This window comes from Cryobacterium sp. Sr8 (assembly GCF_004403225.1).
In the GTDB taxonomy this organism is placed as follows: domain Bacteria; phylum Actinomycetota; class Actinomycetes; order Actinomycetales; family Microbacteriaceae; genus Cryobacterium; species Cryobacterium psychrotolerans.
On record NZ_SOHO01000039.1, the window covers coordinates 55,387 to 113,057 of the forward strand.

Here is a 57,671-nt window from a genome sequence, read left to right on the forward strand (position 1 = left end):
CCTCGTCGGTCGTGCCCGTCTTGATCCCGTCGACACCGAAGCGGCCGAGCAGTTTGTTCGTGTTCTTGACGGCGCCGATGACGGGGAGTTTTGCGCTCGGCTCTGCCACGATCCCGGCCAGCGCCGGGTGGGCGACGGCCAGCTTGCCGATCTTGACGAGGTCGGCCGGGGTGCTCCGGCTGGACGTCGACAGGCCGCTCGTGTCGGCCACCGCCGTGTCGTCCAGGCCGTTCTTCGCCAGCCAGTCCTGTGCGGCGGCCAGGTAGGCGTCGAGGGAGCCGTAGGCCCAGACGGCGAGGGAGAGGGCGTAGTTGTTGGCCGACGGCAGCATCGTGGCCTCGAGGGCCTGGCGCTCGCTGAGGACCATGCCGGCAACGACCGGGGCGACCGAGCCGTTCTCGGCCATGACGTCATAGTAGATGTCCACGTCGGCGTCGGTGAAGGTGATGTCCGGGCCGGGCTCGTTGCCGGTGAGCGGCTTGGCGTCGAGCACGACGAGCGCGGTCACGGTCTTCGTGACGCTGGCGATCGGCATGGATTCCGTGGCGCCGGAGGATCCCAGGACCCCGGGGAAGCCGACGGCTCCGATGGCGCTCGAACCGAAGCCGGGCCAGTCGGGCTGCGCGGCGGCCTGGGTCAGCGCGGCGGGCTGGGTGAGCGCGGCGGCTTCCTCGGGCACGGGGGCAAACCCGGTGGTGGCGAGGTACCCGACAAGCGTCAGGACAACGGCCAGAGCGCCGAAGAAGGCGATCCGGCGCCGGCGGAAGATCTGGCGTCGGGTCAGCGGCATTATGCGATTCTATCGTTCGCCGCCTGCTACCCGCGCAGCGCCCACAGGGCAACGGCGCTGGCGGAGGCGACATTGAGCGAATCCACCCCGTGCAGCATCGGGATCGTGACGACGGTGTCCGCCGCGGCGAGGGCCCTGGTGCTCAGCCCGTCGCCCTCGGTGCCGAGGATGAGGGCGAGGCGCTCCGGCGGCGCGGCAGCGAAGCGGTCGAGGGTCACGGCGTCGTCGGCCAGCGCCAGCGCGGCGAGGTGGAATCCCGCGTTCCGGAGCAGCGGCGCGGCCTCGTCCCATTCCGGCAGCCGGGTCCACGGCACCTGGAGCACGGTGCCCATGCTGACCCGCACGCTCCGGCGGTAGAGCGGGTCGGCGCAGCGCGGCGTGATCAGCACGGCGTCGGCGCCGAGCCCCGCGACGGCCCGGAAGATGGCTCCCACGTTCGTGTGGTCGACGATGTCCTCGAGGATCACGATGCGCCGGGCATCCCGGATCAGCTCGGCCGCCGGGGCAAGCGCGGGCCGGTGCATGGCGGCCAGGGCGCCCCGGTGCAGGTTGTACCCGGTCAGCTTCTCCAGCAGGTACGGCGCGCCGACGTAGACGGGCACATCGGGCCAGTCGGCCAGGAGCGGAGCCACGTCGGGCAGCCACTGTTCCTGCACGAGCAGGGAGCGCGGACGGTGGCCGGCGGCGAGGGCGCGGGTGATGACCTTGCTCGACTCGGCGATGTACAGTCCGCCGGCCGGTTCGGAGACCCGGCGCAGCGCGACATCCGTCAGCCGTGAGTAGTCGGCCAGGCCGGGCAGGTCGAGGTCTGCAATGGGAACGATCCGCACGGTACTGCCTTCTGTTCGAGGTGGTGTCCCATCCAGACTGCCAGCTTCGCGTAACAAAGTCGTAAAGCGGCGAGTTTAGACTCGGTACAGGCGAGGATGGAGCACCATGAGCATCGAGACCCTGCAGGCCGCGGCTGTGGCCGAGGAGGCGCTCGACGCCGTGTCCGAGATCCTGCGCGGGCGCCTCGTGGCGGTGCTCACCGGCGCCGGCCTGAGCACGGATTCCGGCATCCCCGACTACCGCGGGAACGGCGCCCCGAAACGCTCCCCGATGACCTTCCAGACCTTTGTCGGCGATGAGCGGGCGCGGAAGCGCTACTGGGCCGGCAGTCACCTGGGCTGGCGACGCTTCCGGGCCGCCGAACCGAACCTGGGCCACCGCTCGCTCGTGCGGCTCGAGGCGAGCGGCATCATCTCGGGCGTCATCACCCAGAACGTCGACGGCCTGCACACCCGGGCGGGGTCGCGCCATGTCGTGGACCTGCACGGATCGATGGACCGGGTCGTCTGCCTGTCCTGCGGCCAGGCGTTCGGACGCGACAGCGTCGCGGCCCGGCTCGAAGCGGCCAACCCCGAGCTCGGCTCGCCCGAGGCCGTCCGCATCAATCCGGACGGCGACGCGGAGGTGTCGGACATCGACGGATTCTCCGTCCCGGCCTGCACCGTGTGCGGCGGGATGCTGAAACCGAACGTGGTGTTCTTCGGCGAACTCGTGCCCACCGAGAGGTTCACCGAGGCCTCCGCCCTCGTGCAAGCCGCCGACGCGCTCATCGTGGCGGGCTCGTCCCTGGCCGTGAATTCGGGCATCCGGCTGCTCGAGCAGGCGAGGCGACGCAAACTTCCGATCGTGGTGATCAATCGCGGCGTCACCAAGGGCGACGGCCGCGCGCTGGTTAAGCTGGAGGCGGGAACCTCGGAGGCGCTCGCCGGGCTGGCGGCCCGTCTCGCCTGACTAAGGGCCCGACCGTGACCAACGACATCAAGGACGGCATCCTGACCATGACCCGGATTTCGATCGTGCGCCACGGCCAGACCGAGTGGAACCTGCACCGGCGCATCCAGGGCAGCACGGATATCCCGCTCAACTCGGCCGGACGCGCCCAGGCCGCCGAGGCGGGCATCCTTCTGCGGGAGAGGCGCTGGGACGTGGTTGTGGCCAGCCCCCTGATGCGGGCGCACGAGACCGCTCGCATCATCGCCGGTGAACTCGACCTGCCGAGCCCGGAGATCGTTGCCGAGCTCACGGAGCGCCACCACGGAGAGATCGAGGGGCTCACCTTCACCGAGCGCCAGGCGCGGTTCCCCGACGGCGTGCTGGTTCCGGGCCTCGAGTCGCGCCAGGACGTGCTGGACCGGGTGCTGCCCTCGCTGGCCCGGGTCGCGGCGACCCACGCCGGCAAATCGGTGCTCGCGGTCAGCCACGGCGGCATCATCGGCACGCTGATCCGCCACACAACGGGCGGGGAGCGCCCCCGGCACGACGAACTGATTGCCAACGGCTCCGTGCACGACTTCGTCTGGGAGGACGGCGAACTCGTGCTCGTCCACTTCGACGCCTCGGTTCGCTCGCCGGGCGAGATCTTCCCCGTTATCCGCTGACCGCAGCCGGACGCGCCGCTAGGACGTGCGGGGCTGCGTGTCCTCGAGCACCTCGAGCAGCTTCCGGGCCGACTCCCGCCAGGTGAACCTGGCCGCCTGGCGGGTCGACTCCTTCGACCTGGCCGCCCACTCCCCCGGACGTTCCAGCTGCGCCAGGGCATCCATCAGCGCGTCGGCGCTGTTCGGGTCGAAGTAGAGCGCCGCGTCACCGCCGATTTCCCGGAAGATCGGGATGTCGCTGACGACGACCGGGATGCCGAGGCTCATGGCCTCGACCAGTGGGATGCCGAAGCCCTCGTCGAGCGAGGCCGTGACGAGCGCGGTGGCGGAGCGGAGCACCGAGAAGTACTCCTCGTCGCTCGCGCCGTCGTGGAAGACGAGTGTCGCCTGCGGGGCAAGCCCGGACAGCCGGGCACGCTCGGCCGGGCTCACCCGGCTCATCAGGTGCAGCTCGTGCCCGGGCAGGCCCGCGACGGCACGAACGAGCGTGTCGACGTTCTTGTACGGCATGAACGAACCCATGTAGACGAGGCGACCGCTCTCCGGGGCGCTGCGGTCGACGGGCGGCCCGGGAACGGCATCCGCGGCATTGTGGATCACGGTCACCGGCCGGTCGGTCAGCCGGTGTTCGGCGATGAGGGCCCTGGTCGTCTCCGAGACGGTGACCACGCCGTCGGCTCGATTGAGCAGCATCCGCTGCGGCCACCAGGACAGGTGGTACAGCCGCCAGAGCAGCCGGATCGGCCACGTGAAGTCACGCGGCGGGGTGCGGTTGCGGTAGTAGATCAGGTCGTGCACGGTGAGCAGCAGGCGGTATTTGCGGCCCCACGACCCCATCGTCTGCATGGGGCTGAACACGACGTCGGGGCGGAGACCGTTGACCGTGAGCGCGACGAACGGCTCCCGGATGCTGGTCGGCGAGCTGACGAGTTGCCAGGGCAGGTCAGGCAGCAAGGCCAGCTGGCGATGGTCGCTGATCAGCATCGTGACCGGGTGCAGCCTGCCGAGTTCGGTGACGAGGCCCGCGGTGTAACGGCTGACACCGTCGTGACGGTCCAGGCGGGTGTAGCGGCAGTCGAACGCGATCCTCATGCGGGCCTCGCCTCGGACAGGAATCCGCGCAGTTCGTCGGCGGCGTTGACGGGCATTTCGTAGTGGATGAGATGACCGACGTTCGGGATGACGTGGAGGGCTGCATCCGGGAACAGCTTCTGCAGCCGGTGCTGGGCCGCGACGGGGGTGATGTCGTCCTTCTCGGCCGCGATGAGCAGGGTGCGCTCCGGGATCTTCGACGCGAATTCGCTCACGTCGCTGCTCACCGAGGCCGTGAAGGCCTCCAGCACGACCCTGCGGTCGGCGAACGCCGAGAAGTACCGGTCGTGCTGGTCGTGGATCCAGCGGCGCAGTTCGCGGTCCTGCGTCTTGGCCATGGTCACGCTCATCACCCGCACGATCACGCGATTGCGCAGCAGGGCGAAACCGAGCCGCTCAGGCAGCCTGGCGGCGGCCCAGTAGTAGAAGACCGCCAGCCGGGTCAGGATGCCGCGAGGCCCGGACAGCGCCGGGGAGGCGATCGGGTTCACCAGGACGACGTCGTCGGCGGGCAAGCCGTCGGCCAGGGCGGCGGCCGCGACGATGGAACCGAAGGAGTGGCCGAGGATCACGACCCGGCCGGTCGGCGCCAGGGCGGCCAGGAAGTCCCGGAGCCACCGTGAGTAACCGGCGATGTCGTGTCGCAGGCCGTGCAGGGGCTCGGACTCGCCGAATCCGGGCAGGTCGGGCGAGATGATCCGGAATCCAGAGAGTTGGGCGACGACGGGCTCGAGGCCGTGGTGGTCGCCGCGGAAACCGTGCACCATCAGAATCGTCGTCGGGGCAGCGGGGTCGCCATACTCCCAGTACCGCGTCTTGCTGCCCAGCACCGACAGCGTGTGGGAGCGCGTGGGAATGCGAGCCAGGGATTCGTCGTAGGGCGAAGGAACGATCATCAGCCCAAGTTTAGGCGGGAGTGTGGCGCCGAACTGGACAGATGCCGTGTCGCTCAACCTAGACTCGTGACGTCCCCCTGCACCCCACGACTCCCCCCGCACATCAAGACGGCCACACAGCCCCTGACGCGGGCCGGAAGGAACTCCGTGAGCTTCACCGCACCGATCCAGCTTCCCGGACTCACCCTCGACCCACGTTGGTACCGGCGTTCGGTCTTCTACGAGGTCATGGTCCGCTCATTCGTGGACAGCAACGCCGACGGGGCCGGCGACCTGTCCGGACTGATCTCGAAGCTGGACTACCTGCAGTGGCTGGGCATCGACGCCCTGTGGATCCCGCCGTTCTTCACCTCGCCCCTCAAAGACGGCGGCTACGACGTCGCCGACTACCGCTCGATCCTGCCGGAGTTCGGCACGCTGGACGAGTTCAAGGAGCTCGTCACCAAGGCGCACGAGCGCAACATGCGGATCATCATCGACCTCCCGCTGAACCACACCTCGGACCAGCACGACTGGTTCCAGCAGTCCCGGGAGCACCCGGACGGCCCCTACGGTGACTTCTACGTCTGGAGCGACACCGACGAGAAGTACCCGAACATCCGGATCATCTTCACCGATACGGAGGAGTCGAACTGGGCGTTCGACCCGGTGCGCCGCCAGTTCTTCTTCCATCGTTTCTTCTCGCACCAGCCGGACCTCAACTTCGACAACCCCGCCGTGCACGACGCGATCTTCGATGTGGTGCGGTTCTGGCTCGACCTGGGTGTCGACGGATTCCGCCTCGACGCGATCCCCTACCTCTACGAGTCGGAGGACGGCAACGGCGAGGGCGAGCCGCCCACGCACGAGTTCATCAAGCGGCTGCGGGCCGTTGTCGACCGCGACTATCCCGGCCGCATCATGATCGCCGAGGCGAACCAGTGGCCGCGCGAGGTTGCGGCGTTCTTCGGCACCGAGGAAGAGCCGGAGTGCCACATGGCGTTCGACTTCCCGGTCATGCCCCGCATCTTCTATTCCCTGCGCTCGCAGCAGGCGGACGAGCTCGTGCGGGTGCTCTCCGAGACGACGGACATCCCGGACGGCGCCGGCTGGGGGGTGTTCCTGCGCAACCACGACGAGCTCACCCTCGAAATGGTGAGTGAGGAATACCGCCAGGCCATGTACGGCTGGTACGCCTACGACCCCAGGATGCGCGCGAACATCGGTATCCGCCGCCGGCTCGCTCCCCTGCTCGACAACTCGCGGGCCGAACTGGAGCTGGCCCACGCCCTGCTTTTCGCCCTGCCCGGCAGCCCGTTCCTGTACTACGGCGACGAGATCGGGATGGGCGACAACATCTGGCTGCCCGACCGGGACAGTTCGCGCACGCCCATGCAGTGGACCCCGGACCGCAATGCCGGCTTCTCCGACGCCGACCCGGGCAAGCTGTACCTGCCCGTCGTCCAGTCGCTCGTGTACAACTTCACCCAGACCAACGTCGAGTCCCACCTGGCCCAGTCCAATTCGCTGCTGCACTGGATCCGCAACGTCATCCACGTGCGGAAGGCGCACCCGACGTTCGGCCTCGGCGCGATCCGGGTGCTCTCCACCAACCACGAGTCCGTGCTGGCCTTCACCCGCGAATACGAGGGCTCGGGCACGCGGATGGGCGACCAGGCCGAGACGGTCCTCTGCGTCTTCAGCTTCGCTCACAACCCGGTGTCCTTCAAGATCGACGACGCCGACCTGGCCGGCACCCGGCTCTACGACATCTTCGGCGGTTCGGTCTTCCCGAGCTTCGACGACGACGGATCCCTGACTCTGACGCTCGGCGCCCAGAGCTTCTACTGGTTGCACTGCGGGTAGCGGCCGCAACGGTGACGTTCGAGGAGTGGCTGGCCGGGCATTGACGGTGGTCGGCCCTAGGCTTGCCCCATGAGCAACTGGAGCGACACCCTGGCCGTCTTCGACCTCGAGACCACCGGCATCGACGTGGAGACGAGCCGGATCGTTTCGGCGACCGTGGCCGTGCTCGACGCCGACGGCGTCGTCCTGGAACGACTGGACTGGCTGCTGGACCCGGGAGTGGAGATCCCGATCCAGGCGACGAACGTGCACGGCATCACGACCGCGCACGCCGTCGAGAACGGGCAGGATGCCGCCGGAGGCGTCGCAGAGATCGTCGCGGCGCTCCGCGCGCACCTGGCCCGCGGGCTCCCCCTCGTGGCGTACAACGCCCCCTACGACCTCACCCTGCTCAACCGGGAGTCGCTACGCCACGACGTGGCGCCGCTCCTGGCGCCGTCCCCCGTCGTTGACCCGCTGGTCATCGACAAGGCCGTCGATCGCTACCGCAAGGGCAAGCGCACCCTCGAGGTCACGAGCGCGTTCTACGGCGTGCTGCTGGAAGACGCACACGACTCCGGCGCGGATGCGATTGCCGCCGGCCGCGTGGCCCAGGCGATCGCGAAGGCGCACTCGAGCGCGCTGCCGGCCACCGCGCCTGAACTCCATGCGCTGCAGGTGGGCTGGAGCCAGCAGCAGGCCGACAGCTTCCAGGACTACATGCGCCGCGAACGCGACCCGAAGTTCGTCGCCGCCGGCGGCTGGCCGGAGCGCTGACCGGCAGGTCGTTCTTTCCCATCGCGCCGGTCGGCCACCTGGCGGTGGCACAGGTCATCGCCGGCTTCATGCTCCTGACGCTTGCCCTGTCGGAGCGGCCGCTCGACCCGCGGGCACGAAAAAGGGCGACCAGCCGAGGCTGGTCGCCCTTTTCAGAAGCTCGGTCTTATTTGCCGAAGCCCTTGTAACGGGTGTTGAACTTCTCGACGCGTCCGGCCGAGTCCATAATGCGCTGCTTGCCCGTGTAGAACGGGTGCGACTCGGAGGAGATTTCGACGTCGATCACCGGGTAGGTGGTGCCGTCTTCCCACTCGATCGTCTTCGAGCTGGAAGTCGTCGAACGGGTAAGGAACGTCGCACCCGACGCGAGGTCGCGGAAGACCACGGGAGCGTACTGGGGGTGAATGTCAGACTTCATAAAGACTTCCTTGTTGCTGTTCGAATGATCACGAATGGTGGAGATGAAAAGTGCCGTCTCGCCGGTGAGGGCGAAAAAATAGCCTGGCCGCAAGGGCCAGCTACCGAGTTTAGCAGAAACGGGCCGCGATGGAGTCCAGCTGGTCAGACCGCGCGCGCCGCATAACGCCCGTGGTTCTCGGTGAGATCAATGGCGAGACCGAACGTCGCGCTCAGTGCCTCGGCGGTGAGCGCCTCGGTGAGCGGGCCGGCGCCCACGATTGCTCCGCCGGCAATCAGCAGCACGTGGGTGAATCCGCGCGGGATCTCTTCGACGTGGTGGGTCACCATGATGATGGCCGGGGCATCCGGGGCGCTGGCGTAGCCGCTGAGCAGGTGCAGCAGCTCCTCGCGAGCACCGAGGTCGAGGCTGGCCGCGGGTTCGTCGAGCAGGAGCATCTCCGGGTCGGTCATCACGGACCGGGCGATCTGTACCCGCTTCTGCTCACCGTCGCTGAGGGTGCCGAACTTGCGTTCGGCCAGGTGGTCGAGCTTCCATTCTGCGAGCACACGCTGGGCGCGACGCTCGTCAATCGACTCGTACTCTTCGTTCCACCGCCCCGTGACCGAGTATGCGGCGGTCATCACGACGTCGATGACCCGCTCCGTCGCGGGGATCTTGCGGGCCATGGCCGTCGACGCGAAGCCGATCCGGGGGCGAAGCTCGAACAAGTCGGTGCCGCCCAGGGGCTCCTCGAGCACCTCGACCTTGCCGCTCGAGGGGTGCATCATGGCCGCGGCCATCTGCAGCAGCGTGGTCTTGCCGGCGCCGTTCGGGCCCAGGATGACCCAGCGCTGGTCGTCTTCAACACTCCAGTTCACTGAGTCGAGGATGGCAGTGCCACCTCGGACAACGGACACATCGGTGAGCTGAAGAACGTTGACCATGGCTCCATGCTATCCGCCGCGGTGGGGCCTCGGGACCCACCGCGCACCCACCGCGAACCCGCCGGGGGTCCGGCTACAGCAGGGACGCGTAGATCTCCCGGGTGCGGACGGCGATGGTGTCCCAGCTGAACTCCCGCTCCGCCCGGACACGTCCGGCTCGGCCCATTTCCGCCGCGCGTACCGGGTCGCTCAGCACTTCGGTGAGGGTCCTGGCGAGGTCGGCGACGAAGAGATCGGGGTCGAGCGGGGTGCCGGTGCCGTCCGTCGCCTGGTCGATCGGGACCAGCCGGCCCGTCTCGCCGTCGGCCACGACCTCCGGGATGCCGCCGGTGGCGGTGCCCACGACGGGCAGGCCGCACGCCATCGCTTCGAGGTTGACGATTCCGAGCGGTTCGTAGACGGAGGGGCAAACGAAGACCGTTCCGGCAGTGAGCACGGCCGACAGCTCGTGCTGCGGCAGAAGCCGGTCGATCCAGACCACGCCGGAGCGCTGCTCCTGGAGCGCGCGCACTCCCGCGGTCACCTCCGCCATGATGCCCGGGGTGTCCGGTGCGCCGGCGCAGAGCACAAGCTGCACGTCCTCCGGCAGGGCTGCGGCCGCCCGCAACAGATACGGCAGGCCCTTCTGCCGGGTGATGCGTCCCACGAACACGACGGAGGGTCGATCGGGGTCGATGCCGAGGGCCCGAACGGTGTCGTGGTCGGTGGTCGGCTTCCAGCGTTCGAGGTCGATGCCGTTGTAGACGACCTGCACCCGAGACTCGTCGAGGGCCGGATAGCTGCGGAGGATGTCCCGGCGCATGCCGTCGCTCACGGCGATCACGGCATCCGCTGCTTCGAATGCGGTCTTCTCGATCCAGCTCGACACTCGGTAGCCGCCGCCGAGCTGCTCGGCCTTCCACGGACGGAGCGGCTCCAGGCTGTGCGCCGTGACGACGTGCGGCACGCCGTGGAGGAGCTTGGCGATGTGCCCTGCCCCATTCGCGTACCAGGTGTGGGAGTGCACGAGATCCGCGCCCTGCACGTCCTGGGCCATCCTCAGGTCGACCCCGAGCGTGGCGAGGGTCGCGTTCGCGTCGGCGAGCTCCGCCGGAACTCCGTACGCGTGTGTCGAGGGCGCGTCACGGTCGCCGCCGAAGCAGCGCACCACGACGTCGATGTCGTGACGGAGCGCTCGGACGAGCTCGGCCACGTGCACACCCGCCCCCCCATAGATTTCGGGCGGGTATTCCTTGGTCAGCAGATCGACTCGCATGGAGTAAAACTAGCGCAGCGCCGAGGCTCACACACCACAGTCCGGGTGGTCGAGGCGAGCGGATGCCCCTACTGTGGGAACCATGGAGTCGAAGAAGAAGATCTTTGGAATCGTTCTCGCCGGCGGAGAAGGAAAGCGGCTCATGCCCCTGACCGAGGACCGTGCCAAGCCCGCCGTGCCTTTCGGCGGCCACTACCGCTTGATCGACTTCGCCCTGTCCAACCTGATCAACTCCGGGCTCACCCAGATCGTCGTGTTGACGCAGTACAAGTCGCACAGCCTGGACCGCCACGTCTCGCAGACGTGGCACGTGACCGGCGGCCTGTTCAACTCGTACATCGCCTCGGTTCCCGCCCAGCAGCGCCTCGGCAAGCGGTGGTTCAGCGGATCCGCCGACGCGATCCTGCAGAGCCTCAACCTGATCCACGATGAGAAGCCCGACATCGTCGTCGTCGTCGGAGCCGACCACGTGTACCGGATGGACTTCAGCCAGATGATCGCAGCGCACATCGCATCCGGCGCCCAGGCCACGGTCGCCGCCATCCGCCAGCCGATCGGCCTGGCCGACCAGTTCGGCGTGATCGAGGTCGACGCTGCGAGCCCCGACCGGATCAGGGACTTCCGCGAGAAGCCGAAGGATGCCGTCGGCCTGGCGGACAACCCCGACGAAGTGTTCGCCTCGATGGGCAACTACGTCTTCAACACGGATGCCCTGATCGAAGCGGTGCTGCGCGACGGCGAGAAGACCGACTCGAGCCACGACATGGGCGGGGACATCATCCCCGACTTCGTCTCCCGCGGCGAGGCCGGCGTCTACGACCTCAAGCTCAACGACGTGCCCGGCTCAACCGACCGCGACCGGTACTACTGGCGCGACGTCGGAACGATTGACTCGTTCTTCGAGGCCCACCAGGATCTCATCTCCGCGTTGCCCGTGTTCAACCTGTACAACCAGGCATGGCCGATCTTCAGCCAGCAGCTCAACTCCCCGCCGGCCAAGTTCGTTCGCGATGCGCGCGGCGCACTGGGAACGATGATCGACTCGATCGTGTCGCTCGGCAGCGTCATCTCCGGCGCGCACATCGAACGCAGCGTCCTGGGGCCGTGGGCCGCCGTCGATTCCGGCGCCGAGGTGGTCGATTCGATCGTCTTCGAACGCACGCAGATCAAGCCGGGCGCGACCGTTCGCCGGGCGATCCTCGACAAGGAAGTGATCGTCGAGGCGGGAGCCAGCGTCGGCGTCGACCGCGACCGGGACCTGGCCCGCGGCTTCAGCGTGACCAACTCGGGAATCACCGTCGTCGGCAAGGGCGTGCACGTTCACCCGTGACAACAAGGTTCCTGGTCGTTCTAGACGCCGACTCCACCCTGATCGAAGACGAAGTCATCGAGCTGCTGGCGGATGCCGCGGGCTCGCGCCCCGAAGTTCAGGCGGTCACCGAGCGCGCCATGCGCGGGGAGCTCGACTTCGCCGAAAGCCTGATCGCGCGGGTGAAAACCCTCGCGGGGCTGCCGACCAGCGTCTTCGCGGACGTCGGCCGGCTCATCCGCCCGACCCCGGGCGTGCACGAACTGATCGCCGGCCTTCATGCGCACGGCAGCCGCGTCGGCGTGGTCTCGGGCGGGTTCCACGAACTGCTCGACCCGCTGGCCGGCCTGCTCGGCCTGGACCACTGGCGTGCCAACCGGCTGGAGGTGGCGGACGGCCGGCTCACCGGCGGCCTCGTCGGCCCGATCATCGACGCCGAGGCGAAGGCCGCAGCCCTGCGGGAGTGGGCTGCCGCCGACGGCATCGCGCTCTCCCGCACGGTCGCGGTGGGCGACGGAGCCAACGACCTGCGGATGATGGACCAGGCCGGGCTGTCCATCGCCTTCAACGCGAAGCCGCTGGTGAAGGCCGCGGCCGACGTCGTGATCGATGTGTGCGACCTCAGCCAGGTCCTCCCCGTGCTCGGCCTGCGCGGCTGAGCCCCTCCCACCCGCGGTGGGTCAGTGGCCCATTCCGAGGCCGCCGTCGACGGGGATGACCGCTCCGGAGATGTAGGACGAGTCGTCGCCGGCGAGCCAGGTGACGACGCGAGCCACCTCGGTCGGGGTCGCGAACCGGCCGGCGGGGATGTTGCGCTTGTATTCGGCCTGCTGCGCCTCGGGAAGTTCGGCGGTCATGTCCGTTTCGACGAATCCGGGGGCGACGACGTTGGCGGTGATGCCACGGGCGCCCAACTCGCGTGTGACCGAGCGGGCCAGGCCGATCAGCCCGCTCTTGGACGCCGCGTAGTTGACCTGCCCGGCCGACCCGTAGAGGCCGACGACGCTGGAAATGAGCACGATCCGGCCGAAGCGGGCCTTGAGCATGCCCTTCGAGGCGCGCTTGACGACGCGGAAGGCGCCGCTGAGGTTCGTGTCGATGACCGAGGTGAAGTCCTCATCGGACATACGCATGAGGAGCGTGTCCCTGGTGATGCCGGCGTTGGCGACGACAACTTCCACCGGGCCGAGCGCGGCTTCGATTTCGCGGAAGGCGGTGTCGATCGACGCGGAGTCGGTCACGTCGGCGCGCACGGTGAGGCTGCCGTCGGGTCCCGTGCCCGAGCGGGCGGTCACGGCCACGCGGTGGCCCTGAGCGACGAATTCCTCGGCGATGGCGAAACCGATCCCGCGGTTTCCTCCGGTGACCAGTACAGTTCGAGCCGTCGTCATGCGGTGATCCAATCTCCTGCCGGGCGAATGAAGAGGCGCACCGGGGGGTTTCAGCTTAGAGCGTCACCGCCTTCGCCCAACGAGACGTAGGCTGGAAAGGGCAGAACGTCCTCTGGCCGGAAGCGATGACATCCATGAAACAGCAGTCGATCACCTCGCTGCCCCTCTCCCCTGAGGAAGAGCGGCGAAGCCGCATGGTCAAGTACTCGATCACCATGGGCATCCGGATTGTCTGCATCGTCCTGATGTTCTTCGTGCAGGGCTGGTGGCTGCTGGTCTGCGCCGCCGGCGCGATCGTGCTGCCGTACATCGCCGTGGTCATTGCCAACGTCCACGCCGACCCGCGGGGCTCCCAGGTGCTCCGCCCGGGCGGAGTCGAGGTCTTCACACGCGACCGCCCCGAGGACGGCAAATGATCGGGATCGGCACGCCCCCTGAACAGACCAGCTGTTCCCGGGCCGGATGCCGGACCGCGGCGACCTGGCGCCTGGACTGGCGGAACCCCCGCATCCACGCCGCCGGCCGGGTCAAGACCTGGCTCGCCTGCGACGAGCACGTCGACTACCTGCGCGAGTTCCTGGCCGCGCGTGACTTTCCGCTCACGGTCGAGCCGTTGGCTGCCGACCCGTTGGCTGCCGACCCGTTGACTGTCGAAGCGCCGGCCGTCGCCCGGCGGCCGGAGGCGGGTGCGGAGTGAACGGCTGGTCCTTCCTGCTCAGCCGGCGCTGGGCGGGCTATCTCGCCCTGACGATCGTTTTCGCTCTCGTGTCGAGCGGGCTGGGTGTCTGGCAGTTCGCGCGCCGGGCCGAGGCGCTCACCGAGATCTCCAAGATCGATGCGAACTACGATGCCTCGCCCGTGCCCCTGGCCGACGCGCTGCCGGACCTCGACTCGTTCGCGGAGACGCAGAAATGGCTGCCGGTGACCGTCACGGGCACCTATCTCGTCGAAGACCAGCTGCTCGTGCGCAACCGTCCACTGAACATCAACCCGGGATTCGAGGTGCTCACGCCGCTCCGGCAGGACGATGGGACCGTCTTCGTCGTCAACCGCGGCTGGCTGCCGACCGGGCAGAACCAGGATGCCCCCGACGCCGTGCCCGAGCCTCCCACCGGCCAGGTCACGGTCGTCGCCCGGCTCAAGGCCGGCGAGCCGACCCTGGCCGGGCGCACTGCCAGCGGCGACCAGATCGCCACGATCAACCTCGACGACGTCGCGGAGCGGCTGGACGCGCCCACGTACACCGGCGCCTACGGGCTGCTGGACACCGAGGATCCACCCGCCGCCGACCGCCCGACCGCGGTGGTGCGCCCGATCCGGGACGAGGGTCCGCACCTGTCCTACGCCCTGCAGTGGTTCGTCTTCGCCCTGCTCGGCTTCCTCGGGCTGGGCTGGGCCGCCCGCCAGGAGTTCCGCACGGTCAACATCGACGACCCGGCCGAGCGGGAACGCGCGAAGACACGCGCCCGTCGCGAGGCGGCGAAGCCGCGCGGCGACGGGGAGATCGAGGATGCCCTCCTCGACGGCACGCACTCACCGCTCTGACCTGGGCTGAAGCCGCCTGACCGCCCATCCGCGGGCGATCAGGCAAGCGGGATCAGGCGAGGGTGATCAGGTCCAGGTAGTCCTTGTTCCAGTGGTCCTCGACACCGTCGGGCATGATCAGCACCCGCTCGGGATTGAGGGACTCGACAGCGCCCTCGTCGTGGCTGACCAGGACCACAGCGCCGGCGTAGTTGGCCAGCGCGTCCAGGATCTCGGCGCGGCTGGCCGGGTCCAGGTTGTTCGTGGGCTCGTCGAGGAGCAGCACGTTGGCGCCGGAGACGACGATCATGGCCAGCGCGAGCCGGGTCTTCTCGCCGCCGGAGAGAACCCCGGCCGCCTTGTGCGAGTCGTCGCCGGTGAACAGGAAGGAGCCGAGCACCTTGCGGGCTTCCATCTCGGTGATGCTGGGCGAGGAGGAAACCATGTTCTCGAGCACGCTGCGCTTGATGTCGATGGTCTCGTGTTCCTGGGCGTAGTAGCCGATCCGCAGGCCGTGGCCGGGTTCGATCTGGCCGGTGTCGGGCTTGTCGACGCCGGCGAGCATGCGCAGCAGGGTCGTCTTGCCCGCACCGTTGAGGCCGAGGATGACGACCTTCGACCCGCGGTCGATGGCCAGGTCGACGGCGGCGAAGATCTCCAGGGAGCCGTAGCTCTTGGACAGGTTCGTCGCCATCAGCGGGGTGCGACCGCACGGCGCGGGCTCCGGGAAGCGCAGCTTGGCGACCCGGTCGACGGCGCGCACGGCATCGAGGCCGGAGAGCAGCTTCTCGGCGCGGGCCACCATCTGGTGGGCGGATGCCGCCTTGCTGGCCTTGGCGCCGAATTTGGCGGCCTGCATTTGCAGCGTCGACGCCTTCTTCTCGGCGTTGGCGCGTTCCTTCTTGCGGCGTTCGGCGTCGGCCTCGCGCTGGCGCTGGTAGTTCTTCCAGTTCATGTTGTAGATGTCGATCGCCATACGGTTGGCGTCGAGGTAGAAGACCCGGTTGACCGTGTCGCCGACGAGTTCGATGTCGTGGCTGATGATGATGCATCCGCCGCGGTAGTTCTTCACGAACTCGCGCAGCCAGACGACGGAATCGGCGTCGAGGTGGTTGGTGGGCTCGTCGAGGATCATCGTCTCGGCCGCGGAAAAGAGGATGCGGGCGAGCTCGATCCGGCGGCGCTGGCCGCCGGAGAGCGTCTTGAGCTGCTGGTCGAGGATGCGGTCGGGCAGGTTCAGGTTGCTGGCGATCGACGCCGCTTCGGCCTCGGCCGCGTAGCCGCCCAGCGCGTTGAACTGGTCGGTCAGGGTGCCGTAGGTGCGCATGGCCGCGGCGCTGACCTTCTCGTCTTCGCTGGCCATGTCGAGGCTGGACTGGAGCATGCCGAGGGAAATGGTGCCCAGCCCGCGGGCGTCGAGGATGCGGGTGCGCGCCAGCATCTCCGGATCGCCCGAGCGCGGGTCCTGCGGGAGGTAGCCGATCTCGCCGGAGCGCTCGATCTGCCCCTTCGTGGGCAGGGTCTCCCCCGCCAGGGTCTTGGTCAGCGTGGTCTTGCCGGCACCGTTTCGACCGACGAGGCCGATCTTGTCTCCGTTGGAAACGCGGAAGCTGACGTCCTCCATGAGCACGCGCGCCCCCACACGGATCTCGAGATCTTGCACGTTGAGCACAGCAATAGTCCGTTCAGAGGGGGGTAAAAAGTCGCCGGCCCAGTCGGGCCAACTATCCAGTATATTTACTTGCCGCGTCCGCCTCGTACCCGACAGCTACGACAGGGTGGCTTTGAGGGTCTTTCCGAGCCATTCCCGGTAGGCCGAGGCCGACCAGCCGAGGTCGGTCACGAAGGACTCGTACACCTGCGGGTGGACGAGGGCCCAGATCGCCGCGGCGGCCTCGTGGTCGCTCAGCCCGGCCCGTAGCCCGCGCCGGGCCCGGAGGGCCGACGCGGCCTCACCGTAATGGTGCAGCCGGCCGGCGGCGCGCCGGAGTTCGAGTTTCGCGACCTCCGGATCAACGGCGGTGGCCTGGCCGATCACGCGGAAGACGCCCGACGTTCGCGCATGCAACTCGGTGAACCAGTCCGCGAGAATCCGGATGATCTCCGGTGCGCTCACGGCGGCGGCCACCCGCCGGCGCATCACATCGGGGAGAAGGGCAGGGGCGTCCGGTCCGGCGGCGGCGAGATCGAGCACCGCGGAGAGCACCTCGGCCTTGTTGCCGATCGAGTTGTAGATCGTCTGGACCGCGACGCCGGCCTCGTCGGCGATCGCGCCGATCGAGGTGGCGACATAGCCGCGCTCGAGCATCAATCGGTGCGCGGCCAGGGTGATCGCCGCTCGAGTGGCCGTGGCCTGCACGGATCGGCGGATTTGCGCGGGAGTCGACGGTGCTGGCATGACACTTAGAGTACCGTTCTACTAGGTGTAAACCCATTCCACTCGGCGCCTCAGCCGCGACGGTGGCCGATCCAGGACGCAGAACGGCCCCGATGCGCGAACGCATCGGGGCCGTGAGGAACGGCGGGCGGGTGACGCCGGGCTAGACCGAGAAGCCGAGGGCGCGCATCATGTCGCGACCGTCGTCGGTGATCTTTTCGGGACCCCACGGCGGCATCCAGACCCAGTTGATCCGGAACTGGTCCACGACGCCGTCCAGGGCCTCGGCGGTCTGTTCCTCGAGCACGTCGGTCAGCGGGCAGCCGGCCGAGGTCAGGGTCATGTGGATGATGAGTGCGTCGTTCTCGTCATCCCAGCCGAGGTCGTAGATCAGCCCGAGGTCGACGACATTGATGCCGAGCTCCGGGTCCATGACGTCTTTGAGCGCCTCTTCGATTTCATCGAAGCGCGCAGGACTCAATGTGGAAGACATGCCCCTAGTTTACGTTCGTGTCGACGAGATAGCGATCGTAGCCCTCGTCTTCGAGGCGGTCGGCCAGCTCGGGACCGCCCTGCTCGGCGATGCGGCCGTTCACGAACACGTGCACGAAGTCCGGCTTGATGTAGCGCAGGATCCGCGTGTAGTGGGTGATCAGCAGGATGCCCAGGCCGGTGTTCTCCTTGGCCCGGTTCACGCCCTCCGACACGATCTTGAGCGCGTCGACGTCGAGTCCGGAGTCGGTCTCGTCGAGCACGGCGAACTTGGGCCTCAGCAGTTCGAGCTGCAGGATTTCGTTGCGCTTCTTCTCGCCGCCCGAGAAGCCCTCGTTGACGTTGCGCTCGGCGAAGCTCTTGTCCATCCGCAGCCGGCTCATCGACTCGCGGACATCCTTGATCCAGGTGCGGATGGGCGGCGCCGTCCCGTCGATCGCCGTCTTGGCGGTGCGGAGGAAGTTCGTGACCGACACCCCGGGGATCTCGACGGGATACTGCATCGCGAGGAAGAGGCCGGCGCGGGCGCGGGCGTCGACGGTCATGGCGAGGACGTCTTCGCCGTCGAGCTGGATCGTGCCGCTCTCCACGTGATACTTCGGGTGGCCGGCGATCGTGTAGGCCAGGGTGGACTTGCCCGAGCCGTTGGGGCCCATGATCGCGTGGATCTCGCCCTCGTTGATGGTCAGGTTGACGCCCCGCAGGATCTGCGTGGTGCCCTGGTCGGTCTCGACGCTGACGTGCAGGTCTTTTATCTCAAGTACAGACATGAATTCTCTTTCGTTTTCCGGCGTTGCCGCCGGCAAGTCGGGGTGGCTAGACGGCCAGGATGACGGCGGGGTCGATGAAGACGAAACCGTCAACGAGTTCGACCTTGTAGACGGGAACCGGGTCGTAGGCCGGGAGGGTGAGCGCCTTGCCTGTCTTCAGGGAAAACAGGGAGCCGTGCGCCCAGCACTCGATGGATTCTCCCTCGACGAAACCTTCCGAGAGGGAAATGTCGCCGTGGGTGCAGGTGTCGCCGATCGCGAACACCGAGCCGGCAGAGTCGCGAACGACGGCGATGGGGATGCCGTCGATGTCGACCTTAACGGCCTGGTTCGGTTCGAGGTCGTCGAAGGCGCAGATCTGGGTGGACGCCATGGTCAGTTCCCCTCCGAGACGGCCAGCTCGGCCTCGATGGCCGCGTGCAGCCGATCCTCGAGCGGTTTGGATCCGAGCTTCTGCACGATTTCGCTGAGGAAGCCGCGCACCACGAGCCGGCGGGCTTCGTCCTCGGTGATGCCGCGCGACTGCAGGTAGAACAACTGCTCGTCGTCGAAGCGTCCGGTGGCGCTGGCGTGACCGGCACCCAGGATGTCGCCGGTTTCGATCTCGAGGTTCGGCACGGAGTCGGCACGAGTACCTTCGCTCAGCACGAGGTTGCGGTTCTGCTCGTAGCTGTCGGTTCCGCTGGCGCCCGGGCCGATGAGCACGTCGCCGATCCACACGGTGCGCGCGGCCTTGCCCTGCAGGGCGCCCTTGTAGGTCACCCGGCTCCGGGTGTGCGGCGCGATGTGGTCGACGTAGACCTGCTGCTCGAGGTGCTGGCCGGCGTCGGCGAAGTACAGGCCCAGGAGCTCGGTGTCCGAGCCGGATCCGGCCAGGTGCACGGCCGGGTTGACCCGCACGATGCTTCCGCCGAGCGAGACGACGATGTGCTTGAGGCGCGCGTCGCGTCCGATGGTCGCGAAGTGGCTGGCCAGCTGGACCGCGTCGGCGTTCCACTCCTGCACGGTGATGACGGTGAGGTTCGCCGAGTCGCCGAGGATGATCTCGACGTTCTCGGTGATCCGGGCGTCGCCGCTGTTTTGCAGGATGACGGTGGCGCGGCTGAACGGCCTGGCCTCGATGATCGTGTGGGCCGCCCGCGGAGCGGAGCCGAGGTTCTCACGGGTGAGCGTGAGAACCTTCTCGTCCTCACCGGTGACGGTGATCGCGAGGGCGCGCTCGAAGCTCGTCCAGGCGTTGGCCGAGGCACGTTCCTCCGGCAAGCCGGCGGTGCCGATCCGGGAGTCGCCGCGCTCGACCCAGTCGACGGTCACGCCGGGCGCATCCGTGACGGAGTAGTCGTAGACCGACCCGTCGAGCTCGCCGGCGGTGAGGTCGGTGAACCGGGCAACGGGCGAGAACTTCCAGACCGCCTCGCGGCCGGTGACGGCTGCGAAGTCGGCGACGTTCACGCTCTTGAACCGCGCCGAGCGGGTCTGCACCGGCACATAGCCGAACCGGCCGTCCGAGTGTTCCTTGATTCCGTGCTGTTCGGCTGTGGGCATTGCGGGTGAAACGGGATTCAGTTTTGCAGAGGCGACGGACATCTAACCGACGGATCCTTCCATGCCCATTTCAATGAGCTTGTTGAGTTCAAGGGCATACTCCATCGGGAGTTCCCTGGCGATGGGTTCGATGAAACCGCGCACGATCATGGCCATGGCCTCGTCTTCGGGCATGCCGCGGCTCATCAGGTAGAACAACTGCTCTTCGCTGACCTTGGAGACGGTGGCCTCGTGCCCGAGCTGCACGTCGTCGACGCGGATGTCGATGGCCGGGTAGGTGTCGGAGCGGGACTTCGTGTCGACCAGGAGCGCGTCGCAGCGCACCGTGTTGGCCGAGTGGTGCGCGCGCACGTCGACCTTCACCTCGCCGCGGTAGGCCGAGCGGCCACCGCCGCGGGCGACCGACTTGGACACGATGGAGGACTGCGTGTACGGCGCCATGTGGATCATCTTGGCGCCGGCATCCTGATGCTGGCCGGGGCCGGCGAAGGCGACGGACAGGGTCTCGCCCTTGGCGTGCTCCCCCATCAGGTAGATCGACGGGTACTTCATGGTGACCTTGGAGCCGATGTTGCCGTCGATCCACTCCATGGTGGCGCCGGCGGCCGCGGTGGCGCGCTTGGTGACCAGGTTGTAGACGTTGTTCGACCAGTTCTGGATCGTCGTGTAGCGGACGCGGGCGTCCTTCTTCACGATGATCTCCACCACGGCGGAGTGCAGCGAGTCCGAAGTGTAGATGGGCGCGGTGCACCCCTCGATGTAGTGCACGTAGCTGCCCTCGTCGGCGATGATCAGCGTGCGCTCGAACTGGCCCATGTTCTCCGTGTTGATCCGGAAGTAGGCCTGCAGCGGGATCTCGACGTGGACGCCGGGCGGAACGTAGACGAACGACCCGCCGGACCAGGCCGCGGTGTTCAGCGCGGCGAACTTGTTGTCGCCGGAGGGAATGACCGTGCCGAAGTACTCCTCGAAGATCTCCGGGTGCTCCTTGAGCGCGGTGTCCGTGTCCATGAAGATGACGCCCTGGGCGGCGAGGTCCTCGTTGATCTGGTGGTAGACCACTTCCGACTCGTACTGGGCGGCGACACCCGAGACGAGGCGTGAACGCTCGGCCTCCGGGATGCCCAGCTTCTCGTAGGTGTTCTTGATGTCGTCGGGCAGGTCTTCCCAGGTCTGGGCCTGCCTCTCCGTGGACCGCACGAAGTACTTGATGTTGTCGAAGTCGATCCCCGAGAGGTCCGCGCCCCAGGTGGGCATGGGCTTGCGTTCGAAGAGCTCCAGCGCCTTGAGGCGTCGCTTCAGCATCCACTCGGGTTCGCTCTTGATGTTCGAGATGTCGGTGACGACTTCAGGCGAAATGCCGCGCCGGGCGGATGCGCCCGCGGCGTCGGAGTCAGCCCATCCGAACTCGTAGGTGCCGATCCCCTCAAGGTCGGGTCGGTCTAGCAGAACGTCAGACATTTTTTACCTCTTCTCCCATTCACAACAACCCGGATATCAGTCCGGTCATTCCCGGACACGCCTCCAGAGGAGGCCCTGTCGGGGAATGGGTTGTGTGGACGGCTACGTTGCGTACCTAAGATATTCAAGACCCTCGCCACGCTGCTTTGCCGCTTTACGGGCAACACGAGTGAATCCATGAAACCCTGATTCTACAGCGTCCGGGTGGCATTTCCAGTGACTACCGGCGTTTACACATGAGCCGACAAACCGAAAGCTGACCCACGTGAGCCGAATTTCCGCCTGGCTGCCCACCCGCGTTGACGGGCGCATCCGCTTCTTCGCGTGGCTGAGCCTCGTCACCGAGATCGTGATCGTCGGAACGGGCGGCGCGGTGCGGCTGACCGCATCGGGGCTGGGCTGTCCGACCTGGCCGACCTGCACCGCCCAATCCCTCGTACCGACGCCGGAGATGGGCGTCCACGGCGTGATCGAGTTCGCGAACCGCCTGATGACGGGCGTCGTGGGCCTCGTCGCGATCGCCACCTTCGTGCTGCTGTGGCGCATCCGCCGGGAGCGGCGCGATCTGTTCGTGCTCGCCCTCGTGCTGGCCCTCGGGGTGCTCGTCCAGGCCCTCCTCGGCGGAGTCACCGTGCTCACCGGCCTGAACCCGTTCATCGTCGGCCTGCACTTCATCGTGTCGTTGTTGATGGTGTGTGTCGCGACGGTGCTGGTCTACCGCACGACGACGACGCCCGGACCGCGTCGGCGCGTCGTGCCGACCTGGTTCGCGCGGCTGGCCCACGCCACCAGCGCGGTGGTGGCGATCACGATCGTGGTGGGCGTGGTCACCACCGCATCCGGGCCGCACTCCGGGGACTCCGACGCGGTCCGGTCCGGATTCGACGCCGAGCTGTTCGAGCACCTCCATGCCTGGCCGGCCTACGTCACGCTGCTGCTGACGGTGACGCTGCTCGCGGCGGCGGTCATCCGGGGTCTGCCGGTCGCCGGCTGGGCCGTTGGGCTGCTCGGGATCGAGGCGATGCAGATCATCATCGGGCTGGTCCAGGCCCGGACCGGCCTGCCCCCGGTGCTCGTCGGCAGCCACATGGTGCTGGCCTGCGTCCTCGCCGCGGTGATGACGGCGCTGATCCTGCACCTGAGGGCCCCTGTCGCCGAGACGGATGCCTCCCCGGCGTCGGCCACGGCATCCGCTGCCGGCACCGCGCGCAGCTAACGGTTCCCGCTGGCCCGCGCGCGGCCGGAGCGACGGCGGCTAGAAGGGCAGCAGCGGGTCGACGCCGACGGCGACGAAGAGCAGCGTGAGGTACGCGATCGAGCCGTGGAAGACCCGCATCGGAGAGACGTGCTCGTGCCGGATCGCCAGGTTGTAGAGGCGGTGGGTCTCGTAGATGAACCAGCCGCCGGTCACCAGCGCGACGAAGGCGTAGAGCAGGCCCATGTCCGCGACGGGGATGAGCAGCAGAGAGCAGGCGACCGTCGCCCAGGCGTAGAGGATGACCTGCAGGCCGACCTGGGCGCGCCCGCGCACCACGGCGAGCATGGGCACGCCGGCGGCCTGGTAGTCGGCGCGGTACTTCATCGACAGCGGCCAATAGTGCGGCGGGGTCCAGAGGAAGATCACCGCGAACAGGATGAACGGCGGCCACGACAGGTCGCCGGTCACGGCGGCCCAGCCGATCAGCACGGGCATGCAGCCGGCCACGCCGCCCCAGATGATGTTCTGGGCCGTGCGGCGCTTAAGGATGATCGTGTAGAACACGACATAGAGCAGGATGGCCGCCAGCGAGAGCACCGCAGCCAGCCAGTTGGTGAACGCCCAGAGCCAGACGATGGAGGCCGCGCCCAGCACCCAGGCGAGGATGAGCGCCTCACGGTCGCTGACCTCCCCGGTCACCAGCGGCCGATCCTTCGTGCGCTTCATCAGCCGGTCGATGTCACGGTCGAGGTAGCAGTTGAACACGCCGGCCGAACCGGCGCTCAGCGCGCCACCGATCAGCGTCGCCAGCACCAGCCACAGGCTGGGGATGCCGCCGGCCGCCAGGATCATGGTGGGCGCGGTGACGACGAGCAGGAGCTCGATGATCCGAGGCTTGGTCAGGGCGACATATGCCTTCAGGGTGCGGCGGATGGTGCGCGGTCCGCTCTCGCGGCGGGTTTCTACGGCGACGTCCATTGCTCCTCTTACGGTTCTGCTGGCTCGGTCAATTCTAGGCCATGCCGGACGGCCGGGCGGGAGCGTCCGCGCCCCGCCCGGCGGCCGGGGCTGCCGTCATCCCACGACACACGGGAATGCCGCATCCCTATACTGAACATGCCCGCCAGTCACGGCGATTGTCCGCGTGGATCGGCCTCGCCGAACCACACGCGCACGCGTGAGGCCGATGAAGTCCACGGGCGCGCCAACCTCAGCAGGAGCGGGTCCGTGACGACCTGCCCTCGTCGCTTCCAGAAGGGTCCTTTCAAAGTGGCAGCATTGCAGTGGAATTCCATCGACAACACGGCCATCGACACGGCCCGTCTGCTTGCCGCGGACGCCGTGGAGAAGGTCGGCAACGGGCATCCGGGCACCGCCATGAGCCTGGCCCCGGCAGCGTACCTCCTGTTCCAGAAGGTCATGCGGCGCGACCCGGCCGACAACGCCTGGCTCGGCCGCGACCGCTTCGTGCTCTCCGCCGGCCACAGCTCGCTCACCCAGTACGTCCAGCTCTACCTGGGCGGTTACGGCCTCGAGCTCGATGACCTCAAGGCGCTCCGCACCTGGGGCTCGAAGACTCCCGGCCACCCGGAATACGGCCACACCGACGGCGTCGAGATCACGACCGGCCCGCTCGGGCAGGGCCTGGCCTCCGCCGTGGGCTTCGCCTACTCCGCGCGGTTCGAGCGCGGCCTGTTCGATCCGGATGCCGCGGACGGCACGAGCCCGTTCGACCACTTCGTCTATGTCATCGCCGGCGACGGCGACCTGCAGGAGGGCGTCACCGCCGAGGCATCCTCGCTCGCCGGCCACCAGCAGCTCGGCAACCTGATCACCATCTACGACAGCAACCAGATCTCGATCGAAGACGACACGAACATCGCGTTCACGGAGGACGTCGCGGCGCGCTACGCCGCCTACAACTGGCACGTGCAGACCGTCGACTGGAAGAAGACCGGTTCGTACGTCGAGGACGTCGCCGAGCTCCACTCCGCGATCGAGGCGGCCCAGGCCGTGACCGACCAGCCGTCGCTGATCATCCTGAAGACGATCATCGGCTGGCCCAGCCCGAAGAAGCAGAACACCGGCAAGATTCACGGATCCGCGCTGGGCGCCGAGGAACTCGCCGGTGTCAAGACGGTGCTGGGATTCAACCCGGACAAGAACTTCGAGGTCGCGGACGACGTGATCGAGCACACCCGCAAGGCCCTCGTCCGCGGTGCGGACCAGCACGCCGAGTGGAACACGCGCTTCGACGCCTGGTCGGCGGCGAACCCCGAACGGAAGCAGCTGCTGGACCGCCTGCTCACCGGCGAACTGCCCGACGGGCTCGACGAGGCGCTCCCGGTCTTCCCGGCCGGCACCGAGGTCTCCACCCGGGCCGCATCCGGCAAGGTGCTCGGCGTCCTCGGCTCGGTCATCCCCGAACTCTGGGGCGGCTCCGCCGACCTCGCCGAATCGAACAACACCACGATCGCGGGCGCCGCATCATTCGTTCCGAGCGAACACAGCACCGGCGCGTGGAGCGGCCACAAGTACGGCCGCGTGCTGCACTTCGGCATTCGCGAGCACGCGATGGCCGCCATCCTGAACGGCATCGTGTTGCACGGCAACACTCGCCCGTTCGGCGGGACCTTCCTGATCTTCAGCGACTACATGCGCCCGGCGATCCGCCTCGCGGCGCTGATGAAGGCGCCGTCGATCTTCGTCTGGACGCACGACTCCGTCGCCCTCGGCGAAGACGGCCCCACCCACCAGCCGATTGAGCAGCTCGCGACGCTCCGTGCCATTCCGGGCCTCGACGTCGTGCGTCCGGGCGACGCCAACGAGGTGAGCTGGGCCTGGAAGACGATCCTCGAACGTCGAGGCGGTCCGGCCGGCATCGTGCTGACCCGCCAGAACATCCCCGTGTTCGAGCGCGGCGACGGCGACGCATCCGGAGACACCTTCGCGTCGGCCGCGAACGTGGCCCGGGGCGCCTACGTCCTGGCCGAGGCCCCCGGCGGCACCCCCGACGTGATCCTGATCGGGACCGGCTCGGAGGTGCAGCTGGCAGTCAACGCCCGCGAGGCGCTCAGTGCCGACGGCATCAACGCCCGGGTCGTGTCGGCGCCCAGCCTCGAATGGTTCGAGGAGCAGACCGCCGAATACCGCGAGTCGGTGCTGCCGGCGGCCGTGACCGCGCGGGTATCGGTTGAGGCCGGAATCGCGCTGACCTGGGGCAGGTACGTCGGCGACCGCGGCCGCAGCGTCTCCATCGAGCACTTCGGTGCCTCGGCGGACTACAAGACCCTGTTCCGCGAATTCGGCATCACCACGGATGCCGTGGTCGCCGCCGCCAGGGAATCCCTCGCAGCGCTCTGAGCGCGCCCCGAAACCTACATCTGAATCACAGGAGAAAAACATGACTGAGACCACTCCCCTCGCCCAGCTTTCCGCTGCCGGCGTCAGCATCTGGCTGGACGACCTGTCCCGCGAGCGCATCACCTCCGGCGGACTGAAGAATCTGATCGCCGAGAAGAACGTCGTCGGCGTCACGACGAACCCGACGATCTTCGCCGGCGCTCTGAGCAAGGGCGAGGCGTACACCGAGCAGGTTGCGCTCCTCGCCGCGGCCGGCACCGGCGTTCACGACGCCGTCTTCGAGATCACCACCGACGACGTCGCCGCGGCCAGCGACCTGTTCCGCCCGGTCTACGACCGCACGAACGGTCTCGACGGCCGGGTCTCGATCGAGGTCGAGCCGACCCTCGCCCACGACGCGGCCGGAACCATCGCCGCGGCCCGCCAGCTCTGGGCAAAGGTCGACCGGCGCAACGCCCTGATCAAGATCCCGGCGACCATCGAAGGCCTCGAGGCGATCACGGAGACCATCGCGGCCGGCATCAGCGTCAACGTCACGCTCATCTTCAGCCTCGAACGCCACCGCCAGGTCATCAACGCCTACCTGACCGGGCTGGAAAAGGCCCGGGCCGCCGGAATCGACATCTCCACCATCCACTCGGTCGCGTCGTTTTTCGTGTCGCGCGTGGACACCGAAATCGACAAGCGCCTGGAAGCCGTCGGCACGGCCGAGGCGCTCGCCCTCAAGAGCAAGGCCGGCGTCGCCAACGCGCGCCTGGCCTACCAGGTCTACGAGCAGGCCTTCGACAGCGAGCGGGCCAGGGTGCTCATCGGAGCCGGGGCGAACAAGCAGCGCCCGTTGTGGGCCTCGACCGGTGTCAAGGACCCGAGCCTGCCCGACACCCTCTACGTGACCGAGCTGGTCGCGCCCGAGGTCGTCAACACCATGCCGGAGAAGACCCTCGACGCGACGTTCGACCACGGCGTCATCGCCGGGGACACGATCACCGGCAACTACGACGACGCCAACGCCGTTCTCGACGCGCTGGCCGCCCAGGGCATCTCCTACGACGATGTCACCCGGGTGCTCGAGGCCGAGGGCGTCTCCAAGTTCATCGTGTCCTGGAACGAGCTGCTCGACACGGTCACGGCCGCGCTCGAGGCCGCCCGGGCCCACCGGTGAGCTTCCGCATTTCGGTGAGCGGCGGCGCGGCCGAGGCCGTCCGCACCGCGGTGCCCATCCTCGTCGACGACCTGGTCGCGTCGAGCATCACGGCCCTCGACCCCGCGCTCTGGGGTCCGGAGGCCGAGGATGAGGCGTCGAAGCGTCTCGGCTGGACCGAGTCGGTCGCGGTCTCGCGTCCGCTCGTCGCCGAGATCCTGGCGCTGCGCGACACGCTTCGCGCCGACGGCGTCACCCGGATCGCCCTGGCGGGCATGGGCGGCTCGTCGCTGGCGCCCGAGGTCATCACCCGCACCGCCGGCGTGGGCCTCACCGTGCTGGACTCGACCGATCCCGGCCAGGTTCTTGCCGCCCTGCACGACGGCCTCGAAGCCACGGCACTCGTAGTCTCGTCCAAGTCGGGGTCCACCGTCGAAACCGACAGCCAGCGCCGGGTGTTCGAGCGCGCGTTCCGCGCGGCCGGCATCGACCCGGCCGCGCGGATCATCGTCGTGACCGATCCCGGCTCGCCGCTGGAGGCATCCGCCCGCGCCGCCGGCTACCGCGTCTTCACCGCCGACCCGACTGTCGGCGGACGCTACTCGGCCCTCACGGCGTTCGGCCTGGTGCCGTCCGGCCTGGCCGGGGTCGACGTCGGTCAGCTCCTGGACGAAGCCGACGCGATCAGCCTCGCGCTGGCCGTGGACTCCCCCGAGAACCCGGGCCTCGTGCTCGGCGCGGCCATTGCCGCGACCAGCCCGCTGCGGGACAAGCTCGCCCTGCTGGCGGACGGGACCCACATCGTGGGCCTGCCCGACTGGATCGAGCAGCTCGTCGCCGAATCGACCGGCAAGAAGGGCACCGGCCTCCTGCCCGTCGTGCTCGAATCGGGCGCGCCCGAGCTGTCCGCGAATCTGCCGGACCTGCAGCTGGTGCGCCTCGTCGACGACGCGGGCCTCGAGGTCTTCGGTGCCGACGACGGCACCGACGAGATCCGGGTGAGCGGGACGCTGGGCGCCCAGTTCCTGGTCTGGGAATACGCCACGGTGGTCGCCGGACGGCTGCTGGGCATCAACCCGTTCGACCAGCCGGACGTGGAATCCGCCAAGATCGCGAGCCGCGGACTGCTGGACGCCAGGCCCGAGCCCGAGCCGGCCGCCTTCATCTCCGACGGCATTGAGGTGCGCGGCACGCCGCACGTCATCGGCGCCGCCAGCGACCTCGCCTCGGCCGTCGACGCCCTGCTCGAGGAACTCGGACCGGACGGCTATGTCGCCGTGCAGGCGTACGTCAACCGCCTGGACTGCCCGGAACTGGCCGAGGTCCGCGACCTGCTCGCCCGGCTGTCCAAGCGGCCGGTCACCTTCGGCTGGGGTCCGCGATTCCTGCACTCCACGGGCCAGTTCCACAAGGGCGGGCCGGCCACCGGTGTGTTCCTCCAGATCCTGGCCGTCCCGGCCGAGGACCTCGACATTCCGGAACGGCCGTTCACGTTCGGTGAACTCATCCAGGCCCAGGCCAGCGGTGACGCGAGCGTGCTTGCCGAACATGGTCGCCCGGTCCTCACCCTCACCCTCACCCAGCCTGCTGCGAACATCTCAACCCTGTTCGCCGCCCTGCGTTGACGCCTGTCCCTCAAAGGAGCTGCATGTCCCCGGTGGAGATCACCCCGGAGTTCAATCCGCTGCGATCAGCGTCCGACTACCGCCTGAACCGGATCGCGGGGCCCAGCAGCCTCGTCATCTTCGGCGTGACGGGCGACTTGTCGCGGAAGAAACTCATGCCCGCCGTGTACGACCTGGCGAATCGGGGGCTGCTGCCGCCGGGCTTCGCGCTCGTCGGTTTCGCCCGGCGCGACTGGGACAACGAGGACTTCATGCAGGTCGTGCACGACGCCGTGAAGCAGTATGCGCGCACCGAGTTCCACGAGGATGTCTGGGCGCAGCTGGCCGAGGGCATCCGTTTCGTGCCGGGTACGTTTGACGACGACGCGGCGTTCGAACAGCTCAAGGAGACCATCCAGGAGCTCGATGAGAAGCGCGGCACGATGGGCAATCATGCGTTCTACCTCTCGATCCCGCCGAAGGCGTTCCCGCAGGTCACGGAGCAGCTGCGTCGCTCTGGTCTCGCGGAGCAGAAGGAGGGCCAGTGGCGCCGCGTCGTCATTGAGAAGCCCTTCGGCAGCGACCTGAAGACGGCTCGGGAGCTCAACGACGTCGTCGAGTCGGTCTTCCCGGCCGATTCGGTCTTCCGGATCGACCACTACCTGGGCAAGGAGACGGTGCAGAACATTCTGGCCCTGCGCTTCGCCAACCAGCTGTACGAACCGATCTGGAACGCCAACTACGTCGACCACGTGCAGATCACCATGGCCGAAGACATCGGAGTGGGCGGCCGCGCCGGCTACTACGACGGCATCGGCGCCGCCCGCGACGTGATCCAGAACCACCTGCTGCAGCTCCTCGCCCTGACGGCGATGGAGGAGCCGATCTCCTTTGCGGCGGAAGACCTCCGCACCGAGAAGGAGAAGGTGCTGGCCTCCGTCCGTTTGCCCGACGACCTCGCCACCGGCACCGCCCGCGGGCAGTACTCGGGGGGCTGGCAGGGCGGCGAGAAGGTCCTCGGCTTCCTCGACGAAGACGGGATGAACCCGGAGTCGCTCACCGAAACCTACGCCGCGCTCAGGCTCACCATCGAAACCCGGCGCTGGTCGGGAGTCCCGTTCTATCTCCGGGCCGGGAAGCGGCTGGGCCGACGGGTCACCGAGATCGCCGTCGTGTTCAAACGCGCCCCGCAGTCCCTGTTCGAGGAGGGCCACACGGCGACGCTCGGCCAGAACGCGCTCGTCATCCGGGTGCAGCCCGACGAGGGGGTCACCATCCGTTTCGGCTCGAAGGTTCCCGGCGTCGGAATGCAGGTGCGCGACGTCACGATGGACTTCGGCTACGGACACGCCTTCACCGAGGCGAGCCCGGAGGCCTACGAGCGTCTCATCCTCGACGTGCTCCTCGGCGACCCGCCGTTGTTCCCCCGCCACGAGGAGGTCGAGCTGTCCTGGAAGATCCTCGACCCGATCGAAGAGTTCTGGGCCGAGCAGGGCCGGCCGGAGCAGTACCGGCCGGGAACGTGGGGTCCCGATTCCGCCGACGAATTGCTGTCTCGCGACGGCCGGAAGTGGAGGCGACCGTGATTGTCGACCTGCCGGACACCACGACGTCCAAGATCTCCAAGGCGCTGGTGCGCATCCGGGAGGAGGGCGGCGCCGTGGCTCTCGGCCGTGTGCTGACGCTCATCATCGCGTCGACGCTCGGCCACGAAGAGGAGGCCATCGAGGCCGCCAATGACGCCTCACGGGAGCATCCCATGCGCGTCATCGTGGTCTCCACCCGGGAATCCGACGGCACGCACAGCGCCGTCGAGGCCCGGGTCGACGCCGAGATCCGCGTCGGCGGGGACGCGGGGGCGAGCGAGGTCATCGTGCTCCGCGCCTACGGCGATGCCGCCAGCGACCCGGAGAGCCTCGTGATGGGTCTGCTCCTGCCGGACGCGCCCGTCGTCGCCTGGTGGCCGGGCGAGGCCCCCGACGTGCCCGCGGAGTCCCCCCTCGGGCGGATCGCATACCGCCGGGTGACGGATGCGTCGGCGCAGGCCGACCCGCAGGCCGCCCTGCACCGTCTCTGCACCAGCTACCGACCCGGCGACACCGACTTCGCCTGGACCCGGCTCACCCTCTGGCGGGCCCAGCTCGCCGCCGTGCTCGACCAGCCGCCGTACGAGGCGATCACGGCGGTCCAGGTCGAGGGCGCGGCCGATTCACCCTCGACGGCGCTGCTGGCCGCCTGGCTGCAGATGCAGCTGCAGGTGCCGGTCGAATACGAGCTCACCTCGGGCCCGCTGGCCCACGGAATCCGCGGGGTTCACCTCACCCGGGCATCCGGCGTCATCTCGCTCGAACGGGACATTCCGGAAATCGCGACCCTGACCCAGCCCGGCCGCCCGCAGCAGGATCTCACCCTCAAACGCCGCAGCCTGCGCGACTGCCTCTCCGATGAGCTGCGACGCCTCGACCCGGATGAGTTATATGGTGAAGTGATCACGCGCGGCCTGCCGCAACTCGACGACGTGGTCGCAGAACAGACCGGAGCACACTTGTGACGAATGAACGGCGCGTATTAGTCCACCTCAACAAGGAGTCGTTGTCGGCTTCGGTGGCGGCGCGGTTCATCACGAAGACCGTCGACATCCTTGACGACCAGGATGCTGCGAATGTCGTGCTGACCGGCGGTTCGGTCGGCATCGCCGTGCTGGCGGCCATCAACTCGTCGCCGGCCAGGGACACGATCGACTGGGGCCGGGTCTCGTTCTGGTGGGGCGACGAACGCTGGGTGCCCAAGGGCCACGCCGACCGCAACGAGCTGCAGGCGCGGGAAGCCCTGCTGGATCACATCTCGGTGCCGGAGGCGAACGTGCACCCGTTCCCCGCCTCGGACGAGGGCGACGACCTCGAGGCCGCCGCCGCTCGCTACGCGGCCGAGCTGGCCCTCGCCGCCCCATCCGGGGCCGCGCTGCCCCGCTTCGACATCACCTTCCTCGGCGTCGGGCCCGACGGCCACGTCGCCTCGCTCTTCCCGCACCAGTCAGGCATCCGGGAATCGCAGGCCAGCGTCATCCCGATCCTGAACGCGCCCAAGCCGCCGGCCGAGCGTTTGAGCCTCACCCGCCCCGCCCTGAACTCGTCGGAACGGGTCTGGCTGGTCCTGGCCGGCTCGGACAAGGCCTCCGCCCTCGGGCTGGCGCTGGCCGGGGCGAGCCGCGACGAGGTGCCGGTCGCGGGCATCAAGGGACGCAAGCGCACGGTCTTCTTCGTGGACAGTGAGGCCGCGGCCGAGGTGCCAGAGAACCTCATCGCCCCCATCTACTAATAACACCGCGAACCCGCAGTTGTGCGTGTTATGAGGGCCTCATAACGTGCACAACTGCGGGTTCGCGGTATGTGGTGGGTGCTAGTTGGTGGCGGTCAGCTTGCCACGGCGCACGCGCAACTGCTGGAGCGCCTCCTCGAGGAGCGACTCCGCTTCCTCTTCGGTGCGGCGTTCCTTGACGTAGGCCAGGTGCGTCTTGTACGGCTCGAGCTTGATCACCGACGGCGGGTTCGCCTTGTCGCGGCCGGCCGGCAGGCCGGAGGACGGGCAGTCGATGGTGACGGGGATTTCCTCGTCGGGAAGGTTGGCCGCGAAGTAGCGGACGGTTTCGTTGCCGAGGGCGTCCCAATAGGACACCTTGATGCGGTCGGCGTGGAAACCACGGTCCTGCTCCCCCATGGGCCCCGCTCCGACACGAGAACCCCGAATTGCGCTGCCACCAGATGCCATGATGTTTCTCCCCTTGTGCTGATTAGTCGGTATAGCCGCAGTCCAGGGGACTGCGATCGTGCAAAATCTGCCTAAGCGCCGGTGTCGAACTTGGTGATCAGGCCGAGCACCACGATGCAGGAAATCCACAGCAGCCCGAGAATGATGGTGATTCGGTTGAGGTTGCGCTCGGCAACCCCGGATGCGCCGAGGTTCGAAGTGACGCCGCCGCCGAACATGTCGGACAGCCCGCCCCCTCGTCCCTTGTGCAACAGAATGAGCATGGTGAGCAGGAGGCTCGTAATGCCGAGCAGTACCTGCAACACAACCTGGAGAATGTCCACGAAAACCTTTCACAATGCGGTGGGCGCGCGCGCACCACCAAGACACTGGTAATTATAGCCTGACGGCCAAGCCCACCCGCGGTTGCCCCTCCGGACAACCGCGTTGGGTCTAGATTCCGACGTGCTTCTGGTACCGGACGATGCCGGAGAATTCATCGATGTCGAGGCTCGCCCCGCCGACGAGCGCGCCGTCGACGTTGGGTTCGCGCATGAACCCGGCGATGTTGACGGCCTTGACCGACCCGCCGTAGAGGATGCGGGTCTTGTCGGCCACGTCCTGGCCGAGCGTCTCGTTCAGCACGGCACGCAGCGCGGCAGCGACCTGTTCGGCCTGCTCCGGCGTCGCGGCCTGTCCGGAGCCGATCGCCCAGACCGGCTCGTACGCCACAACGATGTCCGCGGCCCTGGTGACCCCGGCGAGGGCCGCGCGAAGCTGCGCGACCGGGACGGCGCTCGGGCCGTGCAATTCGAGGTCCGCGGCGGTCTCGCCGACGCAGATGATCGGGACCAGGTTGTGCCTGAGCGCGGCCACGACCTTCGCGGCCACCTGCTCGTCGGTCTCGGCGTGCAGGGTGCGGCGCTCGGAGTGGCCGATGATCACGTACTGGCATTCGAGCTGGGCCAGGAATGCGCCGGAGATCTCCCCGGTGTAGGCGCCGGAGTCGTGCTCGGAGAGGTCCTGCGCGCCGAAGGCGAGCGGGAGCTTGTCCGCGGCGACCAGGGTCTGCACGGATCGCAGGTCGGTGAACGGCGGGAAGACGGCAACCTCGACGGCGGTGAAGTCGTGCCGCGCGTCCTTGAGACTCCAGGCGAGCTTCTGCACGAAGGCGATGGCCTGGAGGTGGTCCAGGTTCATCTTCCAGTTGCCCGCAATCAGGGGCGTGCGCCGTGGGTTGATATTCACTGCCATCCGAGGACCTCCAGTCCAGGCAGGCGCTTACCCTCGAGGAACTCGAGGCTGGCGCCACCGCCGGTAGATATATGACCGAATTGGTCGTCGTTGAAACCGAGAATTCGTACGGCCGCCGCGGAATCTCCCCCGCCGACGACGCTGAGGCCGTCGACCTCGGTGAGTGCGGACGCGACCGTGCGCGTGCCTTCGGCGAAGGCGGCAAGCTCGAACACGCCCATGGGGCCATTCCAGAAGACCGTCTTCGACGCGCGGATGATGGCGGCGAACGCCCGGGCGGAGTCCGGACCGATGTCCAGGCCCAGCCCGGATGCGCCGAACGGGGTGTCTTCGATCGCGTCGGCCAGGGTGACCTGGTGTTCGGCGTCCCCGCCGAACTTCGACGCCACGACGATGTCCGTGGGGAGCACGATCTTCACGCCGAGGCGCTCGGCTTCGGCGAGGTAGCCGCGGACGGTGTCGAGCTGGTCGCTCTCGAGCAGGCTTGATCCGACCTTGTGGCCCTGGGCCGCGAGGAAGGTGAACACCATCCCGCCGCCGATCAGCAGCGAGTTGACCCTGGGCAGGAGGTGGCCGATGACGCCGAGCTTGTCCGAGACCTTCGAGCCGCCGAGGACGACCGTGTACGGCGCCTCGGGCTTCTCGGTCAGACGGTCGAGGACGTCGAGCTCCGTGGCGATCAGCAGGCCGGCGGCGCTCGGCAGGAGCGTCGCCAGTTCGAACACGCTGGCCTGCTTGCGGTGGACCACGCCGAAGCCGTCCGACACGAGCACGTCGCCCAGCGCCGCGAGGCGGGCCGCGAAGGCGGCCCGCTCCGCGTCGACCTTGCTGGTCTCCCCCGCGTTGAAACGCAGGTTCTCGAGCACGACGACGCCGCCGTCGGTGAGCTGCGCGACGGCATCCGTCGCCGAATCCCCGACGGTGTCGGTGGCGAAGGCGACTCCGGTTCCGAGCAGCTCGCCGAGACGGTCGGCGACCGGGGCCAGGCTGTATTTCGCGTCGGGAGCCCCGTCGGGGCGGCCGAGGTGAGACACGATGACGACCCGGGCGCCCTGGGCGATCAGGGCCCGGATCGTGGGCAGCGAGGCCCTGATCCGGCCGTCGTCGGTGATCCGTCCGCGCTCAAGCGGGACGTTCAGGTCACAGCGGACGATGACTCTTGTGCCCTGGAGCGAACCCAGCGACTCGATGGTGCGCAACAAACCGCGGTCCCGGTTACAGGCGCTCGGCGACGAACTCGGTCAGGTCGACCAGTCGGTTCGAGTAACCCCACTCGTTGTCGTACCACGAGGCAACCTTGACCTGGTCGCCGATGACCTTGGTGAGCCCGGCGTCGAAGATCGAGGAGTGCGGGTCGCCGACGATGTCGCTGGAGACGATCGGGTCCTCGGTGTAGCTGAGGATGCCCTTGAGGGGTCCCTCGGCCGCAGCCTTGTACGCGGCATTGACTTCCTCGACGGTGACCGGGCGTGAAGCGGTGATGGTGAGGTCGGTGATCGAGCCGGTCGGGACCGGAACGCGCAGTGCGTAGCCGTCGAGCTTGCCGACGAGCGCGGGGATGACGAGGCCGAGGGCCTTGGCGGCGCCGGTCGAGGTCGGGATGATGTTCACGGCGGCGGCGCGGGCGCGGCGGAGATCGCTGTGCGGGCCGTCCTGAAGGTTCTGGTCGGCCGTGTACGCGTGCACCGTGGTCATCAGGCCGCGTTCGATCCCGAAGTTGTCCAGGAACACCTTGGCGAGGGGGGCGAGGCAGTTCGTGGTGCAGGACGCGTTGGAGATGACGTCGTGCACGGCGGGGTCGTAGACGCCCTCGTTCACGCCGAGAACGATGGTCGCCACGTTGTCGCCCGTCGCGGGTGCGGAGACGAGGACCTTCTTGGCGCCGGCGGCGATGTGCTTGCGCGCGGCCTCCGCCTTGGTGAAGAAACCGGTCGACTCGATCACGACGTCGACGCCGAGCGCGGCCCACGGGAGGTTCGCGGGGTCGCGCTCGGCCAGTACCTTGATCGCCTTGCCGTTGACGACGATCGAGTCACCGACGACCTCCACCGTCGCGTCCAGGCGGCCGTTGGTCGTGTCGTACTTCAGTAGGTGAGCGAGCGTCTTCGTGTCGGTGAGGTCGTTGACCGCGACGATGTCGAGTTCGCTGCCCTTGGCCAAAGCCGCTCGGAAGTAGTTACGGCCGATCCGGCCGAATCCGTTGATGCCGATCTTTACAGACACGAATGACTCCTGTTACTGAGGCGCCGACGGCGCAGATGGGGGTGATCAAAGTACGGACGGCGGTGTCCTGTTAGGGCAAAGACACCATAACGCTATGACAGTAGCAGCAGGCCGGCGGTCTTCTCACGGGCCGTTACGAACCGCGTCTGCACGTTCGACCAGTCGACGATGTTCCAGAATGCCTTGACGTAGTCCGCGCGTACGTTGCGGTAGTCGAGGTAGTAGGCGTGCTCCCAGACGTCGAGCATGAGCACGGGGACCGTGCCGGCGGCGAAGTTGGACTGCTGGTCGAAGAACTGCTGGATGATCAGGCGCTGCCCGATGGAGTCCCAGGCGAGGACGGCCCAGCCGGAGCCCTGCACGCCGAGCGCGACGGCCGCGAAGTGGGCCTGGAACTTGTCGAAGGAGCCGAAGTTGTCATCGATCGCCGCGGCGAGTTCACCGGTGGGCTTGTCTCCGCCGTCCGGGGACATGTTGGTCCAGAACACGGAGTGGTTGACGTGGCCGCCCAGGTTGAAGGCGAGGTCCTTCTCGAGCTTGTTGACGTAGGCGAGGTTGCCGGCGTCGCGGGCCTCGGCCAGCTGGGCCAGGGCAGTGTTCGCGCCGGTCACGTATGCCTGGTGGTGCTTGCCGTGGTGGAGTTCCATGATGGTGCCGCTGATGCTCGGCGCGAGGGCCGAGTAGTCGTAGGGCAGGTCAGGCAGGGTGTATTCAGCCATGTGATTTCTCCTCTGGGTGTTGCCGGATGAGTAGCCGGTGCGGAGGACTCCGCCGCCGGCCGGTGGGCGACCATGACAGTCTAGTCAGGCGTGCCGGTGAGGCTCGGGACGTGTCCTCAGACGTCGTCGAGATCTGGCGGCAGGTTGGCGTCGGTACCGGGAATCCCCAGGTCAACGGCCTTTTTGTCGGCCATGGCGAGGAGTCGTCTGATGCGCCCGGCGACGGCATCCTTGGTCATGGGCGGGTCGGCGTGGTGGCCGAGTTCGTCGAGGCTGGAATCCCGGAATCTCAGTCGCAGCTCGCCGGCGTAGCGCAGGTGCTTGGGGATGTCGTCGCCGAGGATCTCCATGGCCCGGTCGACCCGGGCGCAGGCGGCGACGGCGGCCTGCGCCGACCGGCGCAGGTTCGCGTCGTCGAAGTTGACCAGGCGGTTGGCGGTTGCCCTGACCTCCCGGCGCTGGCGCAGTTCCTCCCAGTTGAGCACGGTGTCCTTGGCGCCCATGTGCACGAGCATGGAGCCGATCGCGTCACCGTCACGGATGACGACCCGGTGCACGCCGCGCACCTCGCGGGCCTTGGCGACGATTCCGAGGCGTCCGGCGGCGCCCACGAGCGCCATGGCCGCCTCGTTGCCGGGGCAGGTTACTTCCAGGGCCGCGGACCTGCCGGGATCGGTGAGCGAGCCGTTCGCGAGGAACGCCCCCCTCCAGACCGCGGCGACTTCTTCCTTGGACCCCGTGGTCAGGCGGTTTGGAAGGCCGCGGATCGGGCGGCGGCGGGCGTCGAGCAGGCCGGTCTGCCTGGCCAGGGTCTCTCCGCCTTCGACCACGCGCACGAGGTAGTGGTTGGTGCGGCGAAGCCCGGATGCCGGCACGACCGACACCTCGCTGCGCACGCCATAGAGCTCGGCGAGATCCTTGCGCACCCTTCGTGCGAGCAGCGCGGTGTCGAGCTCGGATTCGACGGCGATGCGTCCGGAGATCATGTGCAGTCCCCCGGAGAACCGGAGGATTGTCGCTAACTCGGCGGCACGCACCGTGGTCTTGGAGACCTCGATGCGGGAAAGCTCGTCTTTAACGTCGGCGGTGAGTGCCAATCGTATGTTCCATTCTGTTTGTCCGGGCCAGGGTCTTGTGAACCGTTGGCCGTGGTTATTCTCGACCCAGGTCGCGGTGCTTGACGTTGACCGCGACGCCGGGGAATCCTTGGATGAGAGAGGCGAGTTCCCTGGCCATGGCCACGGAGCGGTGCTTGCCGCCCGTGCAACCGATGGCGATCGTCGCATGACGCTTGTTCTCGCGTTGGTAGCCGGCCAGAACCGGCTCGAGGGCCGCCGAGTAGCTGGCGATGAATTCACGTGCGCCCGGCTGGGCGAGCACGAACTCGCTGACCTGGGCGTCCTGGCCGGTGAACTGACGCAGCTCGGGGATCCAGAACGGGTTGGGCAGGAAACGGGCGTCGGCGACCATGTCGACGTCGGTGGGAAGCCCGTACTTGAAGCCGAAGCTGAGGATGGTGACCTGCAGCCCGGCCGCGTCTTCGGCGGCGAAGCGCTCGGTGATGGTGGTGGCCAGCTGGTGGATGTTCAGGTCGGACGTGTCGATCACGATGTCGCACACCTCGCGGACGGCCGCCAGGCGGGTGCGTTCGGCCGTGATCCCGTCGAGGAGGGTCCCGTCGCCCTGCAACGGATGCGGGCGACGCACGGACTCGAAGCGGCGAACGAGCACGTCGTCCCGCGCCTCGAGGAAGATGACCCTCACCTGGGTGCCGCTGCGCAGCGACTGCACGATCTCCTGGAAGTCACTGAAGAACTCGCGGCCTCGGATGTCCACCACGGCCGCGATCTTCGGCAGGGTGCTTCCGGCCCGTTCGACCAGGTCGACCAGGGGCCGGAGCATCTGCGGGGGCAGGTTGTCGACGACGTACCAGTCGAGGTCCTCGAGGGCGTTCGCCACCGTCGACCGACCAGCACCGGACATTCCCGTGACGATCAGCACTTCCTGCTTCTCGATCTCCGCTGTCATTCTGGGCTGCGCCTTTGGTCGTGGTGGGGTGGTTTGTCCAGCCTACCTACCGGCGCGGGCGTTCAGGCGCGTAAATGCTGATGAATCGCGCCCGCGAGGGTCGGGCCGATGCCCCGCACGTCGCCGATGGCCGCCTCGGGGGCTTCCTTCAGCCGGGCCACCGAGCCGAAGTGCGCCAGCAGCACCTTCACCCGGGCCGGGCCGAGACCGGGGATCTCGGCGAGCACCGTCGAGATGTCGCGCTTGCGCCTGGACCGTTGGTGAGCGATCGCGAACCGGTGCGCCTCGTCCCTGATCCGCTGGATCAGGAACAGGGCGTCGCTGTTGCGCGGCAGGATCACCGGGTACTCCGAGTCCGGCAGCCAGATTTCCTCCAGCCGCTTGGCGATGCCGCAGAGCGCGATCCCGGTTATCCCCGCGTCGGCCAGCGCCCGGGCGGCCGCGGCCACCTGGGGCTGGCCGCCGTCGACGATGAGGAGGTTGGGACGGTAGCGGAACTTCTTCCGTTTCTGCTCGGCGGACTCGGCCAGGGCGGGGTCGCCGCCGGGCTGGTCGTCGCCGGCCGGATCGTCGCCGGGCACGAGGTAGGCCAGGCGCCGGGACAGCGTGCGGTAGATGGAGTCGGTGTCGTCGGTCGACTCGGGAATCGTGAACCGGCGGTACTCGTCTTTGCGGGGCAGGCCGTCCTCGAACACCACCATGGACGCCACGATGTTCGTGCCGCTCAGGTGGGAGACGTCGTAGCACTCCATCCGGAGCGGCGCCTCCGCCATCCCCAGCGCGTCCTGGATGTCTTCGAGCGCCTTCGACCGGGCAACGAAGTCGGAGCTCCGCCGGGTCTTGTACAGCATGAGGGCGTGCCGGGCGTTCTGGGTCGCCGTGGCCAGCAGCGCGGCCTTCTCCCCGCGCTGGGCCGCGACGAGGCGCACCTTTCGGCGGGCCAGCCCGGCCAGCAGCGTCTCCAGCGCCTCGGCGTCGTCCGGGAGCTGCGGCACGACGATCTCGCGCGGCGGCGGGCTGTCGGCACTGTACGCGGTCTGCATGATCGAGTCGATCAGTTCCCCGGTCGTCACGTCGAGTTCCTTGTCGACCATCCAGCCGCGCACACCACGGATGCGCCCGCCCCGCACGATGAACAGTTGCACCGCGGCCGCCAGCTCGTCTTCGTCGATGCCGAAGAGGTCGATGTCGACGCTGTCCCGCAGCACGACGGCGCTCTTTTCGAGCACGGCGTTCAGCGCCATCACCTGGTCGCGCCGTTTGGCGGCGAGCTCGTAGTCCTGGGCTCCCGCGGCGACCTTCATCTCGGCCGTCAGCCTGTTGATCAGCTTCTTGTCCTGGCTGCCCATGAAGCTGACGAACTCGCCGACCCGGGCGCGGTGTTCCTCGATGCTCACCGTGCCGGAACACGGACCGAAACAGCGGCCGATCTGGCCGGCGAAGCAGGGCTTGCCCGACTGCATGGCCCGCTTGTAGTTGGCGTTGTTGCAGGTGCGGATCGGGAAGGCCTTGAGCATCAGTTCGATCGTCTCGTACACCGCCCAGACCTTGGGGTACGGGCCGAAATACCGTGCGCCGCGGATGCCGGTGGTTCGGGTGACGAGCGCGCGCGGCGCCTCGTCGGCGAGCGTCACCGCCAGGTAGGGGTAGGACTTGTCGTCCTTGAACTGCACGTTGAAGGGCGGATCGAACTCGTTGATCCAGGTCCACTCGAGTTGCAGCGCCTCCACCTCGGTGCCCACGACGGTCCATTCGACGCCGGTGGCGGTCGTGACCATGCGCCGCGTGCGCTCGTGCAGGCTGCTGAGCGGGGCGAAGTAGTTGCTCAGCCGGGCGCGCAGGTTCTTGGCCTTGCCGACATAGAGAACCCGCCCGGAGGCATCCCGGAACCGGTACACCCCCGGGCTGGTGGGAATCTCGCCCGTTTTCGGGCGGTAACTCAGTGCGTCAGACATCGGCTCTTTCGGCGGCGGTCATCGCGGGCGGCGGTCATCGCGTGGCAGCAGTCATCGCGCGTCGAGGATCTCCTTGAGGAAGGTGCCGGTGTGGCTGCGCTTGACGGTGGCCAGGTGTTCCGGCGTGCCGCTGGCGAGCACGCGGCCTCCCCCGGAGCCGCCCTCCGGTCCCATGTCGATCACCCAGTCGGCCGATTTGATGACGTCGAGGTTGTGTTCGATGACGACGACGGTGTTGCCCTTGTCGACGAGGCTGTTCAGCACGAGCAGGAGCTTGCGAACGTCCTCGAAGTGCAGGCCGGTGGTCGGTTCGTCGAGCACATACACGCTCCGCCCGTTCGACCGGCGCTGCAGCTCGGTCGCAAGCTTCACCCGCTGCGCCTCGCCGCCGGAGAGGGTCGTCGCGCTCTGGCCGAGACGCACGTAGCCGAGCCCCACCTCGACGAGGGTCTTCAGGAAACGGTGGATCGCGGAGATCGGCTCGAAGAACTCGGCGGCGTCGCTGATGGGCATGTCCAGCACCTCGGCGATGTTCTTGCCCTTGTAGTGCACGGTCAGCGTGTCGCGGTTGTAGCGCGCTCCCCCGCACACCTCGCAGGCGACATAGACGTCGGGCAGGAAGTTCATTTCGATCTTGATCGTGCCGTCGCCCGAGCAGGCCTCGCAGCGTCCGCCCTTGACGTTGAAGCTGAACCGGCCGGGGAGGTAGCCGCGGGCCTTGGCCTCCATCGTCTCGGAGAACAGCGTGCGGATCTTGTCGAAGACGCCGGTGTAGGTGGCCGGGTTGGAGCGCGGCGTGCGCCCGATCGGCGCCTGGTCGACATGGATGACCTTGTCGAGGTGGTCGAGGCCGGTCACCCGCGTGTGCTTGCCCGGGAGCTTGCGGGCGCCGTTGAGCTTGTTGGCGAGCACGCGATAGAGGATGTCGTTGACCAGCGAGGACTTGCCGGAGCCGCTGACCCCGGTTACCGCGGTGAACGTGCCGAGTGGGAAACTCGCGGTCACCTTGCGCAGGTTGTTGGCCTCGGCGCCGGTGACGACAATCTGCCGCTCCGGGTCGACTTCGCGCCGCGTGGTCGGCGTCGGGATCGACTTGCGCCCCGCGAGGTAGTCGCCGGTGAGCGACTTCTTGTTGGCGAGCAGCGATTCGTAGGATCCGGAGTGCACGACGTGTCCGCCGTTCACGCCGGCGCCGGGCCCGATGTCGACGATCCAGTCGGCGGTGCGGATGGTGTCCTCGTCGTGCTCGACCACGATCAGGGTGTTGCCGAGGTCGCGCAGGGCGACCAGGGTCTCGATCAGGCGGCGGTTGTCCCGCTGGTGCAGGCCGATGCTGGGCTCGTCGAGCACGTAGAGCACCCCGGTCAGGCCGGAGCCGATCTGGGTGGCCAGACGGATGCGCTGGGCCTCGCCGCCGGACAGGGTCGCCGCGGCGCGGGCCAGGTTGAGGTAGTTGAGGCCGACCCGGATGAGGAAGTCCAGGCGCACCTTGATCTCCCGCAGTACCTGGGCCGCGATGGTCTGTTCCCGCTCGGTCAGGTCGAGCTTGTTCATGAACGCGCGCGCGTCGCTGAGGCTGAGCTCGCAGACATCCGCGATGCTCGCGTCGTGCACCTTCACCGCGAGCACCTCTGGCTTCAGCCGGGTGCCGTCGCAGACCGGGCAGGGCACTTCGCGCAGGTATTCGCCCCAGCGCTGGCGCTGGGTGTCGGTCTCGGCCTGGAGGTACTGGCGTTCGATGTACGGGACGACCCCTTCGAAGCCGGAGGTGTAGCTCATCTCCCGGCCGTAGCGGTTCTTCCACTTCACCCGCACCTCGAAGTTATCGCCGCGGAGCACCGCGTTCTGAACCTCGGTGCTGAGGTCTGCCCAGGGCGTGTCGAGGGAGAAGTCGAGGTCCCTGGCCAGGCCGGCGAGGAGCTTCTCGTAGTACTGGAACAGGCCCTTGCCCTGCGTGGTCCAGGGCAGCACGACGCCTTCGGCGAGGCTGAGCTCCGGGTCGCCGAGCAGCAGGTCGGCGTCCACCGACATCCGGGTGCCGAGTCCGGAACACTCGGGGCAGGCGCCGAAGGGGGCGTTGAACGAGAAGGTGCGTGGTTCGATCTCGGTCAGCTGTACCGGGTGGTTGTTCGGGCAGGAGAGCTTCTCGGAGTAGCTCCGCCAGGCGGCGTCGCCCTCGAGGTCGATGTAGTTGATCTGCACGAGCCCGGAGGTGAGCTTGAGCGCGGTCTCGAGCGAGTCGGTCAGGCGGCTGAGCAGCTCAGGGCCGGCGACGAGCCGGTCGACGACCACGGAGATGTCGTGCTTGAGCTGCTTCTTCAGGGTGGGCGGTTCACTCAGCTGGATCTGGACGCCGTCGACGATCGCGCGCGAGTAACCGCCGGCCGCGAGTTCCTTGAACAGGTCGACGAACTCGCCCTTTTTCTGGGAGATGACCGGGCTGAGCACCTGGTACCGGGTGCCGGCCTCCAGTTCCATCAGCTGGTCGGCGATCTGCTGCACGGTCTGCGACCGGATGACCTCGCCGCAGATCGCGCAGTGCGGCACGCCGATCCGCGCCCAGAGCAGGCGCATGTAGTCGTAGACCTCGGTGATGGTGCCGACCGTCGACCGCGGGTTGCGGTTGGTGGACTTCTGGTCGATCGAGACGGCGGGGCTCAGGCCCTCGATGAAGTCGACGTCGGGCCGGTCGACCTGGCCCAGGAACTGGCGGGCGTAGGCGGACAGCGACTCCACGTACCGCCGCTGGCCCTCGGCGAAGATCGTGTCGAAGGCGAGCGAGGATTTGCCGGATCCGGACAGGCCGGTGAAAACGACCAGCGAGTCCCGCGGGATCTCAAGGTCCACATTGTGGAGGTTGTGAACGCGCGCACCGCGGACGCTCAGCACGGGCCCGGACTCTACCTTGGTAATTGACACCCATTGAGTCTATTCAGTGCCGCTGACAGCTCGGTGACACCGGTGAGACCCCGGAGTCAGTCCAGGTGCCCGGCCTTCTCCATATTCCGGAGTTCCCGCTTGAGCTCGGACAGTTCGTCACGCAGCCGCGCGGCGAGTTCGAACTTGAGTTCGCCGGCGGCCTCGAGCATCTGCCCGTTCAGGTCGGCGATGATCGATTCGAGGTCGTTCGCGCCGTTGGCGGCCAGGCCGACCCGCTTCCCGCCGGGAGTCGGCGTGCGGCGGCGGGCATCCCGGCCGGACAGGAGCTCGGCCGTGTCGGCTTCCTCACGCGCCAGGACGTCGGTGATGTCGGCGATCCGTTTGCGCAGCGGGGTCGGGTCGATCCCGTGCAGGGTGTTGTATTCGACCTGCTTCTCGCGCCGGCGGTCGGTTTCGTCGATGGCCCGGGCCATCGAGGGGGTGAGCCGGTCGGCGTACATGTGCACCTGGCCGGACACGTTGCGGGCGGCCCGGCCGATGGTCTGGATGAGCGACGTCGCGGACCGGAGGAAGCCCTCCTTGTCGGCGTCGAGGATGGCGACGAGCGACACCTCCGGCAGGTCGAGGCCTTCCCGGAGCAGGTTGATTCCCACGAGCACGTCGTACAGGCCGGAGCGGAGTTCGGTGAGCAGCTCGACCCGGCGCAGCGTGTCGACGTCGGAGTGCAGGTAGCGCACCCGCACCCCGGCCTCGGTGAGGAAATCGGTGAGCTCTTCGGCCATCTTCTTGGTCAGGGTGGTCACGAGCACGCGTTCGTTGCGCTCGACCCGGAGCCTGATCTGCTCGAGCAGGTCGTCGATCTGTCCGGCGCTGGGCTTGACGATCACCTCGGGGTCGATCAGGCCAGTCGGGCGGATGATCTGCTCGACGATCCCGTCGGCGATCCCCATCTCGTACTTGCCGGGGGTGGCCGAGAGGTAGACGGTCTGGCCGACCCGGTTCTTGAATTCGTCGAACTTGAGCGGCCGGTTGTCGAGCGCGCTCGGAAGCCGGAAGCCGTGCTCGACGAGCGTGCGCTTGCGCGACGAGTCGCCCTCGTACATCGCGCCGATCTGGGGCACGGTGACGTGGGATTCGTCGATCACCATGAGGAAGTCATCCGGGAAGTAGTCGAGCAGGCAGTGCGGCGCTTCGCCCGGGTTGCGGGCGTCGATGTGCCGCGAGTAGTTCTCGATGCCGGAGCAGAACCCGATCTGCTCCATCATCTCGAGGTCGAAGGTGGTGCGCATGCGGAGGCGCTGGGCCTCCAGCAGTTTGCCTTCGCGCTCCAGCTGCTCGAGCCGTTCGGCCAGCTCCTCCTTGATCGTGCCGATGGCGCGGTGCATGACATCCGTGCTGGCGACGTAGTGCGAGCCGGGGAAGACCGACACGGCGTCGAGCTTGCGCACGATGTCGCCGGTGAGCGGGTGCAGGCTGTAGAGCGCCTCGATCTCGTCGCCGAACATTTCGATCCGGATCGCCAGTTCCTCGTACATCGGGATGATCTCGATCGTGTCCCCGCGCACCCGGAAGTGGCCGCGGGAGAAGTCGACGTCGTTGCGCTGGTACTGCATCGCCACGAACTTGCGGATCAGCCAGTCGCGGGAGACCTGCTGGCCCACCTGCAGCGCGACCATCGCCTGGAGGTAGCCCTCCGGCGTGCCGAGGCCGTAGATGCAGGACACGGTCGACACCACGATGACGTCCCGCCGGCTGAGCAGCGCGTTCGTCGTCGAGTGGCGCAGCCGCTCGACCTCGGCGTTGATCGACGAGTCCTTCTCAATGAAGGTGTCGGTCTGCGGGACGTAGGCCTCCGGCTGGTAGTAGTCGTAATAGGAGACGAAGTATTCGACCGCGTTGTTGGGCATGAGCTCGCGGAACTCGTTGACCAGCTGGGCGGCGAGGGTCTTGTTGTGGGCGAGCACGAGCGTCGGACGCTGCACCTGCTCGATCAGCCAGGCGGTCGTGGCCGACTTGCCGGTGCCGGTCGCGCCAAGCAGGACGACATCCGTTTCGCCCGCGTTGATGCGGCCGGCCAGCTCGGCAATGGCGGTCGGCTGGTCGCCACTCGGCGTGTACTCGCTGACCACCTCGAAGGGATGCACCGAGCGCGTGGGTTCCATACCCCCAGTCTAGGGAACGCCCCTGACAGTTACCGATCGAGCGCGGCGCGCACGCGCTCGTAGAGCGCGTCGACCTGCTGCCACGTGTGCGCCAGGGTGCCGTCCGTGTCGATGACGACGTTTGCGACGGCAAGGCGGTCGGCGTCGCTGGCCTGGGAGCGGATCCGGCGGGCGGCATCCGTTTCGTCCATGCCGCGCAGGTGGACCATCCGGCGCGTCCGGGTCTCCTCGTCGGCGTGCGCGACAACGATCAGGTCGAACGGATGGTCGACGGCGGCCTCGACGAGCAGGGGCACGTCGTAGACGACGACGGCGTCCGGGTCGGCCTGCTCGGCGTCGCGGATCAGCTCGTTCGCCAGCGCACGGACGGCGGGATGCACGATGGCATTGAGCTGGGCGAGGGCGGCCGGGTCGCCGAAGACCCGGCTGCCCAGGGCTGCTCGGTTGAGGCTGCCGTCGGCGTTCAGCACCTCGTCGCCGAAGGTCGCGCGGATCCGGGCGAGGGCGTCCGTGCCCGGCTCGACCACGACCCGGGCCAGGTGGTCGGCGTCGATGTGCACCGCTCCGTGCTCCACCAGGCGCCTGGCCACGGTGCTTTTGCCGGATGCGATCCCGCCGGTCAGTCCAATCAGGTACACGCCTGCCATGCTATCCGCCCCCCTCCGCCGAACTGTGAGTTTGGCACCTTCCCGGGGCACCGGAAGGTGCCAAACTCACAGTTCGGCGGGGAGGGTGGGCGAAAAGACGAAGCAGGCCGCACCCCGAGGGGTGCGGCCTGCTTTCTGTGCGGTCGAGCTACTTGTTGCTGGAGAGCTTTTCGCGAAGTGCCGCGAGTGCCTCGTCGTCCGCGAGGGTGCCGGCGCCGGCAGCCTCGGTGGAGAAGGAGGAGCCTGCCGCGGGCGCGACATCGCCGACGGCGATGATCTCGTCGTTCGCGGATGCAACCTGCTTCTTGTGGGCTTCCCAGCGAGCCTGGGCCGCAGCGTAGTCCTGCTCCCACTTCTCGCGCTGGGTTTCGAAGCCCTCGCGCCACTCGTTGGTCTCCGGGTCGAAGCCCTCGGGGTACTTGTAGTTGCCCTTGTCGTCGTACTCGGTGAGCATGCCGTACAGCGCCGGGTCGAACTCGGTGCCTTCGGGGTCGACGTTCTCGTTGGCCTGCTTGAGGCTCAGCGAGATGCGGCGACGCTCGAGGTCGATGTCGATGACCTTGACGAAGACCTCGTCGCCGACGGAGACGACCTGCTCGGCCAGCTCGACGTGCTTGCCGGAGAGCTCGGAGATGTGAACCAGGCCCTCGATGCCCTCGGCAACGCGAACGAACGCGCCGAACGGAACGAGCTTGGTGACCTTACCCGGTGCAACCTGGCCGATGGCGTGGGTGCGGGCGAAGACCTGCCACGGGTCTTCCTGCGTGGCCTTGAGCGACAGGGACACGCGTTCGCGCTCCAGGTCCACCTCGAGGATCTCGACGGTGACTTCCTGGCCGACCTCGACGACCTCGCTGGCGTGCTCGATGTGCTTCCAGCTGAGCTCGGAAACGTGAACCAGGCCATCGACCCCGCCCAGGTCGACGAACGCACCGAAGTTGACGATGGAGGAGACGACGCCCTTGCGGACCTGTCCCTTCTGGAGGTTGTTCAGGAACGTGGTGCGGCTCTCGGACTGAGTCTGCTCGAGCAGGGCACGACGCGACAGCACAACGTTGTTGCGGTTCTTGTCGAGCTCGAGGATCTTCGCTTCGATCTCCTGGCCCAGGTACGGGGTCAGGTCGCGAACGCGACGCAGCTCGATGAGCGAGGCCGGCAGGAAGCCGCGGAGGCCGATGTCGACGATGAGGCCACCCTTGACGACCTCGATGACCGAACCGGTGACGACGCCGTCCGACTCCTTGATCTTTTCCACATCGCCCCACGCACGCTCGTACTGTGCGCGCTTCTTGGACAGGATGAGGCGGCCTTCTTTGTCTTCCTTCTGAAGGACAAGGGCCTCGACCAGGTCGCCGACCTTGACAACCTCGGAAGGGTCAACGTCGTGCTTGATGGAAAGTTCGCGGGAGGGAATGACACCCTCGGTCTTGTAGCCCACGTCGAGGAGAACCTCGTCGCGGTCGATCTTCACTACGGTTCCTTCGATGAGGTCGCCGTCGTTGAAGAATTTCAGAGTCTTTTCGACCGCGGCAAGGAAGTCTTCAGCAGATCCGATGTCGTTGATGGCGACCTGCTTGGGTGCCCGTTCGGTCGTTGCGATTGTCATGTAGTAGTTGCTCCAGGATGGACATAGTTTGGGCCAGCGCAGAAAATGTGTGCTTTTCTTGCTCCGCGCATGGCAACGGATAGGACGTCACAAACGTGACGTTCAAGCTTAGCTGTTTGCGGAGGCGTGCGGCAACCTCGCGGATGACGGCTACTTCAGCAGCGCGGACCGGAGAGTGTCGAGGCCGACGCCGCCGAGGTCGAGGGCCCTGCGGTGGAATTCCTTGATCGAGAAGGCGTCGCCCTCGCGTTCCGTGTACGTGTCCCGCAGCTGCTCCCAGATGCGCTGCCCCACCTTGTACGAGGGGGCCTGCCCGGGCCAGCCGAGGTACCGGTTCACCTCGAACTTGACGAAGCCCTCGTTCATGTTGACGTTCTTGCCCATGAAGTCGAGGGCGTAGTCGGCGTTCCAGATGCCTGACCCGTCGGGCAGCGGCTTTTCGAGGTGCACGCCGATGTCGAGGACCACGCGGGCGGCGCGCATCCGCTGCCCGTCGAGCATGCCGAGACGGTCGGCCGGGTCGTCGAGGTAGCCCAGCTGCTCCATCAGACGTTCCGCGTAGAGCGCCCAGCCCTCGGCGTGTCCCGAGGTGCCGGCGAGCTGGCGGCGCCAGGTGTTCAGTTTCGCGCGGTTGTAGACGGCCTGGCCGATCTGCAGGTGGTGCCCCGGGACGCCCTCGTGGTAAACCGTGGTGAGTTCGCGCCAGGTGTCGAATTCGGTGACGCCGGCCGGAACGGACCACCACATCCGTCCGGGGCGGGAGAAGTCGTCGGTGGGGCCGGTGTAGTAGATGCCGCCCTCCTGGGTGGGGGCGATCATGCACTCGAGTTTCTTGATCTCGTCGGGGATGTCGAACTGGGTCTCCGAGAGCTCGGCGACCGCGCGGTCGCTGGTCTCCTGCATCCACTTCTGCAGGGCGTCGGTGCCGTGCAGTTTGCGGCTGGGGTCGGTGTCGAGGAACGCGATCGCCTCGAGCACGCTGGCGCCGGGCTTGATCTGGTCGGCGATGCTCTCCTGTTCGGCGACCATCCGGGCGAGTTCCTCCCGGCCCCACTCGTAGGTTTCGTCGAGGTCGATCTTCGCGCCGAGGAACCGGCGCGAGGCGAGGGCGTAGAGTTCGCGGCCGATCGCATCCTTCTCGGTGGCGGAGGGCTGGAGCTCGTCGGCGAGGAAGGCGGCCAGCTTGCCGTACGCGGCTGCGGAGCCCTGGGCGGCTGTGCCCAGGTCGCTGGCCAGGCTGGCGGGCAGGCTGCCCTCGGCGAGCGTGGCGTCCGAGGTGAAGTGCGTGAAGAAGCCGTCGTTGGCCGCGTGGCGCTTCGCCTGCAGGAACACCTCCTGCACCTGGCGGCGGGCCGGCGTGATCCCGCGCTCGATGCCGAGGCGGAGCGTCTCGATGTAGCCGTCGATCGCGGCCGGCAGGTTGCCGAGGCGCGAGGAGATGTTTTCCCAGTCGCCGACCGTGTCGGTGGGCATGAGGTCGAAGATCTCCCGGATGCCCTGGGCCGGGGAGGCGATCACGTTCAGGTCGCGCAGCTGCAGCTGGGCCTCGGAACTCTCGACCTCGAGGGCGAGGTCGCTGCGCAGGTCCGTCTGGGTCACCTCGTCGACGTCGTCGACGGCCGTGGCGGCATCCAACTGGGCGATGACCCGCTTGGCCGCCTCGATCGTGCGTTCGTGGCCGGCCGGCGAGTAGTCGCCGAAGCGGCCGTTGCCCTCGGTGCGCCCGATGTAGGTGCCGACTGTGGGGTCGATTTCGACGAGGGTGTCTACCCACTCCTCGGCAATCCGGTCGATTGCCGTCGGGGTGCGCTGGATGTCATGAGTCATGGGCACGAGCCTAGGACACGCAGTGCGCCGAGAGCGGGAGCCTCACGCGGAGGCGCGCCGGGGCGCCGAGGTCGACGGTTCCGGTCGAGTTTGCCCGGCGCACCAGTCAAGGTCGACCGCAAGTGCCAAAGTCGGCGAACCGCGACCCGATCAGTGCGCCGCCTCGTCCCAGTTCCGGCCGCGGCCGATCTGCACGTCCAGGGGCACCAGCAGGTCCGCCGCGGTCGACATCCGGAGGGTGACCACCGAGCGAAGCGCCTCGAATTCGCCCGGGGCCACGTCGAAGACGAGTTCGTCATGAACCTGGAGCAGCATCCGAGACTCCATCGCCGCCTCGCTGAGGTCTTCGGCGATGCCGATCATCGCGAGCTTCATGATGTCGGCGGCGGACCCCTGGATCGGAGCGTTCAGGGCGGCGCGCTCGGCGTTCTCCCGCAGCACCCGGTTGGGGCTGTGCAGTTCGGGGAAGGGGCGTCGGCGGCCGAAGATCGTCTCGGTGTAGCCGTCGATTTTCGCCTGTTCGACGACGTGGCGGAGGTAGTCGCGCACGGCGCCGAAGCGGGCGAAGTAGTCGGTCATCAGCTGCTTGGCCTCGCTGCTTTGGATGCGCAACTGCTTCGACAGCCCGAACGCGCTCAGGCCGTAAGCGAGACCGTAGGACATGGCCTTCACCCGGGAACGCATCTTCGGGGTGACCTCGTCGGGGGCGACGCCGAAGATCCGCGATCCGACGAACCGGTGCAGGTCTTCGCCGGCGTTAAACGCCTCGATCAGCCCGGCGTCGCCGGAGAGGTGCGCCATGATCCGCATCTCGATCTGCGAATAGTCGGCGGTGAGCAGGCACTCCGCGCCCTCGCCGGCCTGGAATGCGGCCCGGATCCGACGGCCCTCCTCGGTGCGGATGGGGATGTTCTGCAGGTTCGGGTCGTTCGAGGAGATCCGCCCGGTCGCCGTGCCGATCTGCACGTAGTTGGTGTGGATCCGCCCGGTCTCGTCGATCGCTTTGTCCAGCGTTTCCACGATCTGGCGCAGCTTGGTGGCGTCGCGGTGCTTCAGCAGGAGGTCGAGGAAAGGATGCGGGTTGCTGGCCTGGAGGTCGGCGAGGGCGCCGGCATCGGTCGTGAACCCGGTCTTGTTCGCTCGGGTGCGCGGCATGCCCAGCTGGTCGAAGAGCACCTCCTGCAGCTGCTTGGGCGAGCCGAGGTTCACCTCGCGGCCGATCTCGGCGTACGCGCCCGCGGCCAGGTGCGCCGCCGTGTCCCCCAGCTCGGCGGAGAGCACCGCGAGCTGGTCGTGCGAGACAGAGATCCCGGCGAGCTCCATGTCGGCCAGTGCCCGCAGGGTGGGCATCTCAATCGCGGTAAGCACGTGGCGCGAGCCGGGGTCGAGCCTGTCCAGCACGGCCGCGGAGAGGCGCAGGGTGTACCAGGCCTGCTGGGGCACTCCCCCGTCGGCGGACTCGTCCGGCACGAGCTGGTTGGGGTCGTGGACCGGGAGGACCTCGTCGAGGTATCGGGAGACCAGGTCGGCCAGGGTCTTGTCGGGGCCGCCGGGTCGCAGCAGCCAGCCGGCGACGAGGGTGTCGACGGCGAGCCCGCCGAGGACCAGGTTGCTGCGGCTGATCGCCTTGGCCTGGTGCTTGGCGTCGTGCATGATCTTGGGAGCATCGCTGGCCAGCCAGGCCTCGAAGGGCGCGTAGTCGGCGCGATCGGGCTGCCACGGAAGATTGAGGGCGTCGGTCCGGCTGGCCAGTCCGAATCCGATCGCCACGCCACCCTGCACTTCGACGGTCAGGCCGAGCCCGTCCGGGCAGGCTGCGGTCGCGCGGGTGATCCACGCTTCCAGCTCCTCGTCGAGCAGGTCGTGGGCGCGCGGCGCGACGGGCAGGTCGGCGCGCGGCTCGGCCGGAGCGGCCACGGTCGCGGCAGCCGCGGCGTCCCCGCCCTCCAGCTTGATCACGCGTTCGAGCAGGCTCTTGAACTCGAGGCGGCCGAAGACCTCGCGCACGGCCTCCTGGTTGATCGGCGCGCGCCCGAGGTCGGTGATCTCGACCGGCAGGTCGAGGTCGGTGACCAGGTGGTTGAGGCGGCGGTTACGGATCGCATTGTCCTTCTGCTCGCGCAGGTTGTTTCCGACGACGCCCTTGATCTCGTCGGCGTGCTCGAGGATGCCGTCCAGGCTGCCGTAGAGGCCCAGCCACTTCACCGCGGTCTTCTCGCCGACCTTCGAGATCCCGATCAGGTTGTCGCTGGTTTCGCCGACCAGGGCTGCGACATCCGGGTACTGGCCCGGGTCGACGCCGTAGCGTTCGCGCACGCGGTCGGGGTCGTACCGGGTCAGTGCGGAGACGCCCTGGCTGGCCGGGTAGAGAAGCGTCACGTTCTCGTTGACGAGCTGGATGGTGTCCCGGTCCCCGGACACGACGAGCACATGGTATCCCTCGGTGGTGCCGCGCACCGACAGCGTCGCGAGGATGTCGTCGGCCTCATAGTCAGCTTTGGTGAGGGTGGTGATGTTCATCGCAGCGAGGGCCTGCTCGAGAAGCGGCACCTGGCCGATGAACTCCGATGGGGTCGCGCCGCGGGTGCCCTTGTATTCCGGGTACTCCCTCGTGCGGAAGGAGGATCGGGAGATGTCGAAAGCGACGGCGATGTGGGTCGGTTTCTCGGTGCGCAGGAGGCTGAGGAGCATCGACAGGAACCCATGGATGGCGTTGGTGTGCTGTCCGTCATGGGTTTGGAAACTGTCCAGCGGCAGGGCGTGAAACGCTCGGAACGCCAGGGAATGGCCGTCAATGATCATGAGGGTAGGCTTTTCGGAGTCCAACACACTCCCAGCCTACAAGCGTCCTCCGCCCGGGCCGGGCCAGCGATCAAAGGTGAACATGACCAGTCAGACCCAGGATTCGCTCGCGTGGGTGCAGGAGCGCGGCGCGGGAGCCCTCGCCGAGAAGATGGGCATCGAGTTCCTGGAGTTCACCGCCCGGCGGGCCGTTGCCCGGATGCCGGTCGAGGGCAACACCCAGCCGGCGATGCTCATGCACGGCGGGGCATACGTCGTTCTGGGCGAGTCACTCGGCTCCATGGCCGCAAACCTGCACGCCGGTCAGGGAAAGCTGGCCGTCGGAATCGAAATCAATGCCACGCACACCGGGTCGGCCACCGCCGGCTATGTGACCGGGGTCTGCACCGCGATCCACCTGGGCCGGACGCTGACCACGCACGAGATCGTCGTCACCGACGACCGAGGACGCCGGTGCTCGACCATTCGCATCACGAACCTGATCAAGGACCTGCCGGGCGCGTCCTGACCGGGCGCGCATGCCGACCGCGCGCTGATTCTGACCGGCGCGCATTCAGTCAGGCTGATGCCCCAGCCCAGCCGGTGCCCGCTGGGCTGGGGCGGTCACCGTGACGGTTGCTGCCTGACGCCTATTTCTTGGCGGAGAGCTGCTCGATGATCGCCTGGGCGACGTCGTGCATGGTGAGGCGCCGGTCCATGGAGGCCTTCTGGATCCAGCGGAACGCCTCGGGCTCGGTGAGGCCCATCTTCTCGTTGAGCAGGCCCTTGGCCCGGTCGACGAGCTTGCGGGTCTCGAAGCGCTCGACCAGGTCGGCAACCTCGGCCTCGAGCGTGATGATCTGGCTGTAGCGCGAGAGGGCGATCTCGATCGCGGGCAGCAGGTCGTTGGGGGTGAACGGCTTCACGACATAGGCGAGCGCACCGGCCTCGGTTGCACGCTCGACGAGCTCCTTCTGGCTGAACGCGGTCAGCAGCACGACCGGGGCGATGTGCGCCTTGGTGATGCGCTCTGCGGCGGAGATCCCGTCGAGGTGGGGCATCTTCACGTCCATGATGACCAGGTCCGGCCGGAGTTCCATGGCCAGGGCCACTGCGGTCTCTCCGTCCCCGGCCTCGCCGACCACCTCGAAGCCGTTGTCACGGAGAATCTCGACGATGTCTAGACGGATGAGGGATTCATCCTCCGCAACGACAACGCGGCGGGGAGGAGTGGGGGTAGTCTCTTGGTCGGTCACAGGCAAAAGCCTACGGTATTCTGGGGCAGGCGATGTGAGCCGGTGTGGCGGAATGGCAGACGCGGAGCACTCAAAATGCTTTGTTCGAAAGGACGTGTGGGTTCGAGTCCCACCACCGGTACCACTCACACCCTGATTGTCGCCGCCCACGCGCACCCAGCGCGGAACGCGCGCTGAGTCGCGGACAAAGTACCTTCCCGCGCGAATTGAAGGTGCTTTCTCCGCAACTCAGGCGCGCGCGGGCTGAGCATCGCGGGCGGCCCACCAGGCGAAGGAGTCGTCGACCACGTCGTCGATCCAGTCGAAGCGGTCGAGAGTGGAGATCTCCTCACGGGTGAACCAGCCCAGCTGGGACACTTCCTCCTGCTCGAGCCACTGCACGCCGGAGTTCAGCCGGCACGCATACGCCGTCGTGACATATGACACCTGGTCGCCGTTCGGGCACGTGGTGGCAAGCCGTCGGCCACCGTAGCTCCCGACGACCCCGAGCACGTGTCCGTCGGCGCCGGTTTCCTCCATCAGTTCCCGGCGCACGGCATCCAGCGGTTCCTCGAATGGTTCGATCCCGCCGCCGATGAATCCCCATTTGTCGCCGGCGACGTGGCGGGCGAGCAGGAGACGGCCGTCGTCATCGAAAACCGCGGCGGTGACGCCAGGGAGGAGCACGAGGTCGTGCCCGATGTGGCGACGCAGGTGTGAGACGTAATCCGAGGCAGGCATGCGCCCCACCCTACGTCGGCGGCCGCCGAGTTGCGGACAAAATACCTTCGCGCGCGAAACGAAGGTGCTTTGTCCGCGACTCAGCCCCGCGGAGGGTCCCATGCAGCGCCCACTCATGGGGCGAACGTCAGGTCGGGGCGAACGTCAGGTGCGGGCGTACGCCGGAGCGACCTCGTTGTGGGCGTCGCCGACGCGGTGCACGCGGATGTCGTTCGTGGAACCGACGATTCCGGGAGGGGAACCGGAGATGACTACGACGGTGTCGCCGATTTCGGCCAGGCCCTCGCCGAGCAGCATGTCGTCGACCTGCCCGAACATGGCGTCCGTGTGGGTCACCCGGTCGACCAGGTAGGTCTGGATGCCCCAGGTCAACGCCAGGCGGCGACGGATGCCGGGCTCCGGCGTGAAGGCCAGCATCGGGATCTTGGACCGCAGGCGGGACATCCGCCTCGCAGAGTCGCCGGATTCGGTGAAGATGCAGAGGTATTTCGCCTCGACGAATTCGGCCACTTCGATGGCGGCGAGGGTGATCGCGCCGCCCTGGGTGCGCGGCTTGTTCGTCAGCGGCTGGATGCGCTCCAGGCCGTGTTCCTCGGTGGACATGATGATCCGGGCCATGGTCTGCACGGTCACGACCGGGTACTCGCCGACGCTGGTCTCGCCGCTGAGCATCACGGCGTCCGCGCCGTCGAGCACGGCGTTGGCGACGTCGGAGGTTTCTGCGCGGGTCGGAACCGGGGAGTGGATCATCGACTCGAGCATCTGGGTGGCGACGATGACCGGCTTCGCCATACGGCGGGCGATCTCGACGGCGCGCTTCTGCACGATCGGCACGGCCTCGAGCGGGAGCTCGACGCCGAGGTCGCCGCGGGCGACCATGATGGCGTCGAAGGCATCGATGATCTCCTCGAGGTTTTCGACGGCCTGGGGCTTCTCGATCTTCGCGATCACGGGAACGCGACGGCCCTCCTCGGCCATGATGTTGTGCACCCGGGTGACGTCGGCGGCGTCGCGCACGAACGACAGGGCGATCAGGTCGGCGCCGAGGCGCAGGCCCCAGCGCAGGTCGGCCTCGTCCTTCTCGGACAGCGCGGGGACGTTGACGGCGACGCCGGGCAGGTTGATGCCCTTGTTGTTCGAGACGGGACCGGCGACGATCACGCGGGTGGTGACGACGATGCCATCCGTCGCCTCAACCTGAACCTTGACCTTGCCGTCGTCGATGAGCAGGAAGTCACCCGGCGCCACGTCGAGGGGCAGTCCCTTGTAGGTCGTTCCGGAGAGTTCCTTCGTGCCCACGACGTCCTGGGTCGTGATCTTGAAGGTGTCCCCGACCGCGAGCTCGTAGGGGCCGTCTTCGAACTTGCCGAGGCGGATCTTCGGTCCCTGGAGGTCGACCATCACGGCTACGGCGCGGCCGGAGTCGTTGGCGGCCTTGCGCACATTGGCGTAGATGCCCTCGTGGATGTCGTACGTTCCGTGACTCAGGTTCATCCGGCAGACGTCGACGCCCGCATCGATGATCGCCCGGATCTGCTCATACGTGGATGCTGCCGGCCCGAGGGTGGCGACGATTTTAGCGCGTCTCATACTGGTGGAGCTCCGATTTCCGCGCTGTCAGGGCGCATTGGGACTTGCGTAAGTTAGATCCCCCGGGGGGAAGTCTAGTTAGAGGGAGAACGGGCGGTCGGTCGGTGTGACCGGCGACGGCAGCTGGGTGTCGCCTTCGAGGAAGCGATCGACGGCCGCGGCGGCCGCCCGCCCCTCGGCGATCGCCCAGACGATGAGGGACTGGCCTCGTCCGGCGTCGCCGGCGACGAAGATGCCCTCGTGGCTGGTCTGGTAGTCGCCGTCGCGCCCCACGGCGCCGCGCTCGTCGAACGGCAGGCCGAGCTGGTGGCTGAGCTCCTGCGATTCGGGACCGGTGAAGCCGAGCGCGAGGAGCACGAGGTCGGCGGGGATTTCCCGCTCCGACCCGGCCCGGGGCACGCGTCGGCCGTCCATGTACTCGGTCTCGGCGACCCGGATGGCCCGGACCTCGCCCACCTCGTTGGCCAGGAATTCGACCGTCGAGGCGAGGAACTGCCTCGTGCCGCCCTCTTCATGCGCGCTCGACACCTCGAACAGGGTCGGCGACATCGGCCAGGGCTGGTGGTCGGGGCGGTCCTCGCCCGGCTGCCGGCCGATGGCCAGGTTCGTGACGGATGCGGCGAGCTGGCGGTGCGCCGTGCCGATGCAATCCGCACCGGTGTCTCCGCCGCCGAGCACGACCACATGCTTGCCCGCGGCGTCGATCTGCGCCTCGACGGTGTCGCCGGCGCCCGCCCGGTTCTGCTGCACGAGGTATTCCATCGCGAAGTGCACGCCGGGCAGGTCGCGGCCCGGGATCGGCAGATCGCGCGGGACGAGGGCGCCGGTGGCGATCACCACGGCGTCATAGCGGGTGCGCAGGGCATCCCAGGTGATGTCGACCCCGATGTTCACGCCCGCGCGGAACCGCGTGCCCTCCGCCGTCATCTGGGCCAGGCGCAGCTCGAGGTGCTTTTTCTCCATCTTGAAGTCCGGGATGCCGTAGCGCAGCAGTCCGCCGATGCGGTCGTCGCGTTCAAACACGGCGACGGTGTGCCCGGCGCGGGTGAGCTGCTGCGCGGCGGCCAGGCCGGCCGGTCCGGAGCCGACGACGGCGACGGTCTTGCCGGTGAGGCGGCCCGGCGGCTGCGGCTGAACCCAGCCGCTGGCGAATGCCTGGTCGATGATCGACACCTCGACCTGCTTGATCGTCACGGCCGGCTGGTTGATGCTGAGCACGCAGGAGGATTCGCACGGTGCCGGGCAGAGTCGGCCGGTGAACTCGGGGAAGTTATTGGTCGAGTGCAGGCGTTCGATCGCCTGGCGCCCCTCGTCTCGCCAGACGAGGTCGTTCCACTCGGGGATCAGGTTGCCGAGCGGGCAGCCCTGGTGGCAGAACGGCACTCCACAGTCCATGCAGCGCCCGGCCTGGCGCTTCAGCACGGCCGCGTCCCCCTGCTCGTAGACCTCTTTCCAGTCCATCAGCCGCACCGACACGGGGCGCCGCGCGGGGAGCTCCCGCTCCGTGGTCTTGAGGAAACCCTTCGGGTCAGCCATTGGTTGCCTCCAAAATGCGGTTCCAGACCACGACGCCGTCAGGGTCGAGACCCTCGTCGACGGCGCCTTGCCTGGTTTCCAGTACGGCCGCGTAGTCGCGCGGCAACACCTTGACGAAGGTCGACAGGGTGGTTTCGAGATCGGCCAGGAGCCGGCTT

53 protein-coding genes and 1 tRNA gene (2 of these 54 only partly in view) are annotated in these 57,671 nt (G+C 67.8%); 18 read left to right on the forward strand and 36 right to left on the reverse strand.

The window, feature by feature from the left end:
* Positions 1-790 carry the 5' portion of a D-alanyl-D-alanine carboxypeptidase family protein gene (locus tag E3T54_RS06710; RefSeq protein WP_241977097.1) on the reverse strand. It extends 446 nt beyond the left edge of the window, so only the first 790 of its 1,236 coding nucleotides appear in the window; it begins with the start codon at positions 788-790; its stop codon lies beyond the left edge, outside the window.
* A 26-nt stretch (positions 791-816) separates the two neighbouring features.
* The gene (locus tag E3T54_RS06715) at positions 817-1,620 is read right to left on the reverse strand and encodes an RNA methyltransferase (protein ID WP_092321947.1); all 804 of its coding nucleotides are present in this window, start codon (positions 1,618-1,620) and stop codon (positions 817-819) included.
* Between the two features lie 106 nt (positions 1,621-1,726).
* Between E3T54_RS06715 and E3T54_RS06720 the strand changes: the two genes are divergently transcribed.
* Positions 1,727-2,572 (forward strand): NAD-dependent protein deacetylase, encoded by an 846-nt coding sequence (locus tag E3T54_RS06720; protein WP_134475071.1) that lies wholly within the window; start codon positions 1,727-1,729, stop codon positions 2,570-2,572.
* Between the two features lie 14 nt (positions 2,573-2,586).
* On the forward strand, positions 2,587-3,219 hold the full coding sequence (locus E3T54_RS06725) for a histidine phosphatase family protein (RefSeq protein ID WP_241977098.1): 633 nt from the start codon (positions 2,587-2,589) through the stop codon (positions 3,217-3,219).
* A gap of 18 nt (positions 3,220-3,237) precedes the next feature.
* Here the strand turns inward: E3T54_RS06725 and E3T54_RS06730 are convergent, their stop codons facing one another.
* Both E3T54_RS06730 and E3T54_RS06735 read right to left on the reverse strand, forming a co-directional pair.
* Complete coding sequence (locus E3T54_RS06730; protein WP_134475072.1) at positions 3,238-4,311, reverse strand: glycosyltransferase family 1 protein; 1,074 nt, start codon at positions 4,309-4,311, stop codon at positions 3,238-3,240.
* The gene (locus E3T54_RS06735) at positions 4,308-5,207 is read right to left on the reverse strand and encodes an alpha/beta fold hydrolase (protein WP_134475073.1); all 900 of its coding nucleotides are present in this window, start codon (positions 5,205-5,207) and stop codon (positions 4,308-4,310) included. The genes E3T54_RS06730 and E3T54_RS06735 overlap by 4 nt, the downstream gene beginning before the upstream one ends.
* A gap of 147 nt (positions 5,208-5,354) precedes the next feature.
* Here E3T54_RS06735 and treS point away from each other — a divergent pair, with 147 nt between their 5' ends.
* On the forward strand, positions 5,355-7,052 hold the full coding sequence (treS, locus tag E3T54_RS06740) for a maltose alpha-D-glucosyltransferase (protein ID WP_092321953.1): 1,698 nt from the start codon (positions 5,355-5,357) through the stop codon (positions 7,050-7,052).
* Between the two features lie 69 nt (positions 7,053-7,121).
* Positions 7,122-7,808 carry a 3'-5' exonuclease gene (locus E3T54_RS06745; RefSeq protein WP_134475074.1) on the forward strand — a complete coding sequence of 229 codons (687 nt, stop codon included), beginning with the start codon at positions 7,122-7,124 and terminating at the stop codon, positions 7,806-7,808.
* 166 nt (positions 7,809-7,974) lie between these two features.
* Here the strand turns inward: E3T54_RS06745 and E3T54_RS06750 are convergent, their stop codons facing one another.
* The 3 genes from E3T54_RS06750 to glgA form a co-directional block, all read right to left on the reverse strand.
* Positions 7,975-8,226, reverse strand: a complete 252-nt coding sequence (locus E3T54_RS06750; protein ID WP_092321955.1) for a type B 50S ribosomal protein L31 — start codon at positions 8,224-8,226, stop codon at positions 7,975-7,977.
* Between the two features lie 143 nt (positions 8,227-8,369).
* Entirely contained in the window at positions 8,370-9,152 is a 783-nt protein-coding gene (locus E3T54_RS06755) for an ABC transporter ATP-binding protein (RefSeq protein ID WP_134475075.1), read from the reverse strand.
* 73 nt (positions 9,153-9,225) lie between these two features.
* Entirely contained in the window at positions 9,226-10,407 is a 1,182-nt protein-coding gene (glgA, locus tag E3T54_RS06760; protein ID WP_134475076.1) for a glycogen synthase, read from the reverse strand.
* Positions 10,408-10,489: 82 nt separating this feature from the next.
* Here glgA and E3T54_RS06765 point away from each other — a divergent pair, with 82 nt between their 5' ends.
* Together E3T54_RS06765 and serB are read left to right on the forward strand one after the other, a co-directional pair.
* Entirely contained in the window at positions 10,490-11,737 is a 1,248-nt protein-coding gene (locus tag E3T54_RS06765) for a glucose-1-phosphate adenylyltransferase (RefSeq protein WP_092321959.1), read from the forward strand.
* Positions 11,734-12,375 (forward strand): phosphoserine phosphatase SerB, encoded by a 642-nt coding sequence (serB, locus tag E3T54_RS06770; protein ID WP_134475077.1) that lies wholly within the window; start codon positions 11,734-11,736, stop codon positions 12,373-12,375. Before E3T54_RS06765 ends, serB begins: the two co-directional genes overlap by 4 nt.
* 21 nt (positions 12,376-12,396) lie before the next feature.
* Here the strand turns inward: serB and fabG are convergent, their stop codons facing one another.
* Positions 12,397-13,107 (reverse strand): 3-oxoacyl-ACP reductase FabG, encoded by a 711-nt coding sequence (gene fabG / locus E3T54_RS06775; protein WP_134475078.1) that lies wholly within the window; start codon positions 13,105-13,107, stop codon positions 12,397-12,399.
* Positions 13,108-13,241: 134 nt separating this feature from the next.
* On the opposite strand from fabG, the gene E3T54_RS06780 reads away from it, so the two are divergent.
* Genes E3T54_RS06780 through E3T54_RS06790 form a run of 3 tightly spaced genes read left to right on the forward strand, consistent with a single transcriptional unit; the run spans position 13,242 to position 14,652 of the window.
* Positions 13,242-13,523, forward strand: coding sequence for a DUF3099 domain-containing protein (locus E3T54_RS06780; RefSeq protein WP_134475079.1), 282 nt, complete (start codon positions 13,242-13,244; stop codon positions 13,521-13,523).
* On the forward strand, positions 13,520-13,804 hold the full coding sequence (locus tag E3T54_RS06785; protein ID WP_241977099.1) for a hypothetical protein: 285 nt from the start codon (positions 13,520-13,522) through the stop codon (positions 13,802-13,804). Before E3T54_RS06780 ends, E3T54_RS06785 begins: the two co-directional genes overlap by 4 nt.
* Positions 13,801-14,652: an SURF1 family protein gene (locus E3T54_RS06790; protein WP_134475080.1), complete on the forward strand. Its 852-nt coding sequence runs from the start codon at positions 13,801-13,803 to the stop codon at positions 14,650-14,652. The genes E3T54_RS06785 and E3T54_RS06790 overlap by 4 nt, the downstream gene beginning before the upstream one ends.
* A gap of 52 nt (positions 14,653-14,704) precedes the next feature.
* On the opposite strand, the gene E3T54_RS06795 is transcribed toward E3T54_RS06790, so the two are convergent.
* The 7 genes from E3T54_RS06795 to sufB form a co-directional block, all read right to left on the reverse strand.
* Positions 14,705-16,303 carry an ABC-F family ATP-binding cassette domain-containing protein gene (locus E3T54_RS06795; protein ID WP_134475081.1) on the reverse strand — a complete coding sequence of 533 codons (1,599 nt, stop codon included), beginning with the start codon at positions 16,301-16,303 and terminating at the stop codon, positions 14,705-14,707.
* A gap of 96 nt (positions 16,304-16,399) precedes the next feature.
* Complete coding sequence (locus E3T54_RS06800; RefSeq protein WP_134475082.1) at positions 16,400-17,029, reverse strand: TetR/AcrR family transcriptional regulator; 630 nt, start codon at positions 17,027-17,029, stop codon at positions 16,400-16,402.
* 142 nt (positions 17,030-17,171) lie between these two features.
* The gene (locus tag E3T54_RS06805) at positions 17,172-17,501 is read right to left on the reverse strand and encodes a metal-sulfur cluster assembly factor (protein WP_092321968.1); all 330 of its coding nucleotides are present in this window, start codon (positions 17,499-17,501) and stop codon (positions 17,172-17,174) included.
* Between the two features lie 4 nt (positions 17,502-17,505).
* Positions 17,506-18,270, reverse strand: a complete 765-nt coding sequence (gene sufC / locus E3T54_RS06810) for a Fe-S cluster assembly ATPase SufC (RefSeq protein ID WP_092321969.1) — start codon at positions 18,268-18,270, stop codon at positions 17,506-17,508.
* A gap of 46 nt (positions 18,271-18,316) precedes the next feature.
* Entirely contained in the window at positions 18,317-18,643 is a 327-nt protein-coding gene (locus E3T54_RS06815) for a non-heme iron oxygenase ferredoxin subunit (protein ID WP_092321971.1), read from the reverse strand.
* 2 nt (positions 18,644-18,645) lie between these two features.
* The gene (gene sufD / locus E3T54_RS06820) at positions 18,646-19,815 is read right to left on the reverse strand and encodes a Fe-S cluster assembly protein SufD (RefSeq protein ID WP_134475083.1); all 1,170 of its coding nucleotides are present in this window, start codon (positions 19,813-19,815) and stop codon (positions 18,646-18,648) included.
* A 42-nt stretch (positions 19,816-19,857) separates the two neighbouring features.
* Positions 19,858-21,276, reverse strand: a complete 1,419-nt coding sequence (sufB, locus tag E3T54_RS06825) for a Fe-S cluster assembly protein SufB (RefSeq protein ID WP_092321974.1) — start codon at positions 21,274-21,276, stop codon at positions 19,858-19,860.
* A 265-nt stretch (positions 21,277-21,541) separates the two neighbouring features.
* On the opposite strand from sufB, the gene E3T54_RS06830 reads away from it, so the two are divergent.
* Positions 21,542-22,492: a heme A synthase gene (locus tag E3T54_RS06830; RefSeq protein ID WP_092321975.1), complete on the forward strand. Its 951-nt coding sequence runs from the start codon at positions 21,542-21,544 to the stop codon at positions 22,490-22,492.
* A gap of 39 nt (positions 22,493-22,531) precedes the next feature.
* On the opposite strand, the gene E3T54_RS06835 is transcribed toward E3T54_RS06830, so the two are convergent.
* Positions 22,532-23,452 (reverse strand): heme o synthase, encoded by a 921-nt coding sequence (locus E3T54_RS06835; protein ID WP_092321977.1) that lies wholly within the window; start codon positions 23,450-23,452, stop codon positions 22,532-22,534.
* 291 nt (positions 23,453-23,743) lie between these two features.
* Here E3T54_RS06835 and tkt point away from each other — a divergent pair, with 291 nt between their 5' ends.
* From tkt to pgl, 6 genes are read left to right on the forward strand one after another with little or no spacing between them, the layout of a single operon-like run.
* The gene (gene tkt, locus E3T54_RS06840) at positions 23,744-25,837 is read left to right on the forward strand and encodes a transketolase (RefSeq protein WP_134475084.1); all 2,094 of its coding nucleotides are present in this window, start codon (positions 23,744-23,746) and stop codon (positions 25,835-25,837) included.
* A gap of 40 nt (positions 25,838-25,877) precedes the next feature.
* Complete coding sequence (gene tal, locus E3T54_RS06845; RefSeq protein ID WP_134475085.1) at positions 25,878-26,999, forward strand: transaldolase; 1,122 nt, start codon at positions 25,878-25,880, stop codon at positions 26,997-26,999.
* A complete protein-coding gene (locus E3T54_RS06850) occupies positions 26,996-28,603 on the forward strand; it encodes a glucose-6-phosphate isomerase (RefSeq protein ID WP_134475086.1) in 1,608 nt (535 codons plus the stop codon). The genes tal and E3T54_RS06850 overlap by 4 nt, the downstream gene beginning before the upstream one ends.
* A 23-nt stretch (positions 28,604-28,626) precedes the next feature.
* A complete protein-coding gene (gene zwf / locus E3T54_RS06855; protein ID WP_134475087.1) occupies positions 28,627-30,168 on the forward strand; it encodes a glucose-6-phosphate dehydrogenase in 1,542 nt (513 codons plus the stop codon).
* Complete coding sequence (locus E3T54_RS06860; RefSeq protein ID WP_134475088.1) at positions 30,165-31,133, forward strand: glucose-6-phosphate dehydrogenase assembly protein OpcA; 969 nt, start codon at positions 30,165-30,167, stop codon at positions 31,131-31,133. Before zwf ends, E3T54_RS06860 begins: the two co-directional genes overlap by 4 nt.
* Positions 31,130-31,900 carry a 6-phosphogluconolactonase gene (gene pgl, locus E3T54_RS06865; RefSeq protein ID WP_134475089.1) on the forward strand — a complete coding sequence of 257 codons (771 nt, stop codon included), beginning with the start codon at positions 31,130-31,132 and terminating at the stop codon, positions 31,898-31,900. The genes E3T54_RS06860 and pgl overlap by 4 nt, the downstream gene beginning before the upstream one ends.
* An 81-nt stretch (positions 31,901-31,981) precedes the next feature.
* Here the strand turns inward: pgl and E3T54_RS06870 are convergent, their stop codons facing one another.
* The 15 genes from E3T54_RS06870 to polA form a co-directional block, all read right to left on the reverse strand.
* Positions 31,982-32,350 (reverse strand): RNA polymerase-binding protein RbpA, encoded by a 369-nt coding sequence (locus tag E3T54_RS06870; RefSeq protein WP_092321986.1) that lies wholly within the window; start codon positions 32,348-32,350, stop codon positions 31,982-31,984.
* Between the two features lie 71 nt (positions 32,351-32,421).
* Positions 32,422-32,673 carry a preprotein translocase subunit SecG gene (gene secG / locus E3T54_RS06875; protein ID WP_092321987.1) on the reverse strand — a complete coding sequence of 84 codons (252 nt, stop codon included), beginning with the start codon at positions 32,671-32,673 and terminating at the stop codon, positions 32,422-32,424.
* A 109-nt stretch (positions 32,674-32,782) separates the two neighbouring features.
* Positions 32,783-33,583: a triose-phosphate isomerase gene (gene tpiA / locus E3T54_RS06880; RefSeq protein WP_174843269.1), complete on the reverse strand. Its 801-nt coding sequence runs from the start codon at positions 33,581-33,583 to the stop codon at positions 32,783-32,785.
* The gene (gene pgk / locus E3T54_RS06885; RefSeq protein ID WP_134475154.1) at positions 33,574-34,782 is read right to left on the reverse strand and encodes a phosphoglycerate kinase; all 1,209 of its coding nucleotides are present in this window, start codon (positions 34,780-34,782) and stop codon (positions 33,574-33,576) included. Before pgk ends, tpiA begins: the two co-directional genes overlap by 10 nt.
* A gap of 16 nt (positions 34,783-34,798) precedes the next feature.
* Positions 34,799-35,806, reverse strand: a complete 1,008-nt coding sequence (gap, locus tag E3T54_RS06890) for a type I glyceraldehyde-3-phosphate dehydrogenase (protein WP_134475091.1) — start codon at positions 35,804-35,806, stop codon at positions 34,799-34,801.
* A gap of 92 nt (positions 35,807-35,898) precedes the next feature.
* Entirely contained in the window at positions 35,899-36,525 is a 627-nt protein-coding gene (locus tag E3T54_RS06895) for a superoxide dismutase (RefSeq protein ID WP_092321992.1), read from the reverse strand.
* Positions 36,526-36,641: 116 nt separating this feature from the next.
* The gene (whiA, locus tag E3T54_RS06900; RefSeq protein WP_134475092.1) at positions 36,642-37,622 is read right to left on the reverse strand and encodes a DNA-binding protein WhiA; all 981 of its coding nucleotides are present in this window, start codon (positions 37,620-37,622) and stop codon (positions 36,642-36,644) included.
* Positions 37,623-37,677: 55 nt separating this feature from the next.
* The gene (gene rapZ, locus E3T54_RS06905) at positions 37,678-38,553 is read right to left on the reverse strand and encodes an RNase adapter RapZ (protein ID WP_134475093.1); all 876 of its coding nucleotides are present in this window, start codon (positions 38,551-38,553) and stop codon (positions 37,678-37,680) included.
* 62 nt (positions 38,554-38,615) lie between these two features.
* On the reverse strand, positions 38,616-40,508 hold the full coding sequence (gene uvrC / locus E3T54_RS06910) for an excinuclease ABC subunit UvrC (RefSeq protein ID WP_134475094.1): 1,893 nt from the start codon (positions 40,506-40,508) through the stop codon (positions 38,616-38,618).
* A 51-nt stretch (positions 40,509-40,559) separates the two neighbouring features.
* Positions 40,560-43,427: an excinuclease ABC subunit UvrA gene (uvrA, locus tag E3T54_RS06915; RefSeq protein ID WP_134475095.1), complete on the reverse strand. Its 2,868-nt coding sequence runs from the start codon at positions 43,425-43,427 to the stop codon at positions 40,560-40,562.
* 56 nt (positions 43,428-43,483) lie between these two features.
* Positions 43,484-45,550, reverse strand: a complete 2,067-nt coding sequence (gene uvrB / locus E3T54_RS06920) for an excinuclease ABC subunit UvrB (RefSeq protein ID WP_134475096.1) — start codon at positions 45,548-45,550, stop codon at positions 43,484-43,486.
* Positions 45,551-45,579: 29 nt separating this feature from the next.
* Entirely contained in the window at positions 45,580-46,188 is a 609-nt protein-coding gene (gene coaE / locus E3T54_RS06925; RefSeq protein ID WP_134475097.1) for a dephospho-CoA kinase, read from the reverse strand.
* 157 nt (positions 46,189-46,345) lie between these two features.
* Positions 46,346-47,803, reverse strand: coding sequence for a 30S ribosomal protein S1 (rpsA, locus tag E3T54_RS06930; protein ID WP_092322001.1), 1,458 nt, complete (start codon positions 47,801-47,803; stop codon positions 46,346-46,348).
* 150 nt (positions 47,804-47,953) lie between these two features.
* Entirely contained in the window at positions 47,954-49,630 is a 1,677-nt protein-coding gene (locus E3T54_RS06935; RefSeq protein WP_134475098.1) for a DUF885 domain-containing protein, read from the reverse strand.
* Positions 49,631-49,780: 150 nt separating this feature from the next.
* Complete coding sequence (gene polA, locus E3T54_RS06940; RefSeq protein WP_134475099.1) at positions 49,781-52,459, reverse strand: DNA polymerase I; 2,679 nt, start codon at positions 52,457-52,459, stop codon at positions 49,781-49,783.
* A 55-nt stretch (positions 52,460-52,514) separates the two neighbouring features.
* Between polA and E3T54_RS06945 the strand changes: the two genes are divergently transcribed.
* Positions 52,515-52,940: a PaaI family thioesterase gene (locus tag E3T54_RS06945; protein WP_134475100.1), complete on the forward strand. Its 426-nt coding sequence runs from the start codon at positions 52,515-52,517 to the stop codon at positions 52,938-52,940.
* A gap of 121 nt (positions 52,941-53,061) precedes the next feature.
* On the opposite strand, the gene E3T54_RS06950 is transcribed toward E3T54_RS06945, so the two are convergent.
* Positions 53,062-53,667, reverse strand: a complete 606-nt coding sequence (locus E3T54_RS06950) for an ANTAR domain-containing response regulator (protein ID WP_134475101.1) — start codon at positions 53,665-53,667, stop codon at positions 53,062-53,064.
* 38 nt (positions 53,668-53,705) lie between these two features.
* Between E3T54_RS06950 and E3T54_RS06955 the strand changes: the two genes are divergently transcribed.
* Positions 53,706-53,791 (forward strand) — tRNA-Leu (locus E3T54_RS06955).
* A 104-nt stretch (positions 53,792-53,895) separates the two neighbouring features.
* Here E3T54_RS06955 and E3T54_RS06960 read toward each other — a convergent pair.
* The 4 genes from E3T54_RS06960 to gltB form a co-directional block, all read right to left on the reverse strand.
* Positions 53,896-54,387, reverse strand: coding sequence for an NUDIX domain-containing protein (locus E3T54_RS06960; protein WP_134475102.1), 492 nt, complete (start codon positions 54,385-54,387; stop codon positions 53,896-53,898).
* A 144-nt stretch (positions 54,388-54,531) separates the two neighbouring features.
* Positions 54,532-55,977: a pyruvate kinase gene (gene pyk, locus E3T54_RS06965; RefSeq protein ID WP_134475103.1), complete on the reverse strand. Its 1,446-nt coding sequence runs from the start codon at positions 55,975-55,977 to the stop codon at positions 54,532-54,534.
* 78 nt (positions 55,978-56,055) lie between these two features.
* A complete protein-coding gene (locus tag E3T54_RS06970) occupies positions 56,056-57,513 on the reverse strand; it encodes a glutamate synthase subunit beta (protein WP_134475104.1) in 1,458 nt (485 codons plus the stop codon).
* Positions 57,506-57,671 carry the 3' portion of a glutamate synthase large subunit gene (gltB, locus tag E3T54_RS06975; protein ID WP_134475105.1) on the reverse strand. The gene runs 4,412 nt beyond the window's last position, so 166 of the gene's 4,578 nt are visible here — the last part of the coding sequence; the start codon falls outside the window, past its right edge; its stop codon occupies positions 57,506-57,508. Before gltB ends, E3T54_RS06970 begins: the two co-directional genes overlap by 8 nt.

Coding starts and splice junctions, on each gene's coding strand:
- E3T54_RS06735 (WP_134475073.1), bottom strand. CDS start 5,207: ATGATCGTTCCTTCGCCCTACGACGAATCCCTGGCTCGCATTCCCACG.
- sufC (WP_092321969.1), bottom strand. CDS start 18,270: ATGTCTGTACTTGAGATAAAAGACCTGCACGTCAGCGTCGAGACCGAC.
- E3T54_RS06785 (WP_241977099.1), top strand. CDS start 13,520: ATGATCGGGATCGGCACGCCCCCTGAACAGACCAGCTGTTCCCGGGCC.
- E3T54_RS06720 (WP_134475071.1), top strand. CDS start 1,727: ATGAGCATCGAGACCCTGCAGGCCGCGGCTGTGGCCGAGGAGGCGCTC.
- E3T54_RS06960 (WP_134475102.1), bottom strand. CDS start 54,387: ATGCCTGCCTCGGATTACGTCTCACACCTGCGTCGCCACATCGGGCAC.
- E3T54_RS06805 (WP_092321968.1), bottom strand. CDS start 17,501: ATGTCTTCCACATTGAGTCCTGCGCGCTTCGATGAAATCGAAGAGGCG.
- tpiA (WP_174843269.1), bottom strand. CDS start 33,583: ATGGCAGTGAATATCAACCCACGGCGCACGCCCCTGATTGCGGGCAAC.
- tal (WP_134475085.1), top strand. CDS start 25,878: ATGACTGAGACCACTCCCCTCGCCCAGCTTTCCGCTGCCGGCGTCAGC.
- uvrB (WP_134475096.1), bottom strand. CDS start 45,550: ATGGAACCCACGCGCTCGGTGCATCCCTTCGAGGTGGTCAGCGAGTAC.
- E3T54_RS06800 (WP_134475082.1), bottom strand. CDS start 17,029: ATGCCAGCACCGTCGACTCCCGCGCAAATCCGCCGATCCGTGCAGGCC.
- rpsA (WP_092322001.1), bottom strand. CDS start 47,803: ATGACAATCGCAACGACCGAACGGGCACCCAAGCAGGTCGCCATCAAC.
- E3T54_RS06815 (WP_092321971.1), bottom strand. CDS start 18,643: ATGGCGTCCACCCAGATCTGCGCCTTCGACGACCTCGAACCGAACCAG.
- E3T54_RS06780 (WP_134475079.1), top strand. CDS start 13,242: ATGAAACAGCAGTCGATCACCTCGCTGCCCCTCTCCCCTGAGGAAGAG.
- zwf (WP_134475087.1), top strand. CDS start 28,627: ATGTCCCCGGTGGAGATCACCCCGGAGTTCAATCCGCTGCGATCAGCG.
- E3T54_RS06935 (WP_134475098.1), bottom strand. CDS start 49,630: ATGACTCATGACATCCAGCGCACCCCGACGGCAATCGACCGGATTGCC.
- E3T54_RS06730 (WP_134475072.1), bottom strand. CDS start 4,311: ATGAGGATCGCGTTCGACTGCCGCTACACCCGCCTGGACCGTCACGAC.
- E3T54_RS06755 (WP_134475075.1), bottom strand. CDS start 9,152: ATGGTCAACGTTCTTCAGCTCACCGATGTGTCCGTTGTCCGAGGTGGC.
- E3T54_RS06870 (WP_092321986.1), bottom strand. CDS start 32,350: ATGGCATCTGGTGGCAGCGCAATTCGGGGTTCTCGTGTCGGAGCGGGG.
- sufB (WP_092321974.1), bottom strand. CDS start 21,276: ATGTCTGACGTTCTGCTAGACCGACCCGACCTTGAGGGGATCGGCACC.
- E3T54_RS06895 (WP_092321992.1), bottom strand. CDS start 36,525: ATGGCTGAATACACCCTGCCTGACCTGCCCTACGACTACTCGGCCCTC.
- glgA (WP_134475076.1), bottom strand. CDS start 10,407: ATGCGAGTCGATCTGCTGACCAAGGAATACCCGCCCGAAATCTATGGG.
- E3T54_RS06945 (WP_134475100.1), top strand. CDS start 52,515: ATGACCAGTCAGACCCAGGATTCGCTCGCGTGGGTGCAGGAGCGCGGC.
- pyk (WP_134475103.1), bottom strand. CDS start 55,977: ATGAGACGCGCTAAAATCGTCGCCACCCTCGGGCCGGCAGCATCCACG.
- E3T54_RS06765 (WP_092321959.1), top strand. CDS start 10,490: ATGGAGTCGAAGAAGAAGATCTTTGGAATCGTTCTCGCCGGCGGAGAA.
- E3T54_RS06750 (WP_092321955.1), bottom strand. CDS start 8,226: ATGAAGTCTGACATTCACCCCCAGTACGCTCCCGTGGTCTTCCGCGAC.
- E3T54_RS06835 (WP_092321977.1), bottom strand. CDS start 23,452: ATGGACGTCGCCGTAGAAACCCGCCGCGAGAGCGGACCGCGCACCATC.
- fabG (WP_134475078.1), bottom strand. CDS start 13,107: ATGACGACGGCTCGAACTGTACTGGTCACCGGAGGAAACCGCGGGATC.
- E3T54_RS06970 (WP_134475104.1), bottom strand. CDS start 57,513: ATGGCTGACCCGAAGGGTTTCCTCAAGACCACGGAGCGGGAGCTCCCC.
- E3T54_RS06745 (WP_134475074.1), top strand. CDS start 7,122: ATGAGCAACTGGAGCGACACCCTGGCCGTCTTCGACCTCGAGACCACC.
- rapZ (WP_134475093.1), bottom strand. CDS start 38,553: ATGACAGCGGAGATCGAGAAGCAGGAAGTGCTGATCGTCACGGGAATG.
- sufD (WP_134475083.1), bottom strand. CDS start 19,815: ATGCCCACAGCCGAACAGCACGGAATCAAGGAACACTCGGACGGCCGG.
- uvrC (WP_134475094.1), bottom strand. CDS start 40,508: ATGTCTGACGCACTGAGTTACCGCCCGAAAACGGGCGAGATTCCCACC.